The following is a 52,831-nucleotide window of genomic DNA, read 5'->3' on the forward strand; positions in this document are numbered from 1 at the left end:
TGCGCTGACCAGCGTCAGTTGCCTGGATGTGGAAGAGTGGCAGGAGGATAACGTCTGCCACAACCGCTACGGGCTGCGAAAATCAATGGACCGAGAGCTAAAATCCCTAGGGTGAGAACCTTATCAGACTGAACAGCCTAATTCTAATAGTATTATCCTTTATTTTTGCTAATTCTTTAGCTGATTCCATTTCCTGATCTAATCTCGCTATCTCTATATTCATCTTCAGAACCTCATCCTGTAGTTGTTCTATAGAAACATCTGTATCTGGTTGCCCTATTGCTGTAACTTGAAAAGCTAAATTTACGATGATCAGTAGAAATAAACATTTTGAATCCATATTATAAAAATTAGTTGCGTTACTGAATACCAAAATCCCAACACCAAATCTGAAGCTTAAAGTTCCTTGATTTTAGCTCGATATTCCTCAATTTCCCTTTCAAGCTCTTTTAATCTTTTCCAAAAATGGTCCTCCGATATTTCGGACCTTTCTAATCTTTTTAAATCATTGTGTATATAGCTTTTGATCCTATCACAGTTTTCAAGTATGGCAGATGCCATTCGTTGATTTTCTTTTTTCACTTTTTTTGAATCCTCTTTTATCGAATTAGTGGCTTGATTTACCTTGTTTAATGCCTTCTCTATTTTTTGTTCTAGGATTTCCTCATCGCCTGATGCCTGTCCAGAGGACTCTATCGAACCAAGTTCAATTATACTCTGTAGTAAGTCCCTCTCAGCATCTATTTTAATTGACCTGGAGGCATTAGGGTTTTTGAGTAAGTTTAAATAGGTGCATATTGCACCTCGCTTTTTCTTATACGCTTCAAAAAAATCCTTCGAAACACAGTATTGGCTATGCCTATTCGAGGCGTAAAAATCGGCAATGGATGATTCATTTGATAGCTTCCCTTCACTGTCTAGTAATTCCAGATCATCCTTTGCCGCAATAAGTAGCTCGTTCTTTAACGACAATGTATTTTGTTCACTTTGATTTAAGGAATCGCACATGAAAAAAATATCGGGTACCTCACAGTCGTCCATCTGAGGTGATTGGTCAATAGGTAGTATGACTCGGATTAGAAATGGTAAAACCAGTATTAAAATAAGAACTAACAAAGCTGACAATAGTATTTTTTGTTTGGTATTCATGCTAAACTTATTTTTGTTTTTGCAATATAACAGCAATGTCTTATTTTAACAAAATTTATAAATAACAATTTAGGTCGATTTAAAAATAGTGGCGAAATGCTCCTCCAAAATGAGGAGAGAACAAAAATAGAGCAACTACTGCACCGCGGGCTCGTCAAGCAGTACAGCCAAACTACCGGCAACCGAACCGCGCTCAAAGGCAGCCTGCAATTTGCCCAGCACCTCAATCATAATCTAGTGCACCGGGAGCGTTTCTACGTGAGCCACACCACCTACGATCGGAAGCATCTGCTGCATCAGATCCTGTACGAAGCCCTGTTGCTCCTGCAACGCCTCAATACGCACCCCCAGCTCCACCACCGCATCGGCCGGCTGCTGCTCGATTGGGCAGAGCAGGATCGGCTTAAAGCCTACCCGGCTCTTTTCGACCGGATCACGTTCAACCGGAAGACCATTTACTACCGCTCTGCCATCCAAATCGCCAAAATGCTGTTGCTCAACTACCACCCGGATGTCAGTCGGGGGCAGGAGGGCGTGCTGGCGCTCATGTTTGATATGAATCAGCTGTGGGAGCGCTTTGTATACGTGAGCCTGCGAAAGCACACCCCGGAGGGCAAACCGTACACGCTCAAAATACCAAGCCCTTCTGTACTCCGGATCAAGGTCAAAAACGGACAATGCGCCCGGATATCCTGCTTAAGTCAGCCGGGCAAACCATCGTCCTCGATACCAAATGGAAGCGCCCCAATGGCTACGGCCCTTCACCGGATGACCTGCGGCAGTTGTACGTGTATTTGAAATACTACGGGGCGGTGAAGGCGGCCCTCCTTTACCCCGGAACAGAAAAAACGATCACTGGGCGGTACGAAGAAGATATTGATAATGCTGAACCTCGGGGGAGCCTTCTCTTATTACCGGTGGGAACCCATGTGAAGAGTTGGCAAAACCAAATTGCCGGGAAAGTCAGGGAATGGGGCCGGCTTCCATACTGCCAGCTCTGATTCTGTGTCCAGCAAGCAGGCGCTCAACTCAGATTAGCTGAGCCTGATCGCGAGTCGGATATGAGCGTCAAAATTAAAGAGCAAGTCAACCTATTCAATAGGTTGGCGCTTTACCTTTTTGGGCGGCGAGCTGATTATACAAGCTACTATTAGATAGAGATACCAGTTTTGCCCCGCCAATCCCCCTCCTCCAAAGCCGCAATGACCAAGGTGCCATGCTCATAGAACGCATACTCATCATCTTCATCAAGCCCTTGCTCGTTGAGGGTAAATAGCGCAGCTTGTCCGTCTTCACGCAGCCATTCCAGCCGTCCCTGCACCGGTGCCCAGCCGCCGAACCATTCGCCGTTGCTGAGTGCTTTGACATAAATTGTAATGCTCTTTCCAATGTCCATGCTACTTGAAGTTATGAGGGGCGACTTGCCATACGATGCAATCTACAAAGTCGACGACAATCCAGTTGCCTTTAGGATCAAAAATTTTGGTGTAGCGGGTCCCCTTTTCCGGGTGGACGAAAATTTCCCGCCGCCCGCTTTTCAGCATATCCTTTATCTTTTGGACGGTGAAGCCCCGCTTGCGGAACTGCTTACGCCAGGTAGAAAGCTTTTTGTAGGGCAGCAGCCGCAGTTGTTGGCAAGGGTCTTCGCCATTAGGATCAGGATGATCAAACCCTTCCTGATAGGCTTGTTCCAGCTCGGCGAGCTGCGCATCGTTAAGTTCAATGGTCACATCAGAAGGTGGGCTGGCAGGCAGATAATATATTGGCGGAAGATGCATAATGGCCGAAAAGCTCAAAAAAGCAAGCAAGGCTAACTCTTTAAGGGGTAAATGATTAGTGGCTGCATTCGTCTTCATATTTTGGTGCTTTGGTGGGCTGTGAAGATAAGAAGAAAATACAAAATGATACTTATAATCCGTAGACTTATAAGCATCATTTTGGCAATATGCCTTTTAAAAACCAGAATGCCATACTCAGAATCAGAGCAAGCCTACCTTACCCGCCTCGGGCATCGGCTCCGCAGCTTGCGCAAACAGCGGGGCTTATCGCAGGAAGCCCTGGCATTCGAGGCCGATCTCGACCGCACCTACGTCAGCTCCGTAGAGCGGGGTGAGCGCAATATCGCGGTGCTGAATTTAGCAAAGCTGGCCCGGGCGCTGGGCGTTGAGGTATCGGTACTGTTGGGCTCGGAGGAGTAAACTGTGTATTCCGGTCTAATTGCCCCCTTGTTAGCTCATTTGCACTACTCGCGCCAGTGGATCTAATTTACAATCGGGACAAAATAATACTTTAGAGCAACCAAAGGATAGTATATGACCACCCCAACCGACCTAATCGGCGACATCCACGGCCACGCCGACCGCCTAAAAGCCCTCCTCCGCAAGCTCGGCTACGAGCGCAAAAACGGCGCTTACCGCCACCCCGGCCGGAAAGTCGTCTTCGTTGGCGACTACATCGACCGCGGGCCGGACAACCCGGGCGTGGTGCAGCTCGTCCGGGAGATGGTGGATGCCGGGAGTGCGGTAGCTTTGTGCGGCAACCATGAATTCAATGCGATTTGCTTCAACACCCCAAAAGAAGGAGGCGGGTACCTGCGCCAGCATACGGCCAAAAATACGCATCAACATGCCGCCACCCTGGAGCAGCACCGGGGGCGGAAGGGCGACTACGACTCGGCTATCGAGTGGTTCAAGACCCTTCCGCTGTTCCTGGAGACGCCCGGCTTGCGGGCTGTGCATGCCTGCTGGGACGGGGCGGTGATCAATCGGCTTCAGGAGGTGCTGGTCGGGGCTAACATTCCGGAAGACTTACTGCCGGAAGCGGCCGAAAAGGGCACCGATTTGTACAACTGGGTGGAAATTACCTGCAAAGGCAAGGAAGCCGGCTTGCCGGAGGGCTACAGCTTTCACGATAAAGACGGCCACGAGCGCCGGGAGATCCGGATTAAGTGGTGGCAGAACCCCGCCGGGCAGTCCTTTCAGGATATGAGCGTCCTCCCGGATTTGGGGCTGGACCACCTGCCTTTCCACAACAGCGATATTGGGCATTACCCGTCCGGCGAATGCCTGGTATTCTTCGGGCACTATTGGCTAAAGGGCACCCCTGAGCTTTTAACGCCCAACGCCTGCTGCCTGGACTATAGCGTGGCCAAAGGCGGAGTGCTCACGGCTTACCGTTTTGATGGGGAGCGGGAGCTGAATGGGGGGAAGTTAGTTTGGGTGTAGCGATCAGCGGGGTACCCGCGCTAAATCAGGTTCGTTAACACTTGACTTTGAAGGTTGTTTTCCCTTCGTAGACGACTTCTGATATCCATCCAAATTCCAGACATAATTGGCCCTGGTATGGTCTTGCTATCTTGTCTGGGTTTGTGGTATAATGGTCTTATACCCGTTTCCAGTAATGCCGTTTGTGCTTCTGAATTTTGGTCGAACTTTTCTTCACATGCAGTAGCCATTAATGCCCAGTGTTCGTGCGACCCAACCCGGATTTTTAATCCGTTGTAATGAATGAAATCTTCATACTCTACGCCCTTTCCTACATTTTTCGCTGCTTTCCCGTACAGGTTTGCTACCTCGAATCTTGAGGCGTCATCGTTGAATTTCAACCCTTGCCAAAACGCTTCTACACTTTGAAAAGTAATTCCATTCAGTTTAAAAGGGGTGTGCCCCAGATTCGAAATTAATTGAGCTTCTTTATTATTACTAGAATACAGGATGTTCAATGCGGTATTGCAAACCGCTTCTTTATAGCCTAATTCAGCAAATTTGATTTCTAAATCGTTGACTTGAATCTGGTAGATGAGTTCGTTTTTACCTTTTAGCATTTCATAAATAGACTTTTTTTCCAATGCTGATTCAAAAGACAAAATAAAACCTTCTTTAGATTTTTGAAAATTCATTTTTAGTATGGATTAGTTGTAGATATTCCATTCGATGAACAAAACGAAATGACCTATAAGTTCCTTAGACTATGTCTGCACGGCTTAACCATGCTCAAGATACGCCAAGTTGCAAAAGGCCCAAAGCTTCTCTACCGCTCTGGTGTGTTTGAATGGCTCTTAGAGCAGCTCAACTTCTTCTCCATCCTCCAAAACCCTACACTGTTCATGCAGGCTGTTCGACCGCAGAAAAGCCATAAGAAATGTCCGGTTTTCTTTGCAGGGGCTTACGGCTTCCAGGTGCGTGATGCAGACCTTGGAAGAAGGCGCATAAGCAGCGAGGGCTTTGATGTCCTGAGCCGTCATGGTAACCGGCTGGCCAATGGCAAAAGTAGCGGCTCCGCCTGCTACAATGATGTGTTGAGGACGGTGTGCGTCAATGACTTCCCTGACCGGCTGGCACCAAATGGTGTCTCCTGCAATATAGACGCTGTGGCCCTGATGCTCAAATAGGATCCCGTTGACTGGCCCCATTTTCTCTCCAATTTCGCCTGTTCCATGTTGGCCATTGGCCAGGTGGAGATTGATGCCCTCAAAGTTGAGCAGATGGTGCAACTCAAGGATGTTTTGAAAACCATAGGACGCTATTGCTTTCGCAATGCCACCCGGGCAAATAACAGGAGTGGTTTTATCAATACGTTTAACGGCTGCTTCATCCCAGTGATCAGGATGGAGGTGAGAAACGAAAACAGCGTCAACACCGTCCAGTTTCCTGCTGAGTTCTTCATCACTGAAGGGCAATTCCACGAGTGGGTTTGCTCTTTCATCATCGGTCCAGGGGAATACGCCAAAGGAGCCTTTCCTGCCCAGCATGGGGTCGATAAGGAAAGTGCGGTTACCGCGGGCGCAGTTCACACCAACTGCTCCCTAACCCGCACCTTCCACTTCGGGAACCCATCAATCAGCCCCGACTCGCTGTGCTCGTGATTCACTTTCGTGAAGGACAGGTCCTCGTTTCGTTCGCTGTTCAGGTAGATCCTGCGGCCGCTTTCCCGGATGAAATTGATCTCTCGTTCAATTAATCTGAATTTGTTGGGTAGGGAAGGGCCCTGCCGGTCGATGCTCCAAATGTAGGTGGCATGACTGTTGAGAAGCTCCCAGATGAAGTGGTCCATTTCTTCCCCTTCGACGTGGAAGAGGAACCCAAACTTAGGGCTTAGCGTGAACCGCAGCCCGGTGTTTTTGCTTTGGAGTTTGCCGGACAGGTACAAGAGCTGCTTTCGGTTCCTGATTTTGTCGGACTCCAGGATTTCCGACAGGAGGTCTTTGTCGCTTTGGCGGATGGTATTCCCCAGTTCTTCCTCATCGAAGCCCTCGAAGTATTCATCCGGAGTGAAGAGGCTCTTGTCTACGGTGATTTTCTTCGGTTTGAAGATGGAGTCTTCCAGCCTGAGCTTCCGGACCGTTGCGATGAAGTTTTCATTGATTTGGTTGATTTCCTTCGACTGGCACCGGGCTTCAATATCGCCTTCATTATCTATTTCCAGAAAGCCGGTCACTTCGATCTTTTTCCGGCCCAGGGCTTTGGCAAAAAAGGGCTTCACATGGTCAAACTCGGGCAGGATGTTGGTGTTGTCCAGGGTTATCCTCACCTTTTCGGGGAGCCCTGCTATTTTTTGCTCTACTTCAACATAGCCCATCTTGAATACGGCTTTGATCAAGGGGTACTCGAAGTGGACGTCGATGCGGGTCTTCTCTTCTTCCGGTTCCGAAAAATCCACCCATTCTTCATCGGACGGCCGGCTTGCGCGCCATACTTTTCGGGATTCGATGATGGGTTGGAATAAGCGCTTGTTGTAGATGTTCATAGTGGGTTCCAGCGCTTCCCATTGCAGGGGTTGGAATACCATTTTCAGAAAGGGGAACTTCGCCTGTTGACTGGCGAAGCCGGTGGGTTCCTCCTCAACCTCATAATCCGTAATTTCTACTTTTAACAACGAGTGTTTGGCATCAAAAGACAATAGCCTGGCTTCCCAAAATATATCATGCCGCTGATTGAAGTTAAAGGTGTCTTTGGGCGGGAAATTGGTATGCTCCCACTCGATATACGCACCGGGGTTGTAGAAAATACCTTGGTTGGTGATACGTAGGATGATATGTTTTTCCGTCTTGCCCATCGTCCCAAATATACTCATTTCTGCTGTTTGGGACAACGGTTGACGCTTAGTGTATGTTTGGAGGTGCACTTCGGCTGATAACCAAAGCCTTGTGAACAGTGGCGTCATGGAAAAATACTTATTTGACCCGCCAAACGCGCATTTTTCCATTTAGCCATAACCACAACTCTTTGATTATCAACTCTCGTTTGCTCCAAACATACACTTAGCAGGGGTATTGGGAGTGTGCCGGGCTGCCTGTAGGAAAGCTAGTGCTGTCAGGTATCAAACATTGGGTAGCTCAGCCCGTACACACTGCAGGACTTCTGAGAAGTCACACCTTTGTAACCCAGGCAACACCACGGGAGACCGACTTCGGAGAAGTCGCACGTTAATCCCAACAAGCTCCAAGAGGCTACCAAATCAAAACTCATAAACTCCACTATATTTGTGTCAGTCAAAAACAATCAGCAACCCCATCTCATCCCCCAAGCCTACATAATGAGAAAAACCGGAATAGCCATCAACGCAGCCCTATTCACCTGTCTTTTTATACTGGGTTGCAGCCCCGCTGCTTACCGGGCGCAGTCTGATACCGTTGTGGATACCATCCCCTTTCAGTTGAGCCCGCACAACAATATCATTGTAGAGGCCCTTTTGAACAACACCGATACCCTCCGCTTGATGCTGCATACCGCCGCCAATTCGGTATCGATCATCCGCGATTGTTCTGAGCGGCTGCAAAGCATACAATGGGGGCAGGAGACAGAGGTGAGCGCCTGGGGCGGCAAAGGGAAATCAAGATACAGCGGGGGTAATTTATTAAAGGTAGCTGCTACGGTCTTTGACAGCCTTCCGGTATGGGAAAATGACAAATCCGGACCGGGAACGGATGGGAAATTCGGCTTAAACCTTTTTGAGGACTATGCGGTGGCTATCAATTTTGACGACAGCCTGATCACCCTGCACCGCGTGCTTCCCGATACCGAAGGTTACGTCAACATGAGTATGGAGAATAGGGACGGACTGCTCTTTATTGAAGGCACGACCCGTTTGGGCGCCACAAACTATACTCATCCGTTTTTGATCCACTCCGGCTACGCCGGTTCTATGCTTTTTGATGATCAGTTTTCATCGGACGCCAATTTGGCGCAGCATATTGAAATTACCTCAGCGGAGGAACTGAAAGACGCATACGGAAATGTGGTGGCCACAAAAAAAGGCATACTGCCGGAGTTTAGCCTTGGCGACTTCCGTTTTTACGACCTGCCGGTCGGCTTTTTTGAAGGCACTATCGGACGGCAGCAGATGAGTGTGCTCGGTGGCGACTTCATCCGGCGGTTCAATGTCATCATTAGTAAGGACCGGGAGGTGATTTATCTACAGCGGAATGCCTGTTTTGCGGATTGATTTTGTGGATCGACCCCCTGAATCCTCTGGCAACGGGGGACAGTGCCCGCCCATCGGGCCAGGGGCAATAGAGCCTGGCAGCCTGTCGGAGATGCCCTTTCTGCTCCGTTCCGGTCACCCAGCTTTCCAAACTCAACAAAGCAATACCGCCCCCCAACACCCAAAATCTCCCTTTCGTCGGATACTTTTGCGCACTCCCCAAAAAATAGCTAGCTTGGTTCACTCGTTTGGATGGTTACCCGAACAGATTTGAAAATTCGTTTCGCGATACGGGGAGCGTCGATAAGTACGTTTTCAGCCCCGTTCTCAATAACCGATACCATGTTATACCCTACTTTATACATTGCCGTTATCGCCAGCCTCGCCCTTTGGTTCCTCTACCGCTCTGATGAAGAGCGGGAGCATTGGCTGCAGCGTATTTTTTTCGGGCTGTTCCTGGCCTATTTTGCCGTAGTCCTCACTGCAGAGGTGAAGTTTGGCACCAAACTATGGGTGCTTTTCCGTGACCTTACCGCTATGGCGCTGCTGGGCACCGTTTTTCAACTGGCGACTGCCAAGCGGACCTGGTTTATCGGGGCTACGGTGGCTTCGGCTGCTTTCCTGGCTTGGTTTGTGCCCGTTCAGATGAGCGGGAGCCTCAGCCTGCCGGGCATGGCTACGGTCAGCTACGACCCGGACGGGGAACTGCTGCTGGAGCTCGCAGAAGGGGTCGGGCAGGAGGTGCTGGGCACGGCGGCTTACAAATATGACCTTACCTTTTCCCCTGCCTTTACGGTGGGGCAGCCGGACAGGACGGAACTGGACGACTACCTGTTGGTCAATATACCGGAAAGCCACCTTACCGATTTGGAAGATATCATGAATGACCTCCGGTCGGTGCCTGAGGTCGATTGGGTGGAGCCCAATGAGCAGGTCACCATCAATCCGGTGCCAGCAGAAAGCCGGACCGATACCCGCAAAAACTTCGGCGTTAATGATCCGGGGATTACCGAACTCTGGGGGTTTGAAGCCATGGGCGCCGATGGTCTTTATGCGCTCCTGCGCAAGCTACAGCCAAAACCGGCCAAGACGGCGCTGATCGCCATCCTGGATACGGGGGTAGACGCTAATCACGAAGACCTGTCGGGCAATTACAAATCACTCAACACCTCAGATGATAACGACCCGCGCGGGCATGGCACCCACTGCGCAGGCATTGCGGCAGCGGTAACCAACAACGGGCTGGGTATTGCTTCCTTCTCGCCGGGCACCGGCTATGTGCAGGTTACGAGTATCAAGGTGCTGAATGCTTCCGGCATGGGCACGCAAAAGAGTATCATCAACGGGATGATCAAAGCGGCGGACGGCGGCGCGGATGTGATCTCCATGTCCTTGGGCGGGCTGTCTAACCAAAGCAAAGAGCGGGCGTACCGCAAAGCCGTGGAGTATGCCAATGAAAACGGAGCCATTGTGGTCGCAGCAGCGGGTAATGCCAACCGCAATGCCCGGAATTACGTGCCTGCGGCGGTGGATGGTGTGATCAGCGTCAGTGCGGTCGACCAGGAATTGCGCAAAGCGGTATTCTCCAACTATGTGACGGACCTGAAGCGGGGCGTAGCTGCACCCGGCGTGGGCATTTACTCCACCATCCCCGGTAATCAGTACGATACCTACAACGGTACTTCCATGGCGACGCCCTATGTGGCGGGCCTGCTCGGGCTGATGAAAAGCTTCAAGCCGGGGCTGACCACCGATGAGGCGTACCGGCTGCTCAACACCACGGGCAAAGCGACCCGGCAGACCGAACAGACCGGCAGGCTTATTCAGCCAGGCCAGGTGATGGAGCAGCTGCTGCCGGCTCCGAAAAAGTAAGGGCTTGTTGGGATTTTGCTTTTGGAGCAAACGCAGCCAAAAGGGTGAAATCCGAACAAGCTCTAAGTGTTGGTTGGTTGACATTAGTGTTTTGTAAAGGGTCAAATGACGGGTAAGCTGGAAAGCCCGGTCAAGGTTGGCGCCCGCGCGATGGCTTCCTGGCGGGAATAGCAAGCTATTTTTCCCTCCAGCAGTAAGCACAGCAAGACTTCGGAGAAGCCGCATGTTATCCCCGGCTCAGGGAAAGTCTTCCTTCTGCCCCCCCGGACACGCTCTTAACAAAGCACCATCCTACTTTTTTCTGTAAACGAAGGGACATTAACTACTGAAACCGCTACATTTGGATCAAAATTCAAAGTATGGCAAAGTTCAGGTCCAACCACAAGCGAGTTGGGAAGGGGAGCACCGGCGCAGTGGTTAAGGTAGGGGTTTTCAGCGCCCTAATCGCCGGGCTGTTCTTTATTTTCAACCTTTTTACCGGAGGCGACTTCGAAAAGCAGCCTGCCGACAAAGAGCTGGAGTACTACCTGCCGGCGGGCGGAGAAGGGACCGTCATTCAAAAGGCCACCTATGCGTTGTCCTACAACGAAACGCACGAACAAGCAGAGTGGGTAGCCTACAAGCTTTCCCGATCAACCCTGCAGTCGCCCTTCGTGAATCGCACTGATGATTTCCGGCCAGATCCTGATGTGCCTTCCGGTTCGGCAGACCCCAATGACTACCGGCATTCCGGGTACGACCGCGGGCACTTGCTGCCGGCTGCCGACCGGGCCTACAGCACTTCAGCAATGTCGGAAACCTTCCTGATGAGTAATATCTCCCCTCAGGCCCGGCAGTTCAATGGCGGCATCTGGCGGGAACTTGAAGAGCTCACCCGGGAATGGGCAAAAGACGCGGGCGAGCTGTACGTCGTAACAGGCCCCTTGCTGAATATGGAACCCAAAGGCGTGATCGGCAACAACGAGGTGACCATCCCTGGCGGCTACTTCAAGGTATTGCTCGACTTGGAGGAGCCGCAGCTGAAAGCCATCGGATTTGTGCTCCCCAATACCATTTCCTACGAGCCTTTGTATAAATTTGTGGCGTCAGTAGACGAAGTGGAAGCCATGACGGGGTTCGACTTTTTTGCTGATTTCCTGCCCGACGAAGTGGAAGCAGCGCTGGAAAGCAAAGCTGATGTCGACCTCTGGCGGTTTGATAAAGAAAAATTCAGGAAGCGAATCGATAACTGGAACAACCGATAAGTATATGTCAAAGCAAGACCAATTCCGACAAGTCATTGAAGAGGGGTACACTTTTAAAGGCGGGAGTATTGCTCTGGGCGGTGCTATGCTGGACGGCGAGTGCCTGTCCAACGCACTGGTCCGGGTGCCACTGACAACCCTGAACCGCCACGGCCTTATCGCCGGGGCAACAGGTTCGGGCAAAACCAAGACCCTGCAGATTATCGCTGAACAGCTCTCTGCCGAAGGCGTGCCTTCCCTGCTTATGGACATCAAGGGCGACTTGTCCGGTATTGCGGTGCCCAGCGCCGGGCACCCTAAGATTGATGAGCGGCATGCGCAAATCGGTTTTCCCTTTGAGCCCGGTAAGAGCCCGGTAGAGTTTTTGTCGCTTTCGGAAGAAAAAGGGCTGCGGTTGCGGGCTACGGTGCATGAGTTCGGTCCGGTGCTGTTCTCCAAAATACTGGGGCTCAATGATACACAGAGCGGGATCACTGCCGTGCTCTTCAAGTATTGCGATGACAATCAGATGCCGCTGGTCGACCTCGAAGATTTCAAGAAACTGTTGCAGTACGCTACCAACGAAGGCAAGGATGAAATGGAGTCGCTCTACGGCCGCATTTCCAGTGCGTCAGTGGGGGCGATAATGCGGAAAATCGTGGAGCTGGAACAGCAGGGCGCTGGCCCTTTCTTCGGGGAGCGCTCCTTTGATGTGGACGACCTCTGCCGCTTCGACGAATCCGGCAAAGGGATGGTCTCGGTGATCCGGTTGACGGATATTCAGGACCGCCCCAAGCTGTTCTCTACCTTTATGCTGCAGATCCTGGCAGAGATTTATGCCGCTTTCCCGGAAGAGGGCGACCTCGACCGCCCCAAGCTCGTTTTGTTTATTGATGAGGCCCACCTGGTATTTGAAGAGGCTTCCGATGCCCTCCTTGATCAGATTGAAGTGATGGTCAAGCTGATCCGCTCGAAGGGCGTAGGGTTATTCTTCGTCACACAAAACCCGACAGATATCCCTGACGATGTGCTGGGGCAGCTCGGACTGAAAATACAGCATGCCCTGCGTGCTTTCACCGCTAAGGACCGCAAAGCCATTAAGCTGGCGGCTCAAAACTACCCGGAGTCGGATTACTACGACGTAGCGGAGGTGGTCACCAAACTGGGCATAGGGGAGGCCCTGGTCACTGCCCTCAACGAAAAGGGCATTCCCACGCCTCTTGCGCACACCCTGCTCCGGGCACCACAGTCGCGTATGGACGTGCTCACGGATGCGGAAATCGACCGCATCATCCGCCAATCCAAAGTGGCAGATAAATATAATGAGGTAATCGACCGGGAGTCGGCCCATGAAATCCTGACTGCCAAAATAAAAGCGGCACAAACGGAGGAACGGCAGGAAGAACTGAAAGGGCAGCACAAAAAGGCTGCTAGTGCTTCTACCCGCCGGGTACAGAAAAGTATGTTTGAGAAAATTCTCAACAGCCCGACCACCCGTCAGATTGGCCGTACTGTGGCCCGCGAACTGACACGTGGCTTGCTCGGGGTGCTTGGAGTGAAAAAGCGATAGGGAGGGAGCGCTTGTTGGATTTTGCTTTTGGAGCGAACGCAACCAGAAATGTGAAACTCCAACAAGCTATTAATCCTTTTTGATCAGCTTAGAGGCATAGTTGCGCTTGAAGGCAGACCACGGTGTCTCCTTGTAATAATCCTCGGCAAAGTAGGTCAGGATCCGCTCAAATTCTTCCGGCGATTTGTAGCCGACAATGGATTGAATAACTTCCCCGTTCTCATCCATGAATACCACGGAAGGGAAGCTCATACGCCCGCGCAGGAGCTCGGCGGCAAACTGATGGTACCCGCGTTTGCCGTCTTCGACAAACTCAAAAGTCTTGCCCTGATACTCGATGCTCGACCTGCGTTCTGCGTTCAGCCGCACCGGGTAGAAACTGGAATTGATATACGTCGCGATCGGTTCGGAGTTAAACGTAATGGTATCCATTCTTTTGCACCAGGTACACCAATCGGTGTATATGTTTAGCAAGACTTTCTTGTCTTGCTGCTCAATGTGAGCAACCGCCTCCTCCCAACGCATCCATTGGATCTTGTCACCCGGCGCTGAAGCTTGCTGCGGCGCAAAGCTCATGGCTGCGAAGGCCAGGAAAAAGACAATAATGCTGCGGTACTTATTCATATACGTCAATGGTTTGGCATTTGTGCGTGGCATTCAACAGGAACGAGCCTGTACCACTTCTATTCAATAACAAACAAACAAAAATTGAATGGTTCTTATGTTGAAGCCCCCGGCTTTTAAAGTAAGTTTAACGAATAGGAGTGCGGTAGAACCAGTCGATCCGGTCGCTGCCCAGGGTGTCGCTCTGTACCGGGGGCAAGGGGAGGGCAGGGGCCTGTCTGCCGGAAGGCTGATATTGACCGCTTGTTAGCACAAGGGCCTCATCCCAAAGCCCTTCGTTGATGAATTGCCGGAGGGTGTGGATGCCGCCCTCTACCATGAGTGTGCTCAGCTGCAGCCTATATAATTGCGAAAGGAGGTAGCGGACCGGCGCTGCGCCTTCCGGAATGGGGAAACACCGAACCGATGCCGGCAAACCGCTCATCCCCGGCAGATGCGGGGCACGGAAGAGCAGGGTAGGGGCACCATCGGAAAACACTTTCAGCCCGGGCGGCAGGTTGCCCTTCAGGTCGAGGAGGACACGCACCGGAGACGGGCCGTAGTAGAGGCGGTTGGTTAGCTGCGGGTCGTCGGCCAGAGCGGTATTGGCACCTACTAAGATGGCGGAGGATTCGCTGCGCCATTTGTGGACCAGCCGTTTGCTGTAGGCATGGGTAAGCCAAAGCTGCCGGTTGTCTTCAGGAGCAAAAATCCCATTGGCAGATTGCGCATACTTGAGCAGGATGTAGGGGCGGTGCCCGGTAACAAAGGTGTTGCGCGCCAAGCTGAGCCGCTTCCCCTGTGCTTTGAGTACGCCAACGGTCACATCAACGCCCGCTTTGCGCAGGCGGTCGAGCCCGCTCCCATTCACGCCGGGGGTTTGATCTACATCTGACACCACGACCCTCGGGATGCCTTCCTGCAGGATCAGGAGGGTGCAGGGGGGCGTATTGCGGTGAATGTTGCAGGGCTCCAGGGAAACATAAAGGGTGGACGATTTGAGCAGGTGGCGGTCTTCAGCGGCAATACTCCTCACGGCATTCACTTCGGCATGTGCCTCCCGGTAGGCCTGATGATAGCCTTCGCCTATGATCCGCCCCTGATGCACGATAACGGCCCCAACCATCGGGTTCGGGGCTGTTTTGCCGGCACCCAACCGGGCCAAATCAAAGCAGCGCTGCATAAAATGCTCATCATAGTTGTCCATGAAGCCTGTTTTTCCACCAAAAGTAAGGATATCCTGTATTTACCCGGAATTAATCGCCCTGTGCTTTTTGGTTTTTGAAGATTTGCATTATTTTAGGGGGAAGAAAGGTTGACATAAAACCTTTTGTTAATACCCTGTTTGTTAAAACTATATTTGCGTAGTGGGTTTTGCAACCCAATTCCATGCATTTGTGGTCCAAAAAACCAATTGCTTTGCTGTACAAAGTCAAACTGAAAAATTCAGATGACTCGGTGTTAGTTGATGCTCAAGTCTATGAATACCTGACCACGGACTCTTACCTGGTTAAGGTGAATTTTATCAATAACCTGAGGAAGCATTCAAGTGGTTGTGCGGTCTTCCAGAAAACCTGGAAGAAAGCCGACGGGAAGTACAAAACGGAGACCATCTACCTGCACAAGCTGATCGCGGAGCGTTTCCTCACCAACCAGAAAACTGAACACTCCAACCTTGTGGGTACCCGAAATGGCAACAAACTCGACTGCCGGCTTAACAACATTCAGTACCGTTCGCGCAGCGTGGCCAGCCGCAAGCGCAAGACGAGCAGCAAAGTGGGGTATACCGGCGTATATCAGGAGAACAACCGCTACCGGGCGGTGATTTCCATCGACCGCAAGTCGGTGCACATCGGGATGTTCGATACGGCCGAAGAAGCCGCCCTGGCGTACAACAAAAAGTCAAAGGAACTCTACGGGGATGAGGGTAAAATCAACATCATCAAGCCCCGGCGGGCCCGGGAAAAAAACGACGGCTTTACGCAGGAGGATTAGCCTTCACCCCCCTCGTCATTTCACGCTTGCCGGGCGGGCCAGGTAAGGCTTCCACCGTAAAGCCCAACCCTTTCAGACAGCGCTTGACAACCCCCTTGGCGCAGTAGGTCACGAAAATGCCCTCCGCTTTCAACGCCTCGTACATACGGCTCAGCACCGGTGCTTCCCACAGCTCAGGCTGTGCATTGGGTGCAAAGGCATCGAAATAGACCACATCAAAGGCGGACTTGGCTTCGAATGCCTCAAAGGGAATTTGGCGTTTCTCAAAGGTGAAATGAGGCGTGATTTGCACCGGTTGGCTCCAGTCGGAGTGGTGAATTTGCCGGAATACCAAAGCCGCTTCCTGACCGAGTTGTTCGGCGTAGTTGAGCGCATCGGCTTGTTCCACAGACAGCGGATAAGCTTCCAGGGCGACGTAATGTACCGGCTTTTGCACTTTTCCCGCTTCCAGCGCGGTCAGGAGCGCATTCAGCCCGGTGCCCAGCCCGGCCTCGAGCACCGCAACCCGGTCCAGCGCCTGCAGCCTGGGGTAAAGCCCCGATTGCAAAAAGACATGCCGGGACTCCTGAACGGCACCGTATTTGGAATGATAAGAGACCCCAAACCGCTCTGAGAAAACAGAGTCGGAGCCGTCCTGTGTCTTAAAAATAGATAGGTCTTCCATGATGTCCAATGCGATTTTTGCAGCGTACCTTTTTGGTGGTCAGCAGAAGAGCACCGCTAAACAGGCACTCCGGTCTAAGAAATTCAGGCCCCGACCTGATCCGCGATACTCCGGGCGCTAATTTGGAGATGGGAGGCATCGTAGACACAACGCCCATCCTTAATCAGGAGGACCTGAGGAGACTCATGACGGATGCCAAACTGTTCGGCAACGGCATTGGACAAATCTCGGTTGGTGATTAAATCGAGATGATAGGGAAGGATTTCATTGTCGCCCAGCGCCCATCCTTTGCCCAGACGGTTTTGGGCAAGGGAACTTATAGAACAGCGGGTGCTGTGCTTAAAGATAAGGCAGGGGACAGACTTGGAATGTTCGATAATTTCCTCGATCTGACTGCGTGATTGTAGTTGCAGCCAATTGATGTTGCTCATTTACGCTATAAAGTTGATGACGGTAATAACCGTATCAACAACAGTATTGAGGGCATCGTTCAAGGAAAAATTATTTGGGCATCCGTAGCCGCGGTTGCAGGAAGACAGCGCAGTGGCAGCAACAACTGCAAGGGCGGTGTTTTTGATGATTTTTTTCATGGCTTCTTGTTTTCCGATTGATTATAAACTTTCATGGGATGGAACGGAAAAGCAAGGATTGCTATTATCCATTCATCCGCAAAATTAAGAATTTCCTGGCTTATGCCGGGCAATAGCGCAAAGTATTCCGCACAATACAAAGAACAAGCCTGCTTTAGGATTGTTAATCTGATGTTTTAAGGAAGATAAAACTTGCTTTTTGCAGTTTCATCAGATTCCTTATTTTTGCCCTGCCTTTTCGGATGATGCCCGCAAACCGGGCCGGTCAGGCATCAAACTATATCACTCAATTAAAAAATACAAATGGCAAAGAAACTGGCACTACGTGATGCACTCAATGAAGCGATGTCGGAAGAGATGCGCAGAGACGAGACGGTCTTTCTAATGGGAGAAGAGGTCGCCGAGTACAACGGAGCCTATAAGGTGAGTAAAGGCATGTTGGACGAGTTCGGTCCCAAGCGGGTGATTGACACGCCCATTGCCGAGCTGGGCTTTGCTGGCATCGGTGTTGGTGCGGCCATGAACGGGTTGCGCCCTATTGTTGAATTCATGACCTGGAACTTTGCAGTGCTTGCATTTGATCAGATCGTCAATAATGCCGCCAAGACGCTTTCTCAGTCTGCCGGACAGTTCAAGTGCCCTATCGTATTCCGCGGGCCTTCCGGTAGTGCCGGACAGCTGGCGCAGCAGCACTCTCAGACGTTTGAAAGTTGGATGGCCAATGTGCCGGGGCTGAAAGTCATCTCCTGCATTGAACCGGGGGACGCGAAGGGCTTGCTGAAGTCTGCAATCCGCGATAATGACCCGGTCTGTATGATGGAAGCCGAAATGCTCTACGGCTACGAGGGCGAAGTGCCTGAGGGTGAGTACCTGGTGCCGATAGGCAAAGCTGCCGTTCGCCGGGAAGGCACCGATATCACGTTCGTGTCTTTCAATAAAATGATGCTCCCAACTTTGGAAGCCGCCAAGGCACTGGAAGCAGAGGGCATCTCAGCAGAGGTGATTGATCTGCGGACTATCCGCCCGCTTGACCACGCAACCATCGTGGAGTCTGTGAAGAAAACCAACCGCCTGGTGGTGGTTGACGAAAGCTGGCCCTTTGCTGGCGTTTCTGCTGAAATCGCCTACGAGATTCAGAAGTACGCTTTTGACTATCTCGATGCTCCGGTCACTCGTGTGAATGCGGCGGATACTTCACTGCCTTACGCCCCTACACTGGTAGATGCCTACCTGCCCAATGCGGACAAGATTGTGAAGGCGGCAAAAGAAGTACTGTACGTCAACGCATAAGAGCGTGATAGGACTTTGGTCTTCTATTCAAAACCTGCATTTTTTGGTTAGACGAGAAGGCACAAAAAAACAGAGCCGGTTGTTCCCGTTGCGGAGCGACCGGCTTATTATTTGGTGATCGGCAAAACGAAAAGGCATATGACTGAAATCTGGCAGCAGTTTAATTCGGACCAATGGATGGTGCTCTTCACCGCAGCCCTGCTTATTGGTATGGCAAAGGCAGGCATTAAGGGGCTGGGGATGTTCATCGTACCTATGATGGCTGCCGCTTTTGGTGGCAAGGTTTCCGTAGGGCTGGTCCTGCCTATGCTTTCCATGGCGGATGTGTTCGCAGTGAGCTACTACAACCGGCACGCGGAATGGCACTACATTAAGCGGCTGCTGCCAACGGCGGTGGTGGGCGTGCTTGTAGCTATCGGTGTGGGGTACTATGTTAATGATGCCGTTTTTACGGACATGATTGCGGTCATCATTATCAGCAGCCTGATTTTGCTGATCCTGCAGGAACAGACCCGTTTCTCCGCATTCATGTCCGGTAATAAATACGTGGCCGCTGTTTTTGGTGGACTGGGCGGTTTTACCACCATGATCGGCAACGCGGCCGGGCCCGTGATGGCCGTGTACCTGCTCTCCACCCGTATCCCCAAAAACAACTTTATCGGGACAACTGCCTGGTTTTTCATGATCATCAACCTTTTCAAGTTCCCTTTTCACATCTTGGTATGGGAGACCATCACCTGGCACAGCTTCCGGGCCAATTTGCTGGCATTGCCGGTCATCGTCCTGGGCGTCTTCGCCGGAATCCTAATCGTGAAACGCATTCCAGAGCAGGCATTCCGGTACTTCGTGATCGTGATGACTTTTATGATTTCCTTAAAACTTTTGCTGGGCTGGTAGGCGCAACAATCGGAAGGGCATGGGCGTTATAAGAGCGATTGCCATGAACATCCTTATATAGTCCCATGATCACTACCCTAATACTGACGGTGCTGCTGACCCGTTCTAAAAAAGTGCAGCAATTTGTTCAAATGAACTTACCGCGCCTCCATAGTTACTTTAAGCAAAAGGTGAAGTTCTGAGTACCGGGCAAACAAGTTTTGACTTCCGGTATAAGCTTCAATCTGAGTTGGCGCTAAACCCTTTAGAGTGTGTTGGGACTTGTGTCTTCTAGTCGAAAACTAACAATTTTTTGGTTAGACGAGGTACGAAAACCGGAGTTTAGCCTGAGCTAAATAGCCTGTCCCGCAGTTTGCGGGAAGGATTTTCGGGATGAAGTATAAGCAAAAAAGTGTAGTTTGCAGACCGATTACTAAAGTCCCAACACGCTCTTAACGCCAGCCACCACCCAGCGCCCGGTAAAGGTCTACCTTAGCCGTCAGCTGTAGCAGTTTCGTCTCCAGCAATTCCATTTTCGCATCAAGCACCTCCTCCTGTGTCAGCAAGACTTCCACATAGTCCGCACGGGCATTCCGGTACAGACTGTTGGCGATCCTCACCGATTCATTCAGTAGCGCAACTTCCTGTGCTTTTGTACCGACACTGTTCGAGATGTTCTTTAGCTTATTCAACTGGTTCAGGATATCGGTATAAGCCATCAGAACGGTTTGCTCATATTGGTACACCGCCTGCACCTGCATAGAAGAAGCCCTGTTATAGCGGGCCTGTATAGCCTTCTTGTTGATCAGCGGAGCCATGAGGTCGCCTGCAAGGTTGAAAACAATCGACTCCGGGTTGATCAGGAACGTCGGGTTGAACGCCTGAAAGCCCAGCCCGGCTCTGATGTCAAGCCGGGGATAGAAGTCGGCTCTGGCCACTTCCACATCCAAATTAGCCGCAGCCAGCTGATATTCTGCCTGGCGGATATCCGGGCGGTTTTCCAGTAAATCCGAAGGGAGCCCCGTCTGTATGCTGTCGATCTGCAGATTCATAAAAGCCTCCTTATTCCGCGGGAGGGTATCGGGGTACCTGCCCACCAGGAAGTTGAGCCGGTTTTCGGTTTCGGTAATCTGCTGCCGGATACCGTACTGCAGGTTGCGGGTGTTGAGCAATTGCGCTTCAAAACGGTTGACAGCCAGCTGCGTGGCCCTGGCGTTCGCTTTCTGCAGTTTTACCTTGTTCAGTGCCTCCGTTTGGATCACCACGTTTTCGTTGACGGTGTTTAGCAGATTGTCGAGAGCCATCAGCTCGTAGTAAGACCGGGCAATTTCAGCCACCAAACTAGTGACCAGGAAATTTTTGCCCTCGTTGGCGGCCAGGTACCTCAGCCTTGCTGCATCTTTGGCATTGCGCAGCTTCCGCCAAATGTCAACCTCCCAGGAGGCAACTGCTCCCACCTGGAAATCGCCCATTGGCTCCGGGAAGGCACGGCCGGGTTCTATTTCAAGTTGGTCTTCCACTGCACCGGCCCGGGTATACCTTCCGGGTTTTTCTGCGCCCATCCCGGCCGCTAGGTTGACGAAGGGTAGGTATTCCCCTTCTCTTTCCAGGATCTCACTTCTGCTCACCTCGATTTCCTGAAGGACGATATTCAATTCCTGATTGTTTTGAAGGGCCGTATCAATCAGCGCCGTCAGGTTGGGGTCATCGAAGTAGTCCCGCCATTGAACAGCCGCTGCATTAAGGCTGTCGGGTGCCGTTGCCGCATCAAAGCGTACGGGGGCGCTTTGGCTGACTTCCATCAGTGCGGTTTCCGGCACATTGCAGCTACTTACCATCAAAGCCAGGGCCAGGAGGACCCAGGTACTATATAAAGGTTTCTTATTTGTCATTTTTCTTGTTTTTTCGGTTGCGCACTTTCATTAAGAGGTCCAGGTTGGTCAGTTTTTTCATTAGTGACGCCTGGGATTGACCTTCAACGTACTCTCCGGAAAGGGAAGAGTGCGCTTCATCCCGGATGAGGTCTCTGCCCTCTACCAGTTTGGCAAATGCATAGTAAAGCCCCGGGATAATCAGCACCCCGAAGATGGTGCCAAAGAACATACCGCCTAAAGCAGCAGCGCCGATCGTTTGGTTGCCTACCGCGCCCGCACCATGGGCCGTCACTAAGGGGATCAGTCCGGCAATAAAGGCAAAAGAGGTCATCAGGATGGGTCGGAAACGGACCTTCGCTCCCTCGATGGCAGCATCGAAGATAGAAGAGCCCTCGTTGTGTTTTTGGACGGCAAACTCTACAATCAGCACTGCGTTTTTCCCGAGTAGCCCCACGAGCATGATCATCCCGATCTGCGCATACACATCGTTGGCCAGGCCCATCACCTTCAGCATGAAGAAAGTCCCGAATATGCCAATGGGCAGGGAGAACAGGACCGCCAGGGGCAGCACGAAGCTTTCGTATTGGGCAGCAAGCACCAGGTACACAAAGAAAACCACGACTAAGAAGATGTAAAGAGCCTCATTGCCGCGGCTGGCTTCATCGTAAGACAAGCCTTCCCAGGCAATATCGTAGCCCCGGGGCAGGGTTGCTTCGGCTACTGCTTTAATGGCGGCAATGGCATCTCCGGTGGTGTATTCCGGTGCCGGCAGCCCCCTGATGGCGGCTGAGTTGTAAAGGTTGTACCGGGTGATCTCATTGGGCCCTTGTGTCTTTTTTAGCTTCATGAATGCAGCGTAAGGGACCATCTCGCCTTCTTCGTTTTTGACAAACCACTCATCGAGGTCAGAGGGGTATCTGCGGTATTCGGGAGCCGCCTGTGTGTACACTTTGAAGAAGCGCCCAAACCTGATAAACCCTTGCTCGTAGGTACTGCCAATCAAAATATTGAGGTTTTCCATAGCGGCTTCAATGGAAACGCCTTTCTGCATGGCTGCCTGATTGTCAATTTCCAACTCGTACTGCGGGTAATTGGCCGCATAAAAGGTGAACAGCCCGGTCAGTTCTTCCCGCTCCCGCAGGGCACTCAAAAAAGCCTGATTGATTTTATCAAAGCCCTGATAATCCGTTGAGTTGGTTTTGTCGAGGAGGCGGAAGGAAAACCCGCCCGAAGAACCGAAGCCCGGTACCGCAGGGGGCTCAAAGTATTCGATGACGGCTCCGAGGTCCTGAGTTGCTTCTTCGAGCTCCTCCATAATTTCGTGGACGTTTTTCTCCCGTTCGGACCAGGGCTCGAGGTTGATGAGGCAAGTGCCGGCGTTAGACCCTCTGCCTTCCGTCATGATCTCATAACCGGCCAGAGAGGTTACGGATTCGATGCCTTCTATTTCTTCGGCAATGTTCTGCAGTTGCCGCGCTACCTCATTGGTCAGCTCAAGAGTAGAGCCGGGAGGGGTCTGCACAATAGCGTAGATCGTACCCTGATCTTCATTAGGGACAAACCCGGCAGGAAGAATACGGTTTTCGAATACGATACCGGCAATGAAAAGCGCGAGTATGGCAAAGGTGAAGAACCTTCGGGCCACGACCCGGTTGAGCACATTGACATAAACGCCGGTCCCTTTCTCAAAGAGGCGGTTGAACCCGTCAATAAAGCGGTCGAACAACGATTTCTTCCGTTTTCCGTGGTTATTTTTGAGGATGATCGCGCAGAGCACCGGTGTCAGCGTTAGGGCCACCAGTCCGGAAATGACAATTGCGCTGGCCATAGTAATGGAAAACTGCCGGTAGAAAACACCCACTGGGCCCGTCATGAAAACGATCGGCAAAAACACGGAAGTCATGACCAGGGTAATGGCAATAATGGCACCGGTTAGCTCGCCCATTGCTTTTTGGGTAGCCTGGTAGGGCGAAAGAGAAGGATCTTCCTCCATCTTGGCATGAACGGCTTCCACCACCACGATGGCATCGTCTACCACCACTCCAATGGCCAGCACAAGGGCAAATAGGGTAATCAGGTTGATGGATAATCCAAACATGCTGATAAAGAAAAAGGCCCCGATGAGGGATACCGGCACCGCGAGAATGGGGATAAGGGTGGAACGCCAGTCGCCCAGGAATATAAAAACCACCAAGGCTACCAGGATGAAGGCGTCCCGGATGGTATGCTCGACCTGCTCCATAGAAGCGTCGAGGAATTTGGAAACATCGTAGCTGTAGCGGTACTTGATGCCGGCCGGAAAGTCTTTCTCCAGCTCTGATATCTTGTCCTTGACCGCCGCAATCACCTCCCTGCCGTTACTGCCCAGGGTTTGTTTGAGGACAATAGAGGAGGAGGGCCGGCCGTCCATATTGGAATAAATATCAAAGAACTCACTGCCCAGCTCTACTTCTGCAATATTCTTGAGCTGGATTTGTTCCCCTTCTTCCGTACTCTTGATGATGATATCTCCGTATTGTTCTGGGGTATTGTACCTGCCCGGATAGGTGAGGACGTACTCCAGCGACTGCGCCGTTTTGCCGGAGCTCCGGCCCAGCCGGCCCGGGCGGGCGATCAGGCTTTGTTCCTGCATGGCTTCCAGCACTTCCTCCGCGGATATCTTGTAGGCGCGCATCCGGTCCGGTTTGAGCCAGACCCGCATGGCGTATTTGCGGGAGCCCAGGATGTTGGCGCGGGCAATCCCTTTGATACGCTGAAGCTCGGGCGTGATCTTGGTGTAGGCGTAGTTGTACAGGAATTTCTCGTCTATCTTACTCCCATCCTCACTGTAGAGGTTGACATACAGCAGCATACTGGGCTGTATGGGCGTGATGACGACCCCCTCGCGCTGCACCAATGGGGGGAGGTTGGGCATGACCTGGTCTACCCGGGTCTTGACGCGCACGACAGCCTGATTGGGGTCCGTACCGGGTTCAAAGACCACGCGTATCGTACCCTCGCCCGCACTCGTGGCATCGGAGGCGATGTAGCGCATATCCTGCACGCCGTTGATCGCGGTCTCCAGAGGAATAAGCGTAGACTTGGTCAGCACATCCGCACTGGAACCGGGGTAGGCTACGAAGATGTTCACCGTGGTCGGCGCAATAGAAGGGAACTGAGAGATCGGGAGCTGAAAGATGGACAACAGCCCCACGAAAACAATAGTGACCGATAGCACGATAGCCAGCACCGGCCGTTTTAATATATTTTGAAACATGACAGTATCCTTTTTGAGCGGTTAGGGTTATTCAGCGTGAAGTTCGAGTTCTGCAAAAACAGCGGAAGGCGCTTTCTTTTCAAATTCAATATGATCACCGTTCTGCACTTTTCTCAGACCTTCAATCAGGATTTGATCCTGCAGGCTTAAGCCGCTGCGGACCACATAGACGTGGTTGAGTTCCGCTCCGATTTCGATCTCTCTGGAATGCACCTGCCCTTGTTCATCAACCACAAAGACGAATTTTTTGTCCAGGACTTCAAAGGTGGCCTTTTGAGGGATGATGACCACGTCATTCAGCTCCACCGGCCATAAGATGTTGCCGGTTTGCCCATGGCGGAGCAGCTTGTTCGGGTTTTTGAAGGTGGCTCTGAAAGGGATCGTTCCGGTGGCGTTGTTGAAGTCTGACTCAATAGCAGTGACCGTACCTTCGTACCCGAAAAGCTCGTTATTGGCTAACTTTAATTTCAGGGGAGTAGGCTCAGAAGAGCGCACCTGCTTCATGTAATCCAGATAGACCGCTTCCTGTACATTGAAGTAGACCCACATCTGACTGTTGTCAGACAAGGTGGTGAGCAGTTCGCCTTCATCGAGCAGGCTGCCCAGGCGGACGTCTTCAAACTGCCCCACAATCCCACTAAAAGGGGCACGCACTTCCGTGAAGTTCAGGTGGGCCTGCATCAAAGCGGAGTCGGCTCTTACTTTTTCCAGGTTAGCACTGGCGAGGGCCAGCTCGGTTTGAGAAACAATATTGCTATCAGCCAGTGTCTTAGTGTTCTGGTACTCAATGGCAGATCTGGCAACTTCCGCCTGCGCTTTACGCAATTCGGCCTGATAGATGGTCGGTTGGATCTGGAACAAGAGTTGCCCCTTCGTCACAAACTGCCCTTCATCGACCAGGATTTTTTGCAGGTAGCCTTTTTCAAGCGCGCGGAGCTCTATGTGCTGATAGGCATGGATTTGGGAGACGTAATTTTTATAGTAAATCGTATCCTTTTTCATAGGAGTGGTGACCTCCAGAGTCCCGATTTCGTGTTGTTTGTGGGGTTGGTGCTCGCAGCTCACGGTGAATACTGCGGCCAACAGGCACAAGAAAATAAGCTTTGTGTTCATGATCCTTAATTGATTGATGTATGACGTTTACCGGCAGGCGCCGACCTTCCGTTCTGCTTTATCAGCGGAGTTGCCAGTTCTTTCGGTTACAGATTAATGCGTCTTCAGGCTGACAGACTCGCAGCAGGGCACAGGGGATAGCCCTGGAGGGCATACCTGTCCTGTTTCCAACACGTACAATGTATTGGATTGCGAGGTGCGCTCAGACCTGCGTGAGCCATTCAACTGAATGATTGACAGGGTCAGCCGGAGCTACGGGAAAAAGGGAAAGTTGGTGAAGTCGGCCTAATTCCGAAATACCTGGAATAAAAGGAATAGAGGAGTGGGGTGCACAAAAGCAGTTGAGCCCGTACCTGACCCATTAAGGGGCAACCCGGAGAAGGGCAGGCTATTAATACGGGCAAAGAAAGTGCAGTCAGGGCTGTCATCAGAAGTGGATTCCTCGTTTTCTTCCTCATCTACCGATTCAGAGATCAGAGAGACAACCGCCAGAAAGTCAGCAAGCGGGGAGGCTGCTGCGTATCCATCCGTTTCTGAATCTGAGCCTTGAAGCGTAACAACAGCATTGGCTTCTGTGCGCACAGCATTAGCATCAGGCGTTTGAGCCAGGCTTAGCAGGACCAGAAGACAAAGGTGTAACAGATTCATTAACGATAATTTTCAGGAGCAAAACTAGATAAGTTTATTGCAAAAAACAATTCGATGGTTGAATTTTTTATCGCTTTCCAGCTCTGGCGGTGCTGAAGGGAGGATTTTACTGGTTTCTAACCCTTCAGTGTGATGCATTTCACTTACTCTCGTTTCTGATTTGCGTTGCTTTGTAAAAAAGTAATCAGACATGCGATTAATATTGACCACACTTGCCATAGCGGGAGCTATGCTGCTGAGCCTTCAGGCTAATGCGCAGCACCGGGAAAGCCAACATCCACATAGTAGCCGGGAGCAATCGGATGACCCGCATTTCCGCTTCGCTTCATTTATCAGCCACACCTTTATACCAGGCCTTTCAGACGGAGGGCGCATCGCCATTCCCTCCTACGGGCTGGATGTAGAGTACTGGTTCAACAAACGCTGGGGGCTTGGCTTGCACAATGATATTGAGCTGGAAACTTTCATCGTAGAGCGGGAGAACAATGAGTTTACCGAACGGCGGTTTCCCGTTGTAACGACTTTAGACTTGCTCTATCACCTCGACTCAGGGATCGTCTTTGTGCTTGGGCCCGGAGTGGAGTTTGACATCAACGAGCAGTTCATGCTCTTCCGGGTAGGTTTGGAATATGAGCTGGAACTGGAGCACCACTGGGATTTGTACCCTACCGTTTTTTATGATATGCGGGCTGATGCCTTTACCACTTTCAGTTTTGGACTGGGCGTAGGCAAGCGATTCTAAGGCTGTGACCGGTGCTTTACCTATTGTAAACCAGTGGTTTAGCAGCTCCGGGGGTACTGCGGAACAGGCTCTGTCGTCACCTTTTTGACCCTGCAGTACCTCCCAACGCATCAAGCCTATTTGGCAATCCTACTGGAATGGTCTACTTTTACGGCTGCATACGACAAAGCATGGCCGTCAAAAACTTACAGTAGACCATCATGCCATTTAGACCCATATTCAGAAAGGAGCCTCCTGCTTCCACCTTCAAAGGAGATTTATCCGGCGCATTTTTAGCGGCCATTATTGCTTTGCCGATGGCACTGGCGTTTGGCGTACAGTCGGGGCTGGGGCCGGAAGCCGGGCTCTACACCGCCATTATTCTGGCTATTGTAGCGGGCATCTGGGGCGGTACGAAAACACTTATTTCTGACCCTACCGGGCCTATGACGGTGGTCGCTGCCACGGTGGTCACGACCGGGCTGGCACAATCCGGTGGCGACATGCACAACGCACTGCCGCTCATCCTGGCCACCTTCCTGCTGGCTGCAGTGCTGGAACTGCTGTTCGGTGTATTCGATTTTGGGCGGTTCGTGAAGTTTATGCCTTACCCGGTTTTATCCGGCTTCATGGCGGGCATCGGCTGTATCATTATCGCCGCTCAGATTTTCCCTATACTTGGACTGGACAATCCGGGGGGCTTCCTGACTATTCTCATCAGCCTGGGTGGGGTGGAATCTATTAATTATTATGCAGCCGGGCTGGGTGCATTATCGGTGGCTCTGGTTTATCTTTTTCCTAAAATCACCAGACAGGTCCCTTCTATTTTGCTTTCCCTTGTCCTTTGCACTTTAATCGCCGTCTTTTTCGAACTGGACGTCCCTGTAATCGGCAATATCCCTAAAAAGCTGCCTGCCTTGCAACTGCACCGGTTGCTGGAGCTGGAGATCAGTGATTTGCAATACATCATCACGCCGGCGGTAATGCTCGGTGGGCTGGGGGTGATTGATTCCCTGTTGACCTCCGTTGTGGCCGATAACCTGACAAAGACCAAACACAATAGCCGGATGACTGTCATCGGGCAGGGGGCCGGCAACTTCCTGGCTGCCGCATTTGGAGGGCTGCCGGGCGCAGGTGCGACGATGGGCACCGTGACCAACATCAACGCCGGGGCCCAAACCAAACGGTCGGGTATCCTAAAGGGCGTCATCCTGCTGTTGATTGTAGCCACTACTGCCGATTATGTCCGCTACATCCCAATGAGTGTGCTGGGCGGTATCCTCATCACCGTAGGGGCAAGTATTATCGACACCAAGGGCATAAAAATGTTGTTCCGGATCCCGAAGTCGGATGCCGCAACCTGGACGATTGTACTGCTGGTTACCCTGTTTGATAACCTGCTCAATGCCGTCGCTATTGGTTTTGTGGCTTCGTCCCTGTTTTTTATCAATAAAATGAGCCGGTCGCTGACTTCTTCTCAGGAATCCAGGACCCTGCAGGATTTTATGGGCGAGAGTCAATCCATCCCGGCGGAGCTGGCCGAGCAAGTCTATGTGCAATCCTTCGACGGGCCAATGTTTTTTGGTTTTGCCAACCGCTACCGGGAGCACTGCCACGAAATCAGAGGGGTCAGGGCAGTGATCATTCGTATGGAGCGGGTGCCTTTTATGGATCAAAGCGGTATGGTAACGCTGGAGGATGTGATTACCGACTGGCAAAAACGAGGGATTGCCGTTTACATTACCGGTGCCAATGACCTGATCCGGGAAAGCTTCGCCAAAGTGCAACTTTTGCCTGGTGTCATTGGGCCGGATCGATTTTTCAACAGCTTTCAGGCTTGTGTGGATGAGCTGAAGGCTAAAGCAGAACAGGACTAAATGCCGTATCTGACTACAGACGATTTTTCAGAAGCGTATTCCAAACTGCGGCAGCGGGGGCTGTCTTTTTTGGCCTCTAAGTTCTCTTGGGCGGCTCAGGCCCGTACCCGGAGCGCCTTCGACGATGTCGGGCTGCAGGCGGCCAACTGGTGGATCATCCCTGCTGTGCGCCAACGTTGGAATCAGCTCATTACCGGTGATCCGGACCTGCCCTATGAGCCCTACTTCATGCAGCAGCACCTTGACGGGAAAACAGGCTTGCGGTTGCTGTCTCTGGGGTCGGGTATTTGCAGCCACGAGCTAACCTTTGCCCAAAGCCCTCATTTTGACCGGGTAGTCTGTGTAGATATTGCCGGTAACCTGCTGAAAGCCGCTCAGGCGAAAGCGGCTCAGCTGGGCTTGCAAAATATGGCGTTTATGGAAGCAGACCTCTATCAGATGGACTGGCCCGAAGGGCATTACGATGTGGTGCTCTTTCACGCTTCCCTCCATCACTTCGAAGCGGTGGAAAGTTTAATCCGGGATAAAATAAAGCCGGTGCTCCGGAATGGAGGGCTGCTCCTCATCAATGAATATGTAGGCCCCAATCGGCTGCAGTTTCCACCGGTGCAAATCCAGGCTATCAACGAAGCGCTCCGGTTGATTCCGGCAGCTTACCGCCGCCGCTTCAAAACCAACGTGCTTAAACAGCGGGTATCCGGCCCCGGGTTGTGGAGGATGATTCTGGCTGACCCTTCAGAATGCGTCGACTCCGCGGCCATTATACCGGCTTTGCACCGGCATTTTGAGGTATTGCAGGAGCGCTCCTACGGTGGCAACCTGCTTATGCTTGCCCTGAAGGATATCGCTCATCACTTTGTTGACCCGGAACCCGAAGCCCGGGCGGCGCTGCAACGGCTTTTTACTTCAGAAGATGCCTATTTGCAAAATCATGACAGCGATTTTATCTACGGTGTTTATCGCAAAAATGCTTAGGTACTAAACATAGCACCTCAACCCTGTAGCACAGCCGGTGCCATGAAACGAATATCCTGTCCCCACAGGTCTGTGTTAGACAGCGCTTTACCAACTAATGCTTCCCGCTGATTATTGGCCCATTCCTGCTGAAACCAGGTAACTACCGATGCCTGATCCCGGGGCAGCCCAGAGTATTCCCCTTTGTACAATTCCAGCAGGGCCATAAGGGAGGCCGCAATCCGGGGTGGGGCCTGACCGGTTTGTGCATGGTACGCCAAAGCAGTCGGCAGCAACCGCACTTTGAATTTGGAAATACTATTCAGGGCAATATCGGCAAGCTTGTGGTGGATGTAAGGATTGCGGAAGCGGTCGATGATGGTCTCTATATAGGCACTGATCGTTTCGGGGCTGTAGGGCAGGGTAGGAGCCACTTCCTCTTTGAGCAGTGCGATTAGCCAGGGGCCCCAGTCCGGGTGTTCCACGAATTCCCGTACCGTAGTGATGCCGTGGGATAGCCCGACTGGCACCATAGCGGTATGTGCACCATTCAGCAGCCGGACTTTCAGTGTGCGGTAGGTGCTTAAATCATCGGTAAAAACCACATTTTGACGGGTCTGTCCGAAAGGCAGTTCCTCACGAACGGAAACCGGGGCTTCGATTGCCCATAGCAAATAGGGTTCGGCGGTGACCAGCTGATGGTCTTCAAGTCCGGTTTGGGCCCAGATGGGCTCCGGCTGAGGAGGGGCACCGGGGACGATGCGGTCTACAAGGGTATTGCAGAAGATATTGTGCGCATCAATCCAGGTTTCGAATGCTACTCCCAACTGCCAGTGTGCTGCGTACTGCAGGATACAGGCTTTCAGTTGCTGCCCGTTTTCCTCAATCAGCTCACAGGGCAGAACAATACAGCCTTTGTCCGCGGCCCCGTCAAAGTGGGTAAAGCGGTGGTAGAGCCATTGAGTGAGCTTGCCTGGGAACTCCTGTGCCGGGCGGCCCGGTACCATAGGCTCCTCCCGGAAGGCGATACCAGATTCTGTGGTATTGGACAGCACAAACCGCAGTTGCGGCAGGGCAGCGGTCGCCACGTAGGCCGGCCAGTCCTGATAGGGGTGAATGATTTGCTGAATGCAGTGGACCCGGTTGATCTCCTGAACGGCTTTCCCTTCGTGGATGCCCTCGGTCAGTACCTGGAACAGTCCATCCTGTTTACGGAGGGCGGTGTAATCGCCCCGCTCGGTCGGCTTTACTAAAGCCACACCGGCATCAAAGCCAGCTTCTGTATTCAGAATTTCAATTAAATAGTCCGCAAAAGCGCGTAAGAAGTTGCCGCCCCCAAATTGGAGGATGCGAATGGGGTGGGCCGTTTGCAGGCCCACCGTTGCTTTTCCCAATAGCTTCATTAAGCCTTAAATTTTGATGCCTTTCAGGTAGTCAGCGTCCGCTTTGGCACAATCAATCGGGGCACATTCGTCGTAGCGTTCCTGCTCAACGATGAAGTACTTCATGCCCTGCTTTTCGGCAATATCCAGAATCTTTGGATGATCAATCGAGCCGTTGCCCAGTATGCAGGAAGCCGCACGCTCATCCGCCGGGACGTCCTTTATGCGGTCTTTTACATGCGAGAGCTTGAACCGTCCGGGGTACTGCTCGAGGTACGCGATCGGATCTGCTCCGCCGGTGACTACCCAGTAAATATCCATTTCAAAGTCTACGGTATCAGGATCCGTATTTTTCATCATGTAATCCTGAATGATCTGCCCATCGAGCTCCTGAAAGGAATAATCGTGGTTGTGGTACCCGAAACGCAGCCCGTATTTCTTGCAAATGGCGCCGCATTCGTTAAATTGATCTACAACACGCTTGTAGTCGTCCAGAGATTCTTTCATGCCAATGTAAGGGCAAATCAGGTAAGGCATACCAATTTCTCCGGCTTGCTGTGCTTTTTGCTCAAAGTCTTTGTTGATATTGCAGTGAGAAGAAATGGCCTCCATGCCCAATTCATCCAGGTACGCTTTGTATTCGGTATTGGACATGCCCCAGAAAATACCATCCTTGCCTTCGTAGCTTTCAATTTGCTGGTAACCGAATTCGGAAAGCGCCCTGAGTACGCCCTTTGGGTCATCCGCTATGATGTCCCGCAGGGTCCAGAGCTGAATGCCAAATTTATCCAGCTTATGGCTGTCATCGGCCATTTCCTGCGCAGCAGTGCCTTCCTTTTCTGCGCCTGTAGTATCACCAGTTCCACTGCTACAGCCGTAGTAAGGGAGTAGCGCTGCCGCAACGGCTGCCTTTGTGGATTGCTTTATAAATTTTCGCCGGTTCTGCATAAATCGTGGTTTTGTTTTGAAAATAATGTGAAAAGATAAAAAATAGACTTGTTCTAAAAGGGTAGAATGCAGAAAAACTGCTCAAATTAGTACTAGGACTAAGGCTGAACTCCGGTTTTGTACCTCGCCTGACCTAAAAAATGCCAGGGTTCAACCAGAAGCCCAACATCCTAGTGCCTCGGGTTTTAAGTCTCTGATACCTAAGTTGAAGTTATTTTGTAGCTAATTGAGGTGGAGGTTCCCGCGCATAGCAGCGCTATGTAATCCCGGATTTATCCGGGATCCAACGACAAGTAGCTGCAAAAGAACGAAACTTGGGGTGTCAGGGATTTAGGACCCGAGGCACTAGTATAATCCGCACCGCCAAAACAAAACCGCCCCTTCCCGGAGGTTTCGGAAAGGGGCGATGGATAATTTTCGTCAGTGAGTCAGCCCTCAATGCTAGTCGTGCCAGCAGTTAAAGTGCAAATCGCTTTCCTGAAGGCTGCTTGAACGGCCACTTTTGCCAGCGGGCATTTTGCCTTCCTGTATCAGGTCGATGCGGGCCAGCAGGTCTTCGTAGTGAGCCGTGGTGGCTGCATCTTTGGCCTTGCCGCCCTGAGCTTCCAGCAGTTTTTCAATACGGGACAAGCTGGCGCGGGCCATCGCTTTTTGGTCACTGTAGTCGGCGTCCTCGCCGGACTCCATGAGCAATTCGCCCATTTGGTCAACGTAGAGACGCTGCAGATTACGGCGGTAAGGGTCCACGGCATCGCCCTGCCGGACTTCCCGGAAAATGCCATCACGGGTATCTTTGAAGAGGCTGCCCATCGTATAGGCATCCGTACCATTGAGCGCTTCGTTCTCCATCATCCGGTTCAGGCGCTTGCTGTCGAACAGGAGGTTGATGCCATAAGACTGTAAGCCCCGGATGAGGTCCACAATCACCGTAGCGCCTACGCGGGAAATGATGTCCTTATCAATCATCCAGGATGGAGTGGTGAACAGCTGCCGGTCGAGGAAATCCACAGCGGCTTTTTGACGGTCCTTCGGTACGTGGGTGTACACCGGGCCTTCCTGATCGTAGGTCTTGTCGTATTCGTAAACACCGCCCACATTATTGCCTACGTGGCCTACGTAGCGGCGGAACTGACCGGCGACCTGCTTGTAGAGCTCTTCCAGGTCATCGTAGTCTTCTCCTTCGCGGTTGGTCCAGTCGATCAATTGCGGTAGTATGCGCTGCAGGTTTTTGATACCCAGGTCGCTGGCTTTGACCGGCTCTCCACTGAGGTCCTCCGTCTGAGCACTGGGGTCTACTACGCGCCACTGTTGCTGACCGAAACGGTAGATCGGATCGTCTGCCCGCTCTTTGATCCACTCATTGAGCGTAGCGCGTTCATCCTCTGCGCTGTCACTTTCCGAAATGAGCTTGTAGCCGTAAATGATCGACCAGGTGTCGTAAGGGCCAATCGTCGGGAAAAGGCCCGCACCTTCATCTTCGGGCTGAGCTACGTAGTTGAAGCGGGCATAGTCCATAATGGAGGGTGCCACGCCCATGCGCTGCACAAAACCCGCCTTGCGCAGAGAGTCTACCGGATAAGCCACGCTTGAGCCCATATTGTGAGGCAGCCCCAGCGTATGCCCAACTTCGTGCGCCGCCACAAAGCGGATCAGCTCGCCCATCAGTTCGTCCTCAAATTTCACACCCCGGGCAGCCGGATTGACTGCTGCCGTTTGGATGAGGAACCAGTTGCGGAGGAGGTTCATCACGTTGTGGTACCAAATGATATCGCTTTCCAGGATTTCGCCAGTGCGGGGGTCATGCACGTGCGGGCCCATGGCATTCTGAATTTCTGTAGAGACATAACGGATGACCGAATAGCGGACATCCTCCGGGCTCCATTCCGGGTCTTCCTCCTTGCTCGGTGGGTCTTTGGCAATGATGGCATTCTTAAAACCGGCGGCTTCAAAAGCGCCCTGCCAGTCTTCCACGCCCTGCTTGAGGTAGGGGCGCCATTTTTCCGGTGTGGCCGGGTCGATATAGTAAACGATGGGCTTTTTAGGCTCCACCAGTTCGCCCCGCTTGTAGGCTTCCATATCGGAAGGGTCGAGCCGCCAACGGGTAATGTACCGCTTTCTGGCTGCTTTCTGCTCGTCGGCGCTATAGTCGATTTGGCTCAGGCTGAAATAGCTCACCCGGTCATCGTAGTAGCGGGGCTGCCAGGGCTCTTCCGGCAGTTCGATAAAGGATTGGTTCATCTCAATGGAAAGCGTGCCGGTCAGCTGATTGTCTGGCAGGTCGCTGCCTTTGAAGGTCAGTACATGGCGCACCTCAATATTAGATGGGTAGGCTTTCATATGCTTGATGAAGCTGCGGCCGCCATCGAGCCCTTTAATGCCAAAGTTTTTCCGCTGACTGTCTGAAAGTGGGCCCAGCATAGGCACATCTTCTACAAAGAACTTCCCAACTTCCAGGACCACTGCCGTGGAATCCGGGTTGTATGTTTCAATTTTGAAGCGTTCGATAATGGGCTCGAAGTTGTTGTTTTTTACCGACTTGTAGATCGGGTCTTCAAAACTGGCCACACTATTGTAGGAAACCGAGCGCAACAGGATGTGATCGTACTGCTGCTCCCAGCGGATGACCTGCTGCGGGCGGGACTTCATGCCTGCCCCTCCAAAATTAAGCCCTTTCACGTGCCCGGAAATCCGGCTGACCACCAGAATTTCCTTGCTGAGCAGTTCCGTAGGAATTTCAAAGTAGTACTTGTCTTCCACTTTGTGCGTGGTGAAGAGCCCTTCATCCGTGATGGCTTCATCCGTGATAATGTCGTCGTAGCCTTTGTCTTTGTCCTTGTCTTCATCTTTTTTCTCGTCCTCTTCCTTGCTTTCGGTACTGGCGGTGGCTTCCGCCGAAGCTTCCGATGTTTTTTGCGAAGTCGCGCAGGCACTGAGGAAGAGACATACCATCAGGCTTAATGCAAACGTGTTTAATTGCTTCATACTTCTTTTAGTGATTATACAATTTGATTGGGGACGTCTCATTTGGTTCAACCGGGGATGGTGCCTAAAGATAGGAATGAAAATGGAAATGAGAAGCAAATAGGCGCAGGCCGTGGTGGAATCGCCTCCAACAGGGTTTCTTTAATTCGTCGCAATGTTTTTATCATACAAAACCGCCCGTGAGCAGCAATGCATGCACGGACGGTTTTATTTTGCTTCAGAAAATTGGTGTGCTACCCTTTATTATGGCTGCCGTTAGCTGCGTTCTTCTGCTTCATCTCTTCGCCCAACTGCTGAGCAGTGACGAAAGAGGCGGTCATTTGCGACAGCATATCGGCGCCGGCGCTAGGTGCATTCGGCATCATAATCAGGTTGCTGTTGGCATTCTCACCCATTGACTGCAGGGTGTCGTAGTGTTGTGTGACCACGATAAGGGCAGAAGCCTCCTGCGAGTTGATGCCTACTTTGTTCAGCACTTCCACTGACTCTTCCAGTCCGCGGGCAATTTCCCGGCGCTGATCAGCAATACCCTGGCCCTGAAGGCGCTTGCTTTCGGCTTCAGCACGGGCTTTGGCCACAATGCGGATGCGCTCAGCCTCCCCATCGTACTCGGCAGCGAGTTTAGTACGTTCGGCAGCGTTAATGCGGTTCATGGCATTTTTAACTTCGATGTCCGGATCAATGTCGGTCACCAGGGCTTTCACGATGCCATAACCATATTCATTCATGGATTCTTCAAGCTCGCGGCGGATCGCCAGGGCGATGTCATCCTTGCGCTCAAAGACGTCGTCCAGCTTCATTTTAGGGACCTCGGCACGGACGGTATCAAATACGTATGCCGTAATCTGCTCGTGGGAGTTCTCGAGGCGGTAGAAGGCATCGTAAATTTTCTCCGGAAGGATGTAGTATTGTACAGATACCCGGAGTTTGACGAAAACGTTATCGCGGGTCTTGGTTTCGACATTCACATCCAGCTGCTGTACCTTCAGGCTTACCCGGCCGGCGATACGGTCAATGATCGGAATTTTGAACTGAAGGCCAGAGCGGCGGATACCGTAAAACCGGCCCAGGCGTTCCACCAGCGCAGCAGATTGTTGACGCACGGTGAAGATGCCAGAAAAGAGAATAATGATGCCGAAGAAAATCAAGGCAATCAAAACAGGTGAAAATCCCATAGTCTATCAGGTTTATTGCGCGTGGTTTCGGGGCTGCGCGGTTTTTAAATACTCCTTCAAAGTACGAATTTCTCCGGGGATTTGCGTCAAAATGCGATGAATCTGGATGAAAAATCGAGGAACGCTTACCAGGACCAGTTGGTCCGTAGTACCCAGCGCTGCCCGTAGCGCCCATTGGAGGCTTCTCTTGGGAAACGGGCTTCAATCCCGATCTCCAATCGGCTACCGGTTGGCAGTAAGGTGCCGGTGCCGGTGTAGAGGCGGTGCTCGCGCCCTGTCCATGCATCGGTTTCGAATGGCTCGGACAACAAAGCCACCTGATGGTTGAGGTACCACTCGCCCTGATCCAGGCGCTCACCATTGAGCGGGTAGTCTAATGCCAGCCGGAAACGCCACCGGTGCCGGGTCTCCTTAGGGAAAATGCGCTGCTCGAGCAACAAACGCTCCCGCAGCCGGTATTTGCGCAATCGCTGACTCGTGGATATCTGCTGGGCGAAGCGGTTTTCGGTATTGGGCACCTCGTCAAGGCTGCCCCGCCGGGACAAGCGGTAGGTGGCGCCCAGTTTCCAGTTGCTGTTCAGATCATAAGCCAGACCGCCCTGCACGTACAGCTGCGACCAGGATAGCTGTAGCTCTTCGTTTGCTTCCCAATGTATCAGGCGCAGCTCTGTGCGCACGTCTGCTGACCACCGCTCCGAGAGCTCAAAGCCTTTGGAAAATTGAAAAAAAGACTCTGCTGTTTTTGATTGCGCGTAAGTCATTTGGACTATGCTCATGCACAGCAGCCCGGTCAAAAGTCGCTTCATAAGAGTGTTTTAAAAGAAAAAGAAGGGGTTGGAATCCTGTTCAACAGGCTCAAGGGATAGCCGCTGCCCCCCGGGGCCGTATTGTAGCTCAAAGTAGCCCACGACTTCGCCACGTTTGCCCCGGACTTCCAGTTCGTAACCCGCCAAGGAGCCCGTTGGCAGGTAGCGTTCCTGAATTTTCTCAATACGGAAGTGCTGAAAGGAGGCGCCCAAATCTTCATGTATCGAATGCCGGGCAGGGGAGGGGAGTTGGTCGGATTTGATGATCCGTTCCACATCGTACAATTGCCCCAGGCTATCAAACTTCACACTATACCGGTACCCTGCCGACTTGAATTTAGACTCGAAATATAAAGTAAGCTTTGCTTCCTGCCCCTGACGGCTGTGCTCCATATAATGGCGTGTCCGCCTTTGCCCGGGGTAGTTTTTTTCAAGATAGGTTAATGCAGCCGCGGGCATTTCCGAAGCCCGGATACGTGCTTCCTGCTCGTACTTTTGAGCTTGCATTTGCAGAGTGACGCAAAGCACCAAACCAGTGAATATCCATCGGGTTGCAGTCATATCATGTATTTGTGGTGTAGACGATGCTTGCAGACGGATTACTAAAGTCCCGACGCGCTCTTAGAGCATGTTGGGACTTTTGTCTTCTAGTCGAAAACTAACAATTTTTTGGTTAGACGAGGCACGAAAACCGGAGTTTAGCCCTAGCTAAATGAGGATTTTCGGGACGAAGTATAAGCGAAAAAGTGTAGTTTGCAGACCGATTACTAAAGTCCCAACACGCTCTCAAGTTAATAACCAACTTTCCTGGGGTTTGGATCGGAATAAACCGCTTTTATTACCCCTTCATGATTTCCTGCAATTTGTACAGCAGCTCTACTCGGTTGTGGGCATCAAATTTGGCGTACAGGTTTTTCAGGTGGAACTTCACAGTGTTGATGCTGATAAAAAGGGCGTCCGCCGTTGCCTGTGCGTTTTTACCCTTGTAGATGCAGGACATTACCTCTTGTTCCCGGCGGCTAAGCGAGTCAGGCAGGGCAGCGTTGATGCGTTCCAGGTCGAGCTCCGGAGCGAGGGTTTTGGAGCGTTGCGCCCAGGCAATTTCTATGGTGGAATACAACTGCTCTCCGGTGAAGGGCTTGACAACGTAGCCAAGGGGGGCAGTTTCCTTCACTTTAGCCAGAGTAGCTGCATCCGCATAAGAGGTCAGGAAGATGAAAGGGATGGCATACTTTTCCCGCAGGTAGGCGGCGATGTCCAGACCGCTGATTTGATCTTCCAGGTTGATATCCAGCAAAACCAGCTGCGGGCGCTCCGACTCAATTAGCGTAAGGGCAGGACCGCCCCGGTGAGCGATACCGCAAACTTCATAACCGTTGAGCTGGCAGAGGTCGGCAATATCCTCTGCAATGAGGGGCTCGTCTTCCACAATCAATATCTTAAGTCGGTCTTCCATAGGCGGTATAGGTTTGCTGATATCCGTTTGCAGTATCGGGATGCCCGGTTCCAAATATACGGTTTCGGATGAAATTGCCGGATAATGGCGGTCGGGAGCTTACTTTGTTCCTGTTCACGGATCAGCTCGTCCACTTCCTGCCAGGTGTTCTCCAGCTCGGCCAGTAGCATTTGCTCAAGGGTGTCGGGTGATAGTTGCGGGTGTTGCATGCGTTAAGGCGTTATGAAATTTAGTACCTGCCGCCGGACAGTATCGCAGCGCAGGTTGTGCCCCAGCCCGCTTGTAATGATAGGCTTCACATACGGCAGGGCATTCAGAATAGCTTTGGTCTCCTGAAGGGGCACGACAATATCTTTTTCGTCGGCAACAAGCAGGGTATTGGGCGTGCCGAGCTGCTGCAGATGCTCAATCAGGCAAAAATAGCTCAGCGGCTTGCCCGTATATTTGGGGATCCATGCCCGGGTATCCGATAGTACGGTCTCAGATACGCCGAGGCAGCGGGCAAATTTGCTCATCAGGGCATCGCAATTGGAGAAGGTGCTCATGAGGACAAACTTCCCAATACGGACTTCACGGGCTTGCTCACTCGCACTGATCACCCCGGCCAGGCTACCCATAGAGTGGGCCAGAACGGCATGCCAGTGCGCACGCGAACGGATGAGCTGACCGGCGCAGCGGATGTAGTCCGGCACTGACAGAAAACGCCCGGGCGATTGTCCGTGGCTGGGCGCATCCATCACAACAGCCTGATAGCCGGCGCGGCATAGTTCCTGTACGTAGGGTGCCCAGCGCGCACCGTTGCTGCACCAGCCGTGGAGTAGCAATACAGCCGGCCCCTGCCCAAAGGTGTAGGTGTAAAACCGGTGCTTGCCACAACGGTGCTCCTGCTGTTGCCCACTTTCGTAAAATACCCGGTCGGCAGCCCTGACTGGCCGGCGGACCGCCACTGAAAGTGCGCCCATTGTCAGCCGGCAGCCCGCCTTGGAGTGCACCTGATGCACCGTATTGATGACCTGCCCCACCCGGTGGATGTAGGGCGGGAAAAAGCGGGCCGCCATCAGTTGGGTATTATCGATAGCTGGCGCCGAACCAGACTCCGCGGCTGGCAGCAGCTGATTGGTGGATAGGGTTGTTGTCGTCGTTTTCATAGGATGGGTCGGATTAGGTGTAAAGCTATTCTGCTGTTGGTCTTGAAATGCCCGAAAAAGCTCTGCCCGGATCCGCCGAGCCAGCCACCGCTTAGCTCTGCCCGCAGCGGTGCCCAGGCTTTGCAGATCAGCCGGGGCTCAAGGTAAAAGCCTTCGGCCTGGAATTCGGCCACCGCACGCAGGGCAGCTGACCAGTTGTAGTTGATTTGCAATTCAGTATCTATCAGCAGCGCAGTTTGAAAAATATGATCGATCTCGGTGGGCGCGTACTGCACACTTTGGTGCGGAAAGACCTGCAGGAACTGCGCCACCAGCCTCAGGTGCCGTTCCGGATGCTCAAAGGTCCAGAAGCGGTCCGCTCCTAAGGAGCAAAAGGTGTAGCGGTCAGGGGTGGTCTCGCCGGACTCGCCGATGCGTTTACTGTCCACAAAAGCCGCCTCTCCCCAGAGGTTCCACTCGCCGGCCCAGGTGCTCAAATTCAGTGCACTGATCATCATGGGCTCAAAGTGGAGCTGCACTTCATAAGGTACCGGGCTCACCATCGGTTCCTGTAATTGTATTTGGCTGAGGGGAATATCGTTATTGCCGTACAGCCAGCTGCCGCGCACCTGCACCCGCCCCACTTCCGTGGAAAGGCTGCCACTGAGTAGGGGCAGGCGTTTTTGGTAATGCGAAGCTGCGCCTTCGTAAGCCATCAGGGCTTCTCCGCCCGGTACTGCCATACGCTGCGGCAGGTTCACCCAGCGGTTGTCTTCCAGGTACAGGCGGGAGCGGTTGTCGGGATGGAAAGCACGCAGCATAAGCTCCGTACGCCCTTTGCTGTAGCGGGCTTCCAGCCCCCAAAGCCCCAGTCGCTCTGCTTCGGTGTCCAACACATCGTAGTAGTCGTAGCGGTTGGCCAGGTCCATTGCACTAAAGCCAGTGAGGGAACCCCATTTGACTGTTTGTTTCCCCGCTTTCAGGAAGTAGTGCCCTTTACGGTAGTAAACATAGGATTCATTCACCCACAGGCGGTTCCTGCGGCGTTCCTCCGGATTAGCATTAGCGATTACCACAGCCCGGCCTTTCCAGTATTTGCCGTAGGCCAGCTCGCCTTCCAGCTCTGCACGGGCTTCTCCCTGCCAGCGGTAAAGCCCGGCAGGATTTTGGCCGGGATAGTAGCGACCCAGCAGCGTGGCTTGCCCGTGTAATGCGGTGGACCAGCTGTTTTCCGATTCCTGTGCCAGAGCAGTCACCGAAAATCCAGCAAAGGAAACCCACAGCAGGGCCATAAAAATGGGTGTCAGGTGTGTCACGGCTTAACGGGTTTCCATCCAGGTGGTAGAAAAAATCGCAGCCTCGACGCCTTCGTTGATCGCAAAATCTTTGTATTGCACAACAGTGGTGTTGCCGGTTTGTACATTCTCCATTTTGATCTGATGTGCCCGGTAGTGCCCGCCCGAACCAATGGGGCGGATATCTGTAGCCTGATAGGTTTTGAGCAGTTTGCCCTTGTGATCGTAAAACAAGGTTTTGGCCATTAGGTGTGTGGCTTTGTCAATCCAGAGATGGCGCTTGCCGTATTGTGTGCGCACACCCTGACGGGGCAGGGCTTCAAGCTTGTAGGCGGGCCTGCCGTTGACGGCTTCCTCAACCATAAGGGTATACTTATAGTCATCGATGGGTTCGGAAAGGTACCCGGAGAGGTCCTCGTAGGTGATCTCTGTGCCCATAAAGCGATCTGACTTTTTGCTGGGCGAAATGCGCTTACTCATGCGCAGGGCGGGGAGGTAGAGCCATTGCTCGTCGTCTTTTTGTTCATGCTGCAAGGTGAGCGTAGACGTGCCGGCGACATCCTGCGGGCTGATAAATTCCAGCAGTAGATTGTAGGTGTATTCGCCTTCGTCGGTACGCAGGATATGCTGCCGTAGGGTACGGGTCTGTTTTCTGCCGGACTTGCTGATGTTGGTGTAGGTCAGTTGCCCGGTCAGGTCCTGAACAGCGGTGGCTTGACGGTGCTTTTCCATAGTAGAGGTGCCGTCGGTGACGGCGGGTGCCGTGAGTACGGCCCAAAGCAAAGTGAATGCAATAATCATAGTATTGATTTTTTTGGGATGATTAATTAGGGGTCAGTATAGCTTCGGCTGCCGTCCGTTGCCGGGCCGGCTGCCGCAGCATGACCGGGTATAATACCAAGGTGTTGATGAAAATGAGCAGCATGGACAGTGCCAGCAGCCACCCGAAGTGTTGTACTGGCAAGAAGCCAGAGAAAGACAGCACGCTAAACCCGGCAATATTGGAGGCGGCATCGTAAGCGATAGCCTGCCCGGTATGAAGGCTGTTGTGGGTGATGGCTTCAGTTGCTCCCATTTCTTCCCGGTCGCGGAAGTAGCCCACAAGGTAGTGAACGGCAAAATCCACGCCTACACCCACAATCATGGCGGTGAGCAGGGCGGTGCTGATGCCCAACCGTATGCCGATCATGCCCATCAACCCAAAGACCATCAGGAGTGAGACCGTGATTGGCAGCAAGGCCATCAGGCTCTTGGGCAGCGAGCGGAAGATGATCAGGCAGCTGAGGAAGACGATCAGCAGGGCCAGGATAATATTCTGCACTTTGCCTTCCACAATATAGGTGCCAAGGGCAATGCGGTGCATGACGTCTCCGCCAAAGGTCAGTGAAGTGTTCCCTTCCGGAAAAAAGCGGGCAGCATCTGCCTGTATGTTTTCATAGAGCGCCTGATGCACTTCGGGGTCTGAGGATTTCAGAAAGACCTGAACCCGGGCTTGGTTATCGTCCTCAGAGCGCAGTGCAAAGACCTCGCCTGGGGTGGCTGACATCTCGTGCAGCATCAGGTACTGTGCAATCTCAGCACTGCCCGGCAAAGCATCGGTTCCGTCATTAAGGTTGGCGCTGAGGTGCTGCACCACATCCCGGTAAGAATAGGTGTGCCCGACTTCTTGATAGCTCAGCAGGTAGTCTTGGAAATCATTCAGGCTACGGAAAAAACGCTCATCCTTAATACCTCCGTATGCTGCAGCATCCACTACGATGTCCATATTGCGCACGCCACTAAGGCGGTCGTTAAAAGTCTCTGCTGCTACACGCCCTGGGTGCGATTTTGGGAAAAACTTCAGGTAGTCATCCCCAATCTTGACCTGCCCGATAAAGAATACGGCGGTGGCAATCAACAGCAGATAAGCACCGATGATCGCCCGTCGGTGATTTTGTGCCATTTGCGTAAGCGCATAGAGGAACCTCTGCAGCGCGGCCGACTGATAGGCTTTGCGGGCGGGAGGCTTGAGCAGGGCGCAGACCGCGGGTAGAAAGGTCAGGCAGATGAAGGTGGCAAGCAGGAAGCCCACCGCGCCGATGATACCAAATTCCCGCAGCGAAGTGATTTTGAAAATCAAAAGGCTCGCGGAGCCCAGAGCCGAAGTCAGCCCGGTGATGAGAATGGGCAAGCCGATTTTTTGTAAAGTAGCCTCTGCCAGTGCTGTCCCGCTCCCGTGCTGATCTGCCAGCCGGTAGTAGGCATTCATAAAGTGAATGGCGTAGGATGAAGCCACTGCTACCATAATAACTGGTAATGCATTGGAAACTACGGTGACGGGCAGCCCGGCGTAGCCCATGAAGCCCATGGTCCAGATGATGCTCATGATAACCATCCCCACGGGCAGCAGCACCCCCGCCAGCCGACGGAAGGAAATGTAAAACCCGATGAAGATCAGGACAATGGCAATTGGGATGAAGCGCCGGGAATCGCCGCTGATACCGCGTTGCACATCCTCCACGAGTACCGGCGCTCCGGTAATATGGATACGTTCCGGGTCCGCATAGTGATTGGCGAGCTTTGAAACGGCATCGTAAACGACCCCTCCGTCAAAACCGTCTTCAAGGGCAGCTGCAATAACCGTGAGGGATTCATCTGCGCTGACCAGCCGGTCAAGTACCATGCCATTGCCGGCAACATCAGACCGAAGCTGCTGCCAGGCTGCTTCATCAGCAGGCAGCGTGTCCAGGAAGCCACCGGTCTCCAGGCCCCAGGGGCGCTGACTAACGTTGGCGAGGGTAGACAGACTGACGATCTCGTCGGGCATAACGTAGGGTACCTCTGAAAGGGCATTGGAAAGGTCGATAACCTTTTGCGCGGCTTCCGGGCTGTAGATGGATGCTGCCTCAAGCCCGATCAGCACAACGCTGCGTTCGCCAAAAACTTCTTTGGCGGCTTCAATGCCCTGATTGATGGGGTCATCGGTGGGAAGCTCGCCGTCGAAGCTGTTGCGGGTTTCCAATCGGCTCAGCCCCCCGGCCATTAGCAGGGTAATGGCGAAAAGCGCCAGTAAAGTCGTCTTTGGACGAATGTAACTCAATCGCAGGAGTGGTTGAAATATATGCATGGTTTTGGGTGTAAAAGGTTTGGTATCAGAATACGTCTGCAAGCTACAGGGATATGCCCGGCGGGAAGCTACCCGTTCGGATAGTTTTTGGGGTAGGGCGTGCAAGCTGAGAAGATTATACCTTATCTTCATGGGGCGATTTTTGATTTCCAAACACCTTTTTAACCTGGAAACCGACCTCCGATGAAAAAACAATTCCTTCTGATGCTTTGCCTCGCTGTTGTGGCTGTTCTGCATGGCCAGAAAAGCGAAGTGCAGCTTACCATTGACTCCTTATTAAACGAAGCCTGGGCACAGGCCCGGTCTCAGCCCGGAGAGAGCCTGCGCATCCTTGGGGATATCGAAAGTTTTTACGCGGCCGATAGCAGCCGTTATAAGGAGGATGTGGTTTGGTACTATTATGGTATCTTCTACAAAAATTTGAGCCGGTTTGAGGAGAGCGAGACTTATTTCAACCGGTATGAGGTGCTGCATGAGGAGGCCGGCCACCCCAAACGAGTTGCCGCGGTCAACATGGCTAAGGCCAATTTGTATTCTGATATGGGGGATTTTGCCCGCAGTATGGAGGCCGTCATAGATGCCTACCGCGCTTACGAGTCTGTAGAGGATACCGCTGGCATGCTGGTTACCAGCAATAAGCTGGGCGCTCTGTACACTGAAGCCGACAGGATGGAGGACGCCATTATCAAGTTAAGGGAAACCTTGGAGCTCGCCCGGTTTTCCGGCAATCAGGTGCAGGAGCAAATCGCTTATACCAATCTGGGAGTCGCTTATGAGAACAAGGGGGATTTTACAGGAGCCTATACGCACTACGAACGGGCCTACCAAATCGGCGAGGCCAAAGAGGGCGACTACGACAAAGTCCTCAACCGCTATAATATGGCGCATATTCTTACCCAAATGGGCAAGTGGGAAGCGGCGGCGCCCTACGCCGAAGCCTGCGCCCGGCTCGCTGATTCTATCAAGGTGCCCGACCTGAGTGCCGCGAGCCGCCGGTTGCTGGCCGACTTCCTGATTGAAGAGGGGCAATACGAACGCAGCATCCGCATGTTGCTGCCACAGATAGATACCAACTATTCAATGGGGCTGAAAGACCGGGCTGAAGCCTACGAACTGCTGGTCAAAGCCTATCGGCAGACCGGAGACTACCGCCGTGGCTTCGAAGCACTGGAGCAATACAAAACCCTAAGCGACAGCATTACGGGCATAGAGCGGCTCAACCGCATTAATGAATTGTCTGCGCAGTACGAAACCGAGAAAAAACAGCAGCAAATTGCTATGCTTGACCTGGAGAACCAAACTGCCAGAGCCGTGATCAGTCAAAAAAACCGGACGATCACCATTGGGATTGTCGGCTTAGTGCTTATCACCGGGCTGAGTATTTTCCTCTACGGGCTTTACCGTAAATACCGTCGTCAACAGGAGCAGCTCTCGGTTGCACTGGAAGAAAAAGAGTACCTCATCAAGGAGATCCACCACCGGGTAAAGAACAACTTACAGATTATCTCCAGCCTGCTGCAACTCCAGGCTCGCTATATTGACGAGCCTATCGCGCTGGAAGCCCTGAACGATGGGGAAAACCGGGTGCGCTCTATGTCTATCATCCACCACCACCTCTACACGGGCGAGCACCTCAGCCAGGTCAATCTGCCGGAGTATGTTGCCAATCTCTGCAGCAACCTGGAGGCTTCCTACCGGCCCGGCGACAAGACCATTGTACTGCACCGGGAAGTGCCCAACCTACTGCTTGATGTCTCTGTGATGATTCCCCTCGGCCTGATTCTCAATGAGCTGCTGACCAACGCTTACAAGTATGCCTTTGCCGAAGTGGAATCAGGAAATATTTGGGTACGCATTGCCGAAGCAGAGGGGCAACTGTTGGTCGTGGTCCGGGATGACGGCGTTGGGATGGAGCCTGATGCCGTACATAAAGGGTTTGGCTCCCGCCTCATACAAGCTTTTTTGCGAAAGTTGGAAGCGACGCTGGAAATGGGCCAACCTGCTCAGGGTACGGAGATCTGCATCCGCATACCGGACTACATCAGGAACAGTGCGCTTCGGCAGGTGGGGTAGTTGGGGCGAACGACAGCAAGCTTGCATTGCAGGAGCTGACTTTCTGGTAGCGTAAAGCGTTTACATTTGCCGGGCCAGATCAAAAACACTATTTTGCTACAATGAAGCAACAGCAGTCCATGTTAGCCGAAACGCGCCGTTTAGCGATAGCCGGCGATTTAGCCGCAGCGTACACGGCACTGGACAAGACGGCTGTCCCAGCCCATTTGCGGGCACACCGGGACACCCTTGCCCACAACTTTTTTGTCAACGAACGGTCCTGGAAAGCTGGCGCCCTTGCCGCCGAGGATTATGAAGTACAGCGTGCCCGGTCGGCAAATGCGCTCTTTGATTTGATCAATCAGCTGGAAGAGACGCCTATCAACAGGCGCAAGCCGGAGTGGTATATTTGGGGTGCATTAGGGTTGTTGATGCTGCTGCTCGCCGTCTGGTTTTTCTCCCAAAAGCCGGACCAAAGCTCCGGAGAACCTAACATCAATGCCACGACTCATGGGAACCAAAGCCCGGTCGTCATCGGCGACAGCGCCACCCTGAATTATCAAAACACCACTGCAAAAGATACTCTAAGCGAATAATGATGAAAGCATCCTTCCTGACCGGGGTTGCGCTCAGCCTGGCTACCCTCCTGATTGGACAAGAGGGGACAACTACCTACGGAGCGCAAAGCCCTATCATTGTAGCTACTAAAAGTGCACTCAATTACCACAATGAGGTGTCGGTTGATGCCCCCATCCCTGAAGACCTCGTCCCCTTGCTAGCTGGTCTGCTGATTACCAATAAGGTAGACCACAAGAAGAGCGATGAAGCAATCGCCGCCTGGATTACCAGGTACAACCAACTCAATGAAGCCATCTCGCAGGTCAGCGATGAAGTCAGGGCACAACGCGCGCGCAGGGCGCTTGAGCAAGGTGACTTTTTGAAGGTGGAATCCCTGCTGAGCATCTTTCCGGACAACCCTGAAGTCCGTTCGTTTTTTCCTAACGCTTTTGGCAGTGCTGTCAGTACGCAAGGCAATCAAAGCCCGGTAGTCTATGCAGAAGTCGCGGAGATTACCTACGTTATGAGAAAGGTTATCCATTACCATCTTCCCGAGCAGCTTTCGGTGGAACTGCTGCGGGAGCTGCAGTTCACAAGATCTGCAAACCAGGAGCTAGAGGGATTGGTCAAAGTGCGGGATGAGACCATCGCCAAGTGGGTGCAAAAATACCGGGAGGTGGAGGTTTTGCTGAAAAACAGCCCTGATTCGGTAACCCTCAAAGCCCAGGAGTACTTTTCTCTGGGGCAATTGGATAGCAGCCTTATGGTATTAAAGGTACTGGATGGCACCAAAGTGCAAGTGGCTAAGGGCTGTTATTTGCAGGCAAAGATCATGATGTTGCGTTTTAGTCATGCCCGGTTTGACGCCCTGACTGCGGAAATTGGAAAATTGCTGCGGCAATCGGTCACTTTGCACGAGGAGGTCAACGTCATGCTCAGTTATGGTATTTTTCTCGCAGAAAGTGCCAATGACTTTTACAATGCTAACCTCATTTTAACCCGGGCTAAAAAGATCACGCAGGACACCCTTTTGTTGTTGCAAATTGAGAGTGAACTTGGCTTTGTACAAGGGGCATTGCAAAATACCGGAGCGATGGAAGCGCATGCCCTGGAAACGCTTCGGCTTTGTGATGCCTATGCTGATCCCACCGATACCTTGCTTTTAGGCGTCAAAAACCAAGCCTATGGCTTTCTGGCCAATGTCTACTTCCAAAGAGGAGTCAATAGTCAGAATAACTCCCGGGATTCCGCAGGCATTAAAGCGGCTCAGGAGAAAATACAATTAGCCATACACTACGATTCTTTATGTTTAGCCATTCAGGATACGCTGAACCTCCGGTTGAAAACACCTTCGTCCTGGCGCTTGCCCAATCGGTTTATTGTACTTTCCAATCTGGCTTCCCGTATTCCTTTGGTCAAGAGCTTCACTGAAGCGGAGGACACCTATAAAAAGGTACTGGAGTTTATGAGTGAGGAATACAAAGAAAACCCGCTTGCGCTGTCCTGGCACTATGCACAGACCTTGCTGAAGTATGGAGGGTTTCTCTTTACAGCCGGTTATCCTGACCGTGCGGTACAGGCGTATCAGGAGGCAGAAAAATTGACAGTTTACTTCCAGCCAGACCAGAATATTTCCTCTTATAATGGTTTGCGGATGGTCTACTCCCATTTGGTGGGGACTTTGATGTTTACCCTGCAGCCCGATCAAGTGCTCACCGAAACCAATCGACTTATTTTGCGCCTTGATGCGTACATTGAAAATGGCATCGACTACGGGAGCAACCTAAAGGCTGAATTACAACAGTTTGCTGCCTATTCGGCCTTCAGGGCTGGCGAATACCAAAGAGGAATAGCGTATACGCAGGGCGCGTTGGTGCTGTGGGAAGAACAGCCCGCACCGAGTGCTCAGTATGTACAGGGGTATGTCTCAAATCTCACGCTGCTAGCCTGGTTTGGGGTGATGAATGCCGTCGGATTAGAGGATTATAATACCGCCAATTGGATTTTAGATAAAGCCAGTGCTTTGATGGAGCGTGCTAATGGGGTCCACCTTCAAACCCAATCGCAGGTCAAAGGTAGTCAGTGCTCTCTGGACCTTTTTAGGGTCAGCGTTGCCCTGAGAAAAGAGGATTGGTTTGAAGCCGCGGGTTTGCTGGATGAAGCATCTACTGAAATCGAAGCGCTCTTTTCCCAAGACCCTTTAAGCTTTCAATCATTGGGCTATCGGATGATGATGGCCCGAGCGGAGCTGTTTGCCGAAATAGGGGACAAGGAAGGTGCGATGGATTTGTTGATCCAGGCCAACCGGAATTATTACACACAGGCACCGGCGGCTTACCGGTCCGCAAATGTTAATTATTACATTCAGGCGCTGAGCAAGCTGTTGTCACTGGGGGAGGGGAGCAAGAAGGCCCGCGAGGACTGGGCGGCTGAACTTTCTAACGTACTGAACGAGCTGCGCAACCCCGCTTTAGATATCCAGGCTTATAACCAGTATGGCAGCATAGTGGTGGATATGAACCGCCTCCATCAATGTGAAAGTATTTTCGGTTTAGTAGAGTACTACCAATCGCTCCCCAGAAAGAAACGTCCGGCTAAAGAAGGAATTTGCGCTGCCCTCAGGGAACTAAAGCGCTTACTCCCTCCTGCCTATCAGGACTTCCGGTCCAAAAAGATTAGCGTCCAATTGCCGGAGCTGATGGATTCTTGTGGTTGCGATTAGCAGGATATTTTATATTTTTTATATCAAATCAAAACAACCATGAAAAAACCATATCTCGTCAGCTTAGGGTTGATTGTATTGCTGTGCTCTTGTGGAACCCTACGCAAGCCCACGCCTGTCCGTGGCGATTTCGCCCACATCGTCCTTTTCTGGATGGAAGGGCAGAGTGAGGCGGCCAAAGCCACCTTCCGCAAGGATATGGAGGACTTTATCAAATCTTCTGCTTACGCTCAAAGCATTCATATCGGAACTCCCGCCGGCACAGACCGGGCAGTGGTGGACAATTCCTATGACTTTTGCCTGATTGTTACTTTCGCTTCTAAGGCGGAGCATGACCGATACCAAAAGGAACAGGTGCACCTCGACTTTATTGAAAAGACGAAGGGGTTGTGGAGCAAGCTGCAGATTTATGATTCGGTCAGGTAGCTACTGCGAGACAAGCACTAATTTATACCCCACGCCCCGGACATTGGCAATCTTTACATCAGGGTCGCCTTCCAGCTTCTTGCGCAGGCGGGAGACAAATACATCAAGGGTACGGCCCACATAGCTGTCCTCGTTGCCCCAGATGGTTCTGAGGAGGGTATCGCGTTCCAGCGTTTCATTGGCATGGTCATGGAGCAGCGCGAGCAGTTCGGCTTCCTTGGCGGTGAGTGAGGTGACCTGCCCGTCTATAGAGAGTTTCATTGCTGTTGGGGAAAAGCGGAAACTGCCGAGCGTACGGTGATCTGCTGTCCCAAGAGGCGCTTTTGGTCGCCTTTTGCTTAAGTAGAAAACGGTACCAGCCAATAGAAAGAAGATAAAGGCCAGGGCAGCATATTTATAATAGTTGGCGAGCGGCGCAGAACCACCTGTAGCCACCTCCATTCTGTCTTCCGGAAAGGTGAAGACCAAATTGTAGCAATCCTTGGGCAACGCCCGCCCCTGACAGGGGATGAGGTTGCTGTTCGCCTCGTCCCTGATCTCGTAGGCGTAAACAATTTCCAGAGCATTGCAGGCTTCCACTTCTACAATATAGTCGCTGGGGAAAGCCCGGCCGGCAGTGACCTTTTCTACCAAAGTAGTGAGATGAGTAGGTTCAAGCGGAAATGCCGTTTCAAAAGGTACTTTATACCGGTTGCCTACCTGCTGTACGGGCAATACTCGTGAGGTGCTATCTCCAACGCTAAGCAGCAGCTCATGCCCAATGGCCCGCAGCGTGACAGCGATATGGCTGTCTTCCTGCAGGAAGGCTGCGTCCGTTCCGCTGGCCCGGCAAAAAAGAGCAGGAGCCAGCCCTAAAATTAAAATCCAGTACTTCGCGCTCATCGTTCAAAGCTATTGGTAAATCCCCACATTCGCACTGTTTTACAAGGGGTTTTACACTAATTTACAATTGAAACTGGCAACCAAGCCCCCTTTCCCGGTAGCTTTATGAAAAATAATCGACCAATGATGAAGCAACTGAAAATTGATTTCCCAGCCTTGATTTTGACGGGGCTGTTATTCCTTGGCGCGGCTTGCAGCCCGTCTTCAACCCCTGCTGAAACCGAAATGGGCAAAGCAGTATTCACCAGTGTAGGCCAGAGTGCTGTAACGAGTGGTAAAGGCTGTTCGGCCAACTATGGGCTGGACAATGCCTATTATGCAGCTCTCGGACAACAGAAACCCGAAGAACTGCAAATCGCAGAGTACGTACGCCGCATCTTTCAGGATAAAGAAGGGCACCTTTGGTTTGGCACCAACCAATTCGGGGTATGCCGGTTTGATGGCAAAAACCTAAAGTACTTTTCTACAGCGGAGGGCCTTGGCGGGCCACAGGTGACTGGTATAATTGAGGATCAAAAAGGGCACCTTTGGTTCACTACGAACGGCGGTGTATCGGTTTATGATGGTGAAGCCTTCACCACTTACACCACAGCTGATGGGCTGCCCAGCAACTGGGCCTGGAGTATCCTGGAGGACCGCAACGGACAGATATGGGTCGGCACTTTGGAAGGGCTCTGCCGGTACGAAGCGGGGCGGTTTGTACCCGTTGCGCTGCCACCTTCTGATGCACCCGCGCCACCGGAAACACTGGATACCGATCGGGTGATGTGTATTGTGGAGGATGCTGCCGGTCATCTTTGGATAGGTACGGATGGCAGTGGGCTGTACCGGTACGATGGCTCGGTTTTCACCAATTACACGACGGCTACTGGCTTGGCAGGTAACACCATTTCGAGCATTGTCTCCGATGAGGAAGGTGGGCTTTGGCTGGGTACGATGTTCAATGGCGTAAGCTACTACTCGGAAGGGGAGACGCAACTGCATTTCGAAGCCAGTGACGCCATTGGAGATAATGAAGCCTGGAAAGTCTACAGAGACCATCAGGGCGAAATCTGGTTCAGCTCTGAGGGCTATGGACTGTACCGGTACGATGGCATCCGGCTTCGGAACTACAGCGAGCTGGACGGGCTTGGCGTACCAGCCGTTCAGGAGGTATTTGAAGACCGGATGGGCCGGGTATGGGTCGGTGGCGGCGGTGGTTTGTACCGGCTCGACGGGCAACGGTTTACCAATGTGAAAAAAGGTGGGCCCTGGGATAATTGTTAGGCCGCAATTTATGCACGAACAGGCTCCCTCCGAAAGGAAGGAGCCTGTTCAGTCTTACTTTACTGAAAGGCCTCAAACCGCCACTGCTTTCCATTGTAGTCAGTAAAGGAAATGATGCCATATTCAAAATTAAAGTAGACCTGAGATATGGTATTGGCGTAATCATTCCAAATCACATCAGTGAAAGTCCGGTTGAGCAGTTCTATTTCCGGAATAGGTTCGTTATTGAAGGATTCGGGATAAGACCGGGTGTTCACCTCATGCCGAAAGATCTGTTGGCTGGAGAAGTTGGGTGAATTAAGGAATGGCAGAGAAATGTCCAGGATATCTGCGACCGCCTCGCTTTCCGGGTCTGCATAATAAGGCATCGCCCTTAGCCTGAGCCTGAACTGCATGCCGAGTGCAGTGGATTCCAGGTTGAAGGTCTTTATCTGTGTATTGAACTCATAAACCACCGTATCTCCTTCTTCAAAGACATCGTAGCGGTAGTAGTTCGAACCATTGGACTCGAAAATGTCTTCTTCTTCAATACTAAAAAAGACTTCCGTTCCGAATGTATCCACAAAAATCATCCCAGATTGATTCACATAGGGGATTTGAGCAATGCTCTCCGGCAACAAACTGTAGGAACCGATATCGATGGTAGGAAGGCCGTCTTTCAGGGTGACGCCAGTACCATCGTCCAGATTGCAGCTGCTCATAAAAGGTAGGGTAAACAGGGCTAACAGTAAAGTGATGGATATTGGAAATTTCATGTGGGTTAGATTTTTTACAAAGTGAAGCGGTTTTGAAGGCCTTGATTAATCAAGAACTAAGAGCGTGTTGGGACTTTAGTAATCGGCCTGCAAACTACACTTTTTTGCTTATACTTCGTCCCGAAAATCCTCATTTAGCTAAGGCTAAACTCCGGTTTTCGTGCCTCGTCTAACCAAAAAATTGTTAGTTTTCGAC

46 protein-coding genes and 1 pseudogene are annotated in these 52,831 nt (G+C 52.1%); 18 read left to right on the top strand and 29 right to left on the bottom strand.

Annotated elements, in window-relative coordinates; translation table 11 throughout:
• Positions 1-396: 396 nt before the first annotated feature.
• The gene (locus tag RIC19_RS18065; protein ID WP_350179754.1) at positions 397-1,149 is read right to left on the bottom strand and encodes a hypothetical protein; all 753 of its coding nucleotides are present in this window, start codon (positions 1,147-1,149) and stop codon (positions 397-399) included.
• A gap of 96 nt (positions 1,150-1,245) precedes the next feature.
• On the opposite strand from RIC19_RS18065, the pseudogene RIC19_RS18070 reads away from it, so the two are divergent.
• Positions 1,246-2,150, top strand: a pseudogene (locus tag RIC19_RS18070) (McrC family protein).
• 149 nt (positions 2,151-2,299) lie between these two features.
• Here RIC19_RS18070 and RIC19_RS18075 read toward each other — a convergent pair.
• Positions 2,300-2,545 (bottom strand): hypothetical protein, encoded by a 246-nt coding sequence (locus RIC19_RS18075; protein WP_350179755.1) that lies wholly within the window; start codon positions 2,543-2,545, stop codon positions 2,300-2,302.
• A 1-nt stretch (position 2,546) separates the two neighbouring features.
• Entirely contained in the window at positions 2,547-3,005 is a 459-nt protein-coding gene (locus RIC19_RS18080) for a hypothetical protein (RefSeq protein ID WP_350179756.1), read from the bottom strand.
• Between the two features lie 108 nt (positions 3,006-3,113).
• Between RIC19_RS18080 and RIC19_RS18085 the strand changes: the two genes are divergently transcribed.
• The gene (locus RIC19_RS18085; protein ID WP_350179757.1) at positions 3,114-3,347 is read left to right on the top strand and encodes a helix-turn-helix domain-containing protein; all 234 of its coding nucleotides are present in this window, start codon (positions 3,114-3,116) and stop codon (positions 3,345-3,347) included.
• A 114-nt stretch (positions 3,348-3,461) separates the two neighbouring features.
• Positions 3,462-4,373, top strand: a complete 912-nt coding sequence (locus tag RIC19_RS18090) for a metallophosphoesterase (RefSeq protein WP_350179758.1) — start codon at positions 3,462-3,464, stop codon at positions 4,371-4,373.
• Positions 4,374-4,393: 20 nt separating this feature from the next.
• On the opposite strand, the gene RIC19_RS18095 is transcribed toward RIC19_RS18090, so the two are convergent.
• From RIC19_RS18095 to RIC19_RS18105, 3 genes are all read right to left on the bottom strand, one after another.
• Entirely contained in the window at positions 4,394-5,047 is a 654-nt protein-coding gene (locus RIC19_RS18095; protein ID WP_350179759.1) for an NADAR family protein, read from the bottom strand.
• Between the two features lie 159 nt (positions 5,048-5,206).
• Positions 5,207-5,941, bottom strand: coding sequence for an MBL fold metallo-hydrolase (locus RIC19_RS18100; protein ID WP_350179760.1), 735 nt, complete (start codon positions 5,939-5,941; stop codon positions 5,207-5,209).
• Positions 5,938-7,221: a hypothetical protein gene (locus tag RIC19_RS18105; RefSeq protein WP_350179761.1), complete on the bottom strand. Its 1,284-nt coding sequence runs from the start codon at positions 7,219-7,221 to the stop codon at positions 5,938-5,940. Before RIC19_RS18105 ends, RIC19_RS18100 begins: the two co-directional genes overlap by 4 nt.
• 462 nt (positions 7,222-7,683) lie before the next feature.
• On the opposite strand from RIC19_RS18105, the gene RIC19_RS18110 reads away from it, so the two are divergent.
• From RIC19_RS18110 to RIC19_RS18125, 4 genes are all read left to right on the top strand, one after another.
• On the top strand, positions 7,684-8,592 hold the full coding sequence (locus RIC19_RS18110) for a hypothetical protein (RefSeq protein WP_350179762.1): 909 nt from the start codon (positions 7,684-7,686) through the stop codon (positions 8,590-8,592).
• Between the two features lie 321 nt (positions 8,593-8,913).
• Entirely contained in the window at positions 8,914-10,443 is a 1,530-nt protein-coding gene (locus RIC19_RS18115) for a S8 family serine peptidase (protein WP_350179763.1), read from the top strand.
• A 359-nt stretch (positions 10,444-10,802) separates the two neighbouring features.
• Positions 10,803-11,687 carry a DNA/RNA non-specific endonuclease gene (locus RIC19_RS18120; protein ID WP_350179764.1) on the top strand — a complete coding sequence of 295 codons (885 nt, stop codon included), beginning with the start codon at positions 10,803-10,805 and terminating at the stop codon, positions 11,685-11,687.
• A gap of 4 nt (positions 11,688-11,691) precedes the next feature.
• Entirely contained in the window at positions 11,692-13,236 is a 1,545-nt protein-coding gene (locus RIC19_RS18125) for a helicase HerA-like domain-containing protein (RefSeq protein ID WP_350179765.1), read from the top strand.
• A 69-nt stretch (positions 13,237-13,305) separates the two neighbouring features.
• On the opposite strand, the gene RIC19_RS18130 is transcribed toward RIC19_RS18125, so the two are convergent.
• Entirely contained in the window at positions 13,306-13,860 is a 555-nt protein-coding gene (locus RIC19_RS18130; protein ID WP_350179766.1) for a thioredoxin family protein, read from the bottom strand.
• 127 nt (positions 13,861-13,987) lie between these two features.
• Positions 13,988-15,046 carry a bifunctional diaminohydroxyphosphoribosylaminopyrimidine deaminase/5-amino-6-(5-phosphoribosylamino)uracil reductase RibD gene (gene ribD, locus RIC19_RS18135; protein WP_350179767.1) on the bottom strand — a complete coding sequence of 353 codons (1,059 nt, stop codon included), beginning with the start codon at positions 15,044-15,046 and terminating at the stop codon, positions 13,988-13,990.
• Positions 15,047-15,258: 212 nt separating this feature from the next.
• On the opposite strand from ribD, the gene RIC19_RS18140 reads away from it, so the two are divergent.
• On the top strand, positions 15,259-15,834 hold the full coding sequence (locus RIC19_RS18140; RefSeq protein WP_350179768.1) for an AP2/ERF family transcription factor: 576 nt from the start codon (positions 15,259-15,261) through the stop codon (positions 15,832-15,834).
• Here RIC19_RS18140 and mnmC2 read toward each other — a convergent pair.
• The 3 genes from mnmC2 to RIC19_RS18155 form a co-directional block, all read right to left on the bottom strand.
• Positions 15,818-16,498, bottom strand: a complete 681-nt coding sequence (mnmC2, locus tag RIC19_RS18145) for a tRNA (5-methylaminomethyl-2-thiouridine)(34)-methyltransferase MnmC2 (protein ID WP_350179769.1) — start codon at positions 16,496-16,498, stop codon at positions 15,818-15,820. The two genes, RIC19_RS18140 and mnmC2, sit on opposite strands and share 17 nt — an antisense overlap.
• An 83-nt stretch (positions 16,499-16,581) precedes the next feature.
• Positions 16,582-16,929, bottom strand: coding sequence for a bacillithiol system redox-active protein YtxJ (gene ytxJ, locus RIC19_RS18150; RefSeq protein WP_350179770.1), 348 nt, complete (start codon positions 16,927-16,929; stop codon positions 16,582-16,584).
• Complete coding sequence (locus RIC19_RS18155) at positions 16,930-17,088, bottom strand: hypothetical protein (protein WP_350179771.1); 159 nt, start codon at positions 17,086-17,088, stop codon at positions 16,930-16,932.
• 303 nt (positions 17,089-17,391) lie between these two features.
• On the opposite strand from RIC19_RS18155, the gene RIC19_RS18160 reads away from it, so the two are divergent.
• Positions 17,392-18,378: a pyruvate dehydrogenase complex E1 component subunit beta gene (locus tag RIC19_RS18160; RefSeq protein WP_350179772.1), complete on the top strand. Its 987-nt coding sequence runs from the start codon at positions 17,392-17,394 to the stop codon at positions 18,376-18,378.
• Positions 18,379-18,516: 138 nt separating this feature from the next.
• Positions 18,517-19,275 carry a sulfite exporter TauE/SafE family protein gene (locus RIC19_RS18165; RefSeq protein ID WP_350179773.1) on the top strand — a complete coding sequence of 253 codons (759 nt, stop codon included), beginning with the start codon at positions 18,517-18,519 and terminating at the stop codon, positions 19,273-19,275.
• Positions 19,276-19,706: 431 nt separating this feature from the next.
• Here RIC19_RS18165 and RIC19_RS18170 read toward each other — a convergent pair whose 3' ends face one another.
• From RIC19_RS18170 to RIC19_RS18185, 4 genes are all read right to left on the bottom strand, one after another.
• Positions 19,707-21,146 (bottom strand): TolC family protein, encoded by a 1,440-nt coding sequence (locus tag RIC19_RS18170; protein ID WP_350179774.1) that lies wholly within the window; start codon positions 21,144-21,146, stop codon positions 19,707-19,709.
• Complete coding sequence (locus tag RIC19_RS18175; RefSeq protein WP_350179775.1) at positions 21,136-24,384, bottom strand: efflux RND transporter permease subunit; 3,249 nt, start codon at positions 24,382-24,384, stop codon at positions 21,136-21,138. The genes RIC19_RS18170 and RIC19_RS18175 overlap by 11 nt, the downstream gene beginning before the upstream one ends.
• Positions 24,385-24,411: 27 nt before the next feature.
• Positions 24,412-25,497: an efflux RND transporter periplasmic adaptor subunit gene (locus tag RIC19_RS18180; protein ID WP_350179776.1), complete on the bottom strand. Its 1,086-nt coding sequence runs from the start codon at positions 25,495-25,497 to the stop codon at positions 24,412-24,414.
• A 285-nt stretch (positions 25,498-25,782) separates the two neighbouring features.
• On the bottom strand, positions 25,783-26,145 hold the full coding sequence (locus RIC19_RS18185) for a hypothetical protein (protein ID WP_350179777.1): 363 nt from the start codon (positions 26,143-26,145) through the stop codon (positions 25,783-25,785).
• 190 nt (positions 26,146-26,335) lie between these two features.
• Between RIC19_RS18185 and RIC19_RS18190 the strand changes: the two genes are divergently transcribed.
• The 3 genes from RIC19_RS18190 (at position 26,336) to RIC19_RS18200 (ending at position 29,718) form a co-directional block, all read left to right on the top strand.
• A complete protein-coding gene (locus RIC19_RS18190; RefSeq protein ID WP_350179778.1) occupies positions 26,336-26,887 on the top strand; it encodes a hypothetical protein in 552 nt (183 codons plus the stop codon).
• A 200-nt stretch (positions 26,888-27,087) separates the two neighbouring features.
• Positions 27,088-28,743: a SulP family inorganic anion transporter gene (locus RIC19_RS18195; RefSeq protein ID WP_350179779.1), complete on the top strand. Its 1,656-nt coding sequence runs from the start codon at positions 27,088-27,090 to the stop codon at positions 28,741-28,743.
• A complete protein-coding gene (locus tag RIC19_RS18200; RefSeq protein WP_350179780.1) occupies positions 28,744-29,718 on the top strand; it encodes a class I SAM-dependent methyltransferase in 975 nt (324 codons plus the stop codon).
• 17 nt (positions 29,719-29,735) lie between these two features.
• Here RIC19_RS18200 and RIC19_RS18205 read toward each other — a convergent pair whose 3' ends face one another.
• The 12 genes from RIC19_RS18205 to RIC19_RS18260 form a co-directional block, all read right to left on the bottom strand.
• Positions 29,736-31,100 (bottom strand): tagaturonate reductase, encoded by a 1,365-nt coding sequence (locus RIC19_RS18205; RefSeq protein WP_350179781.1) that lies wholly within the window; start codon positions 31,098-31,100, stop codon positions 29,736-29,738.
• Between the two features lie 6 nt (positions 31,101-31,106).
• A complete protein-coding gene (locus RIC19_RS18210; RefSeq protein WP_350179782.1) occupies positions 31,107-32,027 on the bottom strand; it encodes a sugar phosphate isomerase/epimerase family protein in 921 nt (306 codons plus the stop codon).
• Positions 32,028-32,468: 441 nt separating this feature from the next.
• Complete coding sequence (locus RIC19_RS18215; RefSeq protein ID WP_350179783.1) at positions 32,469-35,009, bottom strand: zinc-dependent metalloprotease; 2,541 nt, start codon at positions 35,007-35,009, stop codon at positions 32,469-32,471.
• A gap of 233 nt (positions 35,010-35,242) precedes the next feature.
• Complete coding sequence (locus RIC19_RS18220) at positions 35,243-36,184, bottom strand: SPFH domain-containing protein (RefSeq protein WP_350179784.1); 942 nt, start codon at positions 36,182-36,184, stop codon at positions 35,243-35,245.
• Positions 36,185-36,309: 125 nt separating this feature from the next.
• Entirely contained in the window at positions 36,310-36,990 is a 681-nt protein-coding gene (locus RIC19_RS18225; protein ID WP_350179785.1) for a DUF2490 domain-containing protein, read from the bottom strand.
• A gap of 9 nt (positions 36,991-36,999) precedes the next feature.
• Complete coding sequence (locus RIC19_RS18230) at positions 37,000-37,551, bottom strand: hypothetical protein (protein ID WP_350179786.1); 552 nt, start codon at positions 37,549-37,551, stop codon at positions 37,000-37,002.
• 277 nt (positions 37,552-37,828) lie between these two features.
• Positions 37,829-38,446, bottom strand: a complete 618-nt coding sequence (locus RIC19_RS18235; protein ID WP_350179787.1) for a response regulator transcription factor — start codon at positions 38,444-38,446, stop codon at positions 37,829-37,831.
• Positions 38,422-38,655, bottom strand: coding sequence for a hypothetical protein (locus RIC19_RS18240; protein WP_350179788.1), 234 nt, complete (start codon positions 38,653-38,655; stop codon positions 38,422-38,424). The genes RIC19_RS18235 and RIC19_RS18240 overlap by 25 nt, the downstream gene beginning before the upstream one ends.
• A gap of 3 nt (positions 38,656-38,658) precedes the next feature.
• Positions 38,659-39,594 (bottom strand): alpha/beta hydrolase, encoded by a 936-nt coding sequence (locus tag RIC19_RS18245; RefSeq protein ID WP_350179789.1) that lies wholly within the window; start codon positions 39,592-39,594, stop codon positions 38,659-38,661.
• On the bottom strand, positions 39,591-40,889 hold the full coding sequence (locus RIC19_RS18250; RefSeq protein WP_350179790.1) for a hypothetical protein: 1,299 nt from the start codon (positions 40,887-40,889) through the stop codon (positions 39,591-39,593). Before RIC19_RS18250 ends, RIC19_RS18245 begins: the two co-directional genes overlap by 4 nt.
• A 3-nt stretch (positions 40,890-40,892) precedes the next feature.
• Positions 40,893-41,669, bottom strand: a complete 777-nt coding sequence (locus tag RIC19_RS18255) for an outer membrane lipoprotein-sorting protein (RefSeq protein ID WP_350179791.1) — start codon at positions 41,667-41,669, stop codon at positions 40,893-40,895.
• Positions 41,670-41,691: 22 nt separating this feature from the next.
• Positions 41,692-43,974: an efflux RND transporter permease subunit gene (locus tag RIC19_RS18260; protein WP_350179792.1), complete on the bottom strand. Its 2,283-nt coding sequence runs from the start codon at positions 43,972-43,974 to the stop codon at positions 41,692-41,694.
• A 183-nt stretch (positions 43,975-44,157) separates the two neighbouring features.
• Here RIC19_RS18260 and RIC19_RS18265 point away from each other — a divergent pair, with 183 nt between their 5' ends.
• From RIC19_RS18265 to RIC19_RS18280, 4 genes are all read left to right on the top strand, one after another.
• On the top strand, positions 44,158-46,047 hold the full coding sequence (locus RIC19_RS18265) for a sensor histidine kinase (protein ID WP_350179793.1): 1,890 nt from the start codon (positions 44,158-44,160) through the stop codon (positions 46,045-46,047).
• 101 nt (positions 46,048-46,148) lie between these two features.
• Positions 46,149-46,622, top strand: coding sequence for a hypothetical protein (locus RIC19_RS18270; RefSeq protein WP_350179794.1), 474 nt, complete (start codon positions 46,149-46,151; stop codon positions 46,620-46,622).
• Positions 46,622-49,306, top strand: a complete 2,685-nt coding sequence (locus tag RIC19_RS18275) for a hypothetical protein (protein ID WP_350179795.1) — start codon at positions 46,622-46,624, stop codon at positions 49,304-49,306. Before RIC19_RS18270 ends, RIC19_RS18275 begins: the two co-directional genes overlap by 1 nt.
• Positions 49,307-49,345: 39 nt before the next feature.
• Positions 49,346-49,732 carry a Dabb family protein gene (locus RIC19_RS18280; RefSeq protein ID WP_350179796.1) on the top strand — a complete coding sequence of 129 codons (387 nt, stop codon included), beginning with the start codon at positions 49,346-49,348 and terminating at the stop codon, positions 49,730-49,732.
• Here RIC19_RS18280 and RIC19_RS18285 read toward each other — a convergent pair whose 3' ends face one another.
• Positions 49,733-50,614, bottom strand: a complete 882-nt coding sequence (locus RIC19_RS18285) for a winged helix-turn-helix domain-containing protein (protein WP_350179797.1) — start codon at positions 50,612-50,614, stop codon at positions 49,733-49,735.
• 123 nt (positions 50,615-50,737) lie between these two features.
• Between RIC19_RS18285 and RIC19_RS18290 the strand changes: the two genes are divergently transcribed.
• The gene (locus RIC19_RS18290) at positions 50,738-51,880 is read left to right on the top strand and encodes a ligand-binding sensor domain-containing protein (protein ID WP_350179798.1); all 1,143 of its coding nucleotides are present in this window, start codon (positions 50,738-50,740) and stop codon (positions 51,878-51,880) included.
• A 59-nt stretch (positions 51,881-51,939) separates the two neighbouring features.
• Here the strand turns inward: RIC19_RS18290 and RIC19_RS18295 are convergent, their stop codons facing one another.
• Complete coding sequence (locus tag RIC19_RS18295; protein ID WP_350179799.1) at positions 51,940-52,635, bottom strand: hypothetical protein; 696 nt, start codon at positions 52,633-52,635, stop codon at positions 51,940-51,942.
• Positions 52,636-52,831: the final 196 nt, after the last annotated feature.

The organism is Phaeodactylibacter sp. (assembly GCF_040219495.1).
Taxonomy (GTDB): domain Bacteria; phylum Bacteroidota; class Bacteroidia; order Chitinophagales; family Saprospiraceae; genus Phaeodactylibacter.

Excerpts from the sequence above, each read along its gene's own strand:
- RIC19_RS18065 (WP_350179754.1), bottom strand. The coding sequence starts at position 1,149 with ATGAATACCAAACAAAAAATACTATTGTCAGCTTTGTTAGTTCTTATT.
- RIC19_RS18075 (WP_350179755.1), bottom strand. The coding sequence starts at position 2,545 with ATGGACATTGGAAAGAGCATTACAATTTATGTCAAAGCACTCAGCAAC.
- RIC19_RS18080 (WP_350179756.1), bottom strand. The coding sequence starts at position 3,005 with ATGAAGACGAATGCAGCCACTAATCATTTACCCCTTAAAGAGTTAGCC.
- RIC19_RS18085 (WP_350179757.1), top strand. The coding sequence starts at position 3,114 with ATGCCATACTCAGAATCAGAGCAAGCCTACCTTACCCGCCTCGGGCAT.
- RIC19_RS18090 (WP_350179758.1), top strand. The coding sequence starts at position 3,462 with ATGACCACCCCAACCGACCTAATCGGCGACATCCACGGCCACGCCGAC.
- RIC19_RS18095 (WP_350179759.1), bottom strand. The coding sequence starts at position 5,047 with ATGAATTTTCAAAAATCTAAAGAAGGTTTTATTTTGTCTTTTGAATCA.
- RIC19_RS18105 (WP_350179761.1), bottom strand. The coding sequence starts at position 7,221 with ATGAGTATATTTGGGACGATGGGCAAGACGGAAAAACATATCATCCTA.
- RIC19_RS18110 (WP_350179762.1), top strand. The coding sequence starts at position 7,684 with ATGAGAAAAACCGGAATAGCCATCAACGCAGCCCTATTCACCTGTCTT.
- RIC19_RS18115 (WP_350179763.1), top strand. The coding sequence starts at position 8,914 with ATGTTATACCCTACTTTATACATTGCCGTTATCGCCAGCCTCGCCCTT.
- RIC19_RS18120 (WP_350179764.1), top strand. The coding sequence starts at position 10,803 with ATGGCAAAGTTCAGGTCCAACCACAAGCGAGTTGGGAAGGGGAGCACC.
- RIC19_RS18125 (WP_350179765.1), top strand. The coding sequence starts at position 11,692 with ATGTCAAAGCAAGACCAATTCCGACAAGTCATTGAAGAGGGGTACACT.
- RIC19_RS18130 (WP_350179766.1), bottom strand. The coding sequence starts at position 13,860 with ATGAATAAGTACCGCAGCATTATTGTCTTTTTCCTGGCCTTCGCAGCC.
- ribD (WP_350179767.1), bottom strand. The coding sequence starts at position 15,046 with ATGGACAACTATGATGAGCATTTTATGCAGCGCTGCTTTGATTTGGCC.
- mnmC2 (WP_350179769.1), bottom strand. The coding sequence starts at position 16,498 with ATGGAAGACCTATCTATTTTTAAGACACAGGACGGCTCCGACTCTGTT.
- ytxJ (WP_350179770.1), bottom strand. The coding sequence starts at position 16,929 with ATGAGCAACATCAATTGGCTGCAACTACAATCACGCAGTCAGATCGAG.
- RIC19_RS18155 (WP_350179771.1), bottom strand. The coding sequence starts at position 17,088 with ATGAAAAAAATCATCAAAAACACCGCCCTTGCAGTTGTTGCTGCCACT.
- RIC19_RS18160 (WP_350179772.1), top strand. The coding sequence starts at position 17,392 with ATGGCAAAGAAACTGGCACTACGTGATGCACTCAATGAAGCGATGTCG.
- RIC19_RS18165 (WP_350179773.1), top strand. The coding sequence starts at position 18,517 with ATGACTGAAATCTGGCAGCAGTTTAATTCGGACCAATGGATGGTGCTC.
- RIC19_RS18170 (WP_350179774.1), bottom strand. The coding sequence starts at position 21,146 with ATGACAAATAAGAAACCTTTATATAGTACCTGGGTCCTCCTGGCCCTG.
- RIC19_RS18175 (WP_350179775.1), bottom strand. The coding sequence starts at position 24,384 with ATGTTTCAAAATATATTAAAACGGCCGGTGCTGGCTATCGTGCTATCG.
- RIC19_RS18180 (WP_350179776.1), bottom strand. The coding sequence starts at position 25,497 with ATGAACACAAAGCTTATTTTCTTGTGCCTGTTGGCCGCAGTATTCACC.
- RIC19_RS18185 (WP_350179777.1), bottom strand. The coding sequence starts at position 26,145 with ATGAATCTGTTACACCTTTGTCTTCTGGTCCTGCTAAGCCTGGCTCAA.
- RIC19_RS18190 (WP_350179778.1), top strand. The coding sequence starts at position 26,336 with ATGCGATTAATATTGACCACACTTGCCATAGCGGGAGCTATGCTGCTG.
- RIC19_RS18195 (WP_350179779.1), top strand. The coding sequence starts at position 27,088 with ATGCCATTTAGACCCATATTCAGAAAGGAGCCTCCTGCTTCCACCTTC.
- RIC19_RS18200 (WP_350179780.1), top strand. The coding sequence starts at position 28,744 with ATGCCGTATCTGACTACAGACGATTTTTCAGAAGCGTATTCCAAACTG.
- RIC19_RS18205 (WP_350179781.1), bottom strand. The coding sequence starts at position 31,100 with ATGAAGCTATTGGGAAAAGCAACGGTGGGCCTGCAAACGGCCCACCCC.
- RIC19_RS18210 (WP_350179782.1), bottom strand. The coding sequence starts at position 32,027 with ATGCAGAACCGGCGAAAATTTATAAAGCAATCCACAAAGGCAGCCGTT.
- RIC19_RS18215 (WP_350179783.1), bottom strand. The coding sequence starts at position 35,009 with ATGAAGCAATTAAACACGTTTGCATTAAGCCTGATGGTATGTCTCTTC.
- RIC19_RS18220 (WP_350179784.1), bottom strand. The coding sequence starts at position 36,184 with ATGGGATTTTCACCTGTTTTGATTGCCTTGATTTTCTTCGGCATCATT.
- RIC19_RS18225 (WP_350179785.1), bottom strand. The coding sequence starts at position 36,990 with ATGAAGCGACTTTTGACCGGGCTGCTGTGCATGAGCATAGTCCAAATG.
- RIC19_RS18230 (WP_350179786.1), bottom strand. The coding sequence starts at position 37,551 with ATGACTGCAACCCGATGGATATTCACTGGTTTGGTGCTTTGCGTCACT.
- RIC19_RS18235 (WP_350179787.1), bottom strand. The coding sequence starts at position 38,446 with ATGGAAGACCGACTTAAGATATTGATTGTGGAAGACGAGCCCCTCATT.
- RIC19_RS18240 (WP_350179788.1), bottom strand. The coding sequence starts at position 38,655 with ATGCAACACCCGCAACTATCACCCGACACCCTTGAGCAAATGCTACTG.
- RIC19_RS18245 (WP_350179789.1), bottom strand. The coding sequence starts at position 39,594 with ATGAAAACGACGACAACAACCCTATCCACCAATCAGCTGCTGCCAGCC.
- RIC19_RS18255 (WP_350179791.1), bottom strand. The coding sequence starts at position 41,669 with ATGATTATTGCATTCACTTTGCTTTGGGCCGTACTCACGGCACCCGCC.
- RIC19_RS18260 (WP_350179792.1), bottom strand. The coding sequence starts at position 43,974 with ATGCATATATTTCAACCACTCCTGCGATTGAGTTACATTCGTCCAAAG.
- RIC19_RS18265 (WP_350179793.1), top strand. The coding sequence starts at position 44,158 with ATGAAAAAACAATTCCTTCTGATGCTTTGCCTCGCTGTTGTGGCTGTT.
- RIC19_RS18270 (WP_350179794.1), top strand. The coding sequence starts at position 46,149 with ATGAAGCAACAGCAGTCCATGTTAGCCGAAACGCGCCGTTTAGCGATA.
- RIC19_RS18275 (WP_350179795.1), top strand. The coding sequence starts at position 46,622 with ATGATGAAAGCATCCTTCCTGACCGGGGTTGCGCTCAGCCTGGCTACC.
- RIC19_RS18280 (WP_350179796.1), top strand. The coding sequence starts at position 49,346 with ATGAAAAAACCATATCTCGTCAGCTTAGGGTTGATTGTATTGCTGTGC.
- RIC19_RS18285 (WP_350179797.1), bottom strand. The coding sequence starts at position 50,614 with ATGAGCGCGAAGTACTGGATTTTAATTTTAGGGCTGGCTCCTGCTCTT.
- RIC19_RS18290 (WP_350179798.1), top strand. The coding sequence starts at position 50,738 with ATGATGAAGCAACTGAAAATTGATTTCCCAGCCTTGATTTTGACGGGG.
- RIC19_RS18295 (WP_350179799.1), bottom strand. The coding sequence starts at position 52,635 with ATGAAATTTCCAATATCCATCACTTTACTGTTAGCCCTGTTTACCCTA.